Source organism: Vibrio sp. ER1A (assembly GCF_000733315.1).
GTDB lineage: Bacteria > Pseudomonadota > Gammaproteobacteria > Enterobacterales > Vibrionaceae > Vibrio > Vibrio mediterranei.
The window spans coordinates 1-47,007 of the sequence record NZ_JPJA01000089.1; the positions used below are offsets into that span (position 1 = coordinate 1).

Below are 47,007 nucleotides of genomic sequence, written 5' to 3' on the forward strand. Positions count from 1 at the left end.
AGCGTTGTGGACCCACCTGATCCCATGCCGAACTCAGAAGTGAAACGCAATAGCGCCGATGGTAGTGTGGGGCTTCCCCATGTGAGAGTAGGACATCGCCAGGCTTTGAACAACATCTGTTTGAAGCACTGTATAGATAAGACTTTAAATAGACCACTGCGGAGTGGTAGTTCAGTTGGTTAGAATACCGGCCTGTCACGCCGGGGGTCGCGGGTTCGAGTCCCGTCCACTCCGCCACTTATATCAAGAAGCCTCGTCTAACGACGAGGCTTTTTTGAATCTAACATGTTGATTTAAGCAATTAAATAGCATAGATTAGATAACACTTTAGGGGTGTAGCTCCAATTGGCAGAGCAGCGGATTCCAAATCCGCGTGTTGGGAGTTCGAATCTCTCCACCCCTGCCATATTTAAAGGCTCTGACTTAGGTCGGAGCCTTTTTTGTTTTCGCTTTTTCAAAGCGATGTGTTGGGAGCTGGGTCGCCAGCCCGGTCAAATCTCTCCACCCCTGCCATATTCAAAGGCTCTGACTTAGGTCGGAGCCTTTTTTGTTTTCGCTTTTTCAAAGCGATGTGTTGGGAGCTGGGTCGCCAGCCCGGTCAAATCTCTCCACCCCTGCCATATTCAAAGGCTCTGATTTAGTTCAGGGCCTTTTTGTTTTATCCTTATGTCGTCATAGCCCATCAAGTGATACTAAAGCTAAAGAATATTCTTAGGCACGATGCGATGCAGCTTTACGCCAACTCTTTTGGTTACGCTGACTTCATTATCAGGATTAAAGTCTTGCGTTATACGCCATGCATTTTCCGGCGCCATTTCTACCTTCATTGCCTTTGAGACATGTTTGGTGATCTGTAGTGAGTGGATAATAGCAAAGCTCTCGGTGTTCAAATGAGCGCTACGTGGGTCAAGATTGTAGGTGCCAACGACGGTAATCGTGTCGTCGATCGTCATAGTTTTTGCGTGCAGACCAAAGATAGGTGTGGTTGGCAGTTTCTTGTACATATGCTCGGTCATTACTCGCTGTCTAACCTTGGCATCGGGTTTAAACTCATAAATCTCTACACCAGTGGCCAAAAGCTGCTTCCTATTTCTCTGGTAGCCACTAAAAGCGGCGAGATTATCGTTGGAAGCGAGGCTATTGGTCAGGATCTTCATTGAAATGCCTTTATCAACTAAACCGCTGAGAAATTCACGATCCTTTTTGGTCGTGACCAGATAAGGTGTTTGGATCATGATCGATGCTTGCGCACTCTCAGCCAGCTCAATCAGTTTATCGCGGGTAACGCTACCACCGCCCAAGAAGGTTTGTTGCTCGTTTTTACCCGGCACATCCGCTACGTACTCTACCTTGTCAACAAATAGGAACTTCCCTTCTTTGGATAGCGTCTGAAAGGTTTCAGGTACCTTATCTATCTCCGATCTGATTTCAGGATGAAAGTGCTCAGGATTACACGCATAGGAATGTAATCGTGAAAAGTCAGGGTTGGCGCTATATGGATTGGACTTGAATAAATCTTCTACTGGGACACTGAGCTCATTGTTCCAATATTGCTCAAAAGACATATCGATCGCTTTGACTGCTTTACCAGCTAGGAATACATCTCGATCTCTGAAGTTGTACTCATGATCAAATCCGAAGTATTCGTCAGCAATATTCCTTCCTCCAGTAATCGCAACCTGATCGTCGACTATAAATACCTTATTATGCATACGTTGGTTGATGCCATGAAAGTCGGTAATGGCCGTTGTCATCTTTTGAACGATGTTCTTACCAATATTGACGTTGGGGTTATATATCTTGATCTCGAAGTTATCATGCGCTGCTAGCATAAGAAGTTCATCCCCTTTAGCATCAAGCATAATGTCATCGACGAGAACTCTTACCTTAATACCTCGCTCTGCCGCTCTCACTAGGTAGTCAGTAGCAATCAAACCTACGTTGTCAACCGAGAAGATAAAGTACTGTACATCGATAGAGGTTTCAGCACGCTCTGTTAACCAAGCTCGGGACATCATTGCTTCAGCCCCTTGCTCTAAAACATAGACGCCAGTGCCGCTTTTCATTTTAGTCTCAAAAGGTTGAGTATAGTGAGACAATGGTAAGCGCTCTATATCGACTAGTTCAGCGCAATAGTCTTTGTCAGAGACTGGTACGCTATCCATAGTGGTTGAGCAGCCGAATAAGACGATTGAAGCTGATACAAGGAGCGTTTTTTTGAATGCGAGCATAACAGTAAAAGCCTTTTGGGCAGAGAGTCGGTAATATGATATCGATAACTAGGGTAATAAAGTATCACCTCTCTGTCATAGCAGTCAGCGAGCCAAGTTATGGTTGGATATAAACCTTTTCCGCCACTTTCCAAAACGCCGAGAGTAGTTGGTTATCCAAGTTAGAACGCTTACACACAACCCCCAATTTAAACGGCTTGATGGGCTCTAACTTGAGGCGTTGTATTTTGTCTCTAACCGGACTGTTTACGATTACAACTTCCGGTGCAATGCCCACGCCGCATCCCAATGCCACCATACTAACAATGGCTTCATGACCCGATACTTGTGCATAGATGTTGGGCTTAATACGCATCTTTTTAAACCAGAGGTTAGCTCTTTCACGTGCAGTGCCCGCTTCTGGGACGATAAACGGGATCTTGTTCCAGTCAGGCATACCATCGGCGAGTTCAGAGCCAAAACTGCTTACACCGGCAGGCGCAATGACAGACAAGGGAATTTCACTAATTGTCTCAAACTCCAAGCGTGCGGGGAGCAGTTCGGGAAGTGCAGAGATAGCGATATCCGTTTCATCATTCATGACCTTATCTATCGCTTGGGCTGGGTCACCCGTTGATAATTCGAATTCGATGTACGGATAGAGCAGCCTGAACTCAGCGAGCAGTTCAGGTAAATGACTATAACTGGCGGTCACCGAACAAAACAGTCGAAGCTTACCTCTCAGCTCATTCTCACCATGTTGGCTTTCTGATTGGAACTGTTGCCATTCACTAACGATATTTACAGCAATAGGGAGCAGTTTTTTTCCTGCTGGCGTAAGTTCGACAGAGCGGTTGTCGCGCAAGAACAAGTTTTGATGAGTATCTTGTTCAAGCTTTTGGATCTGTCTACTGAGTGCCGATGCACTGATATGCATTGCTGTTGCGGTTTTATTAAAGCTTTTACTCTCACATAAATGGATAAAAGCTTGGAGACTTTTAATATTCATAGTACTAAAGATATCTGTTGTTGCATTATTTGCAATGACAAATTGTGAATATATCACTTTAAGCAATTTCGACTCTGCATTAGTATGAACTCATTCGATGATAACCATCGACACTACGGACAGAATTCAACAGGAGAGCCCCACTATGGCTAACTATTTCAATACTCTTAACTTGCGTGAGCAATTGGACCAACTAGGTCGTTGTCGTTTTATGGATCGTTCTGAATTTGCTTCAGAAGCGGATTACCTAAAAGGTAAGAAAGTAGTCATTGTTGGTTGTGGTGCTCAAGGCCTAAACCAAGGCTTGAACATGCGTGATTCTGGCCTAGACGTGTCGTATGCACTTCGTCAGGCAGCAATCGATGAGCAGCGTCAATCGTTCAAAAACGCGAAAGACAACGGCTTCGTTGTTGGTAGCTACGAAGACCTAATCCCTCAAGCTGACCTAGTTGTTAACCTAACTCCAGACAAACAGCACACTAACGTGGTAGAGACGGTAATGCCGCTAATGAAAGAAGGCGCATCTCTAGGTTACTCTCACGGCTTCAACATCGTTGAAGAAGGTATGCAAATCCGTAAAGACCTAACGGTTGTAATGGTTGCACCTAAGTGTCCAGGTACTGAGGTTCGTGAAGAATATAAGCGTGGCTTTGGTGTTCCGACTCTTATTGCAGTTCACCCAGAGAACGATCCTCAAGGCGATGGTCTTGAAATCGCTAAAGCATGGGCAGCAGCAACAGGTGGCCACCGTGCTGGTGTTCTAGAGTCTTCATTCGTTGCTGAAGTTAAATCTGACCTAATGGGTGAGCAAACTATTCTTTGTGGCATGCTACAAGCAGGTTCAATCGTATGTTACGAGAAAATGATTGCTGACGGTATCGACCCAAGCTACGCAGGTAAACTACTTCAGTTCGGTTGGGAAACTATCACTGAAGCACTGAAATTCGGTGGCATCACGCACATGATGGACCGTCTATCTAACCCTGCGAAAGTGAAAGCGTTTGACTTGTCTGAAGAGCTAAAAGACCTAATGCGTCCGCTTTACAACAAGCACATGGATGACATCATCCAAGGTGAGTTCTCAAGCACTATGATGGCTGACTGGGCAAATGATGACGTAAACCTTCTAGGCTGGCGTGCAGAGACGGCTGAAACTGCATTCGAAAACTACCCTGCGTCTGATGTAGAAATTTCAGAGCAAGAGTACTTCGACAACGGTATCCTAATGGTGGCTATGGTTCGCGCAGGTGTTGAGCTAGCGTTTGAAGCAATGACCGCATCTGGCATCATTGATGAGTCTGCATACTACGAGTCTCTGCATGAGCTACCACTAATTGCAAACACGATTGCTCGTAAGCGTCTATACGAAATGAACGTAGTAATCTCAGATACAGCTGAGTACGGTAACTACCTATTCGCTAACGTAGCAACACCACTGCTTCGCGAGAAGTTCATGCCATCAGTCGGTACTGACGTAATCGGTAAAGGTCTAGGTGAGACATCTAATCAAGTAGATAACGGCAAACTAATCGAAGTAAACGACGTTATCCGCAATCACCCTGTTGAGTACATCGGTGAAGAGCTACGTGGTTACATGACAGACATGAAGCGTATCGCTGTAGGCGGCTAAGCCGACCAAATAAAAATCAGATAATAAAGTAAACACAACATAGCAAAGGGGGGCTACCAATTGGTAAGCCCCCCTTTTTTGTCTATGCAATTTGGCAATTTGCGAAGACCGCGAAAGAAGCGATTACTTATCCGCTAGCTTTTGCTCTAGATCTGCTAGTTTTTGTTCCATTTCTGTCAGCTTTTGACGAGTGCGCAGTAGCACTTGAGTTTGCACATCAAATTCTTCACGGCTAACGACGTCAAGCTTATTCAATTGGCCTTGAATGACTTGGCGTACTTTCTGATCAACATCCGCACCAAGTTCTTTCACTGGTTGAGGCATTGAGTCGTGAATTTGCTTAGCAATCTGTTCAAGTTTCTTTGGATCAAACATGTCTGGTAACTCCTTAAGTGATACTTCTTATTCTATGTAATCCGATAAAGAAAGTCGTTATTTGAGCTAATAAAAAAGGCCACATTGTGGCCTTTTTCTAATTAGTCATCACCTTAAGAGCGATTTTCTCGACAAGCTGCTGAAGCTTCGTCAACTCGAGCTATCTTCTCTAGGTCTTTGTCTTCAACAAAGACTGGTAGAGGTTTGTGCTTCTCTGCTAGGTAAGTATAAATTACCGGAAGAACAAACAGAGTAAACAGAGTACCAATAGCAAGACCCGCTACGATTACGATACCGATACTAAAGCGCTGAGCTGCACCAGCACCTGTGGCGTACATCAGTGGGATTAGACCTGCAATCATCGCCGCGGTTGTCATCAAGATAGGGCGAAGACGAACTTTCGCCGCTTCCATAACAGCTTCCATTCGACTCTTCTTGTGGTTTAGCTGCTCTTCTTTTGCTACTTCACAGATAAGGATACCGTGCTTGGTGATAAGGCCGACTAAGGTAATCAGACCTACCTGCGAGTAGATATTCATGGTGGCTGCGCCCCATGCCAGAGCAATCAGTGCACCACATATTGCCAGTGGTACGGATACCATGATAACGAATGGGTCTTTGATGGACTCGAACTGGATAGCAAGTACCAAGAAGATAATCGCCAAAGCTAGACCAAACGTTGCGTAAAGTGCGCTTCCTTCAGTTACGTATTGACGAGCTTCACCCATATAGTCATGGTTGTAACCACTTGGTAGTTTGTTCTCTGCCGTTGATTCAAACCAAGCAATCGCATCACCCATCGCCACACCTGGAGCTGGAACAGCACCAACCGTTGCTGAGTTTAACTGGTTGAAGTGAGGTAGAGAGCGAGGCTCTGCCACAACGTCAATAGAGATTAAGCTGCCCAATGGAATCGCTTGACCATCATCAGAACGAACAAAGTACATGTTCATCGATTCTGGGTTTAGACGATATTTACGCTCAACCTGAGGGATAACCTCATAAGAACGACCATTGAGGTCGATACGGTTAACATAACCATCTGCCATCATCGCACTCAGCGTGATACCAATATCTTGCATGGTCACGCCATAAGCGCCCGCCATATCTTTGTCGATATTGATTTTCATCGTCGCTGAATCGTAGTTTAGATCCAGTGTTGAATAAACAAACTGAGCATTCTTTTGTACGTCAGTCCAGATATCAGTCGCAATCGTAAACAAGCTTTCGAAGCTGTTAGGTGTGGTAATAACAAACTGAATCGGAAGACCTGAACCAGCGCCTGGTAGCTCTGGCATCTGGAATGCTGTTACAGCCATACCCGGTACATCAGCCACAAGACCACCTACGCGGTTAGCAACTTCTGCTTGGCTAGCTTCACGCTGGCTCCAAGGAACCATAGAAGCAATACCAAATGCTTGGTTTGAGTTAGGCACACCAGTGAACACCTGAGCGAACGCCACTTCTGGCTGATCAGTTAGGATTTTGTTTACGTCGTTCATGGTGTTTTGCAGGTAGTCTAAGTTTGCGTTAGACGGTCCTGTACCCATTAACATCACCACGCCTTTATCTTCCGATGGCGCCAGTTCACTTGGAATGAACTTAAACAGCATAGGTAGAGAAGCAAACACGATAACAGCAAACGCAATGATCACAGGACGGTGTTGCATTACCGCGCCAAGCATTTTTTCATAACGTGATGTCATGCCGTCTAGTACGTGATGTACTTTTTCCTCAAAGCGGTTTGGTGTCTCGTTGGCTTTAAGCAGCTTCGAACACATCATCGGTGATAGCGTTAAGGCGATAATGCCTGATACAAATACCGACCCCGCCAGCGTTAATGCGAACTCCTTAAATAACGAACCCGTGATACCGCCCATTAACGCGATTGGTGCATATACAGCACCAAGCGTCAGCGTCATCGCAATAACTGGTACCGCAATTTCACGTGTACCAATAATGGCAGCACGGAATGGAGATTCACCAAGCTTGATATGACGGTCAACGTTCTCAAGAACAACGATCGCATCATCTACCACCAGACCGATAGCCAGTACCATAGCCAGTAACGTCATTAGGTTCCAAGAAAAACCAATCGCCTGCATCACCATTGCCACACCGATCAACGATAGTGGAATGGTCACGATAGGGATCAATACTGCACGGAAAGAACCTAAGAACAGAGTGATAACCACAAGTACGATCAGTGCCGCTTCAAGAATGGTCTTAATAACCTCTTGAATCGACTCGTTGATCGCAACTGTAGAGTCATACATCACATTCATTTTGATGTTGCTAGGCAGGTTCTTCTCTAGTTGTGGAAGAAGCTGAAGCACATCTGCAGCAATGTTGATCGGGTTAGCACTAGGGGCCGCGTTGATCGCTGCTACTACCGCCTCTTGACCGTTAGCACTTGCACGGTAAACGTCATGGCTCTTCTCTAAGGTGACCTTTGCGATATCACCTAGGCGAATCACTTGGCCGTCTTTAGAGCTCACCACAAGGTTTTTCAGCTCTTCAGTGTTTGATACCTGAGTATCAGCACTGCCGTTGTACAACACGAATTCTCCCGTAGCCTGACCAGTCGCTGACTGGTAGTTATTGGCATTAAGGACATTCATGATGTCAGAGGCTGTCATTTTAAGCGCGGCCATTTTTAGTGGATCTAGCCATACGCGAAGCGCGTATTTCATGCCACCATACATGTCGACCTTAGATACACCGTTTACGGTGAACAGCTGCGGGTTAATTACACGTTCTAAATAGTCGGTAATCTGGCTCGAAGCTAGCTCGTCACTGGTAAAGCCGATATAAAGTACCGCCGTTGTTGAGCCAGTAGACATAGTCACCGTTGGGTCTTCTGCTTCTTTAGGAAGCTGAGAACGAACAGAGTTGGTTTTAGCCAATATGTCTGAAAGCGCCGCATTAGGGTCGGTATTTAGCTTCATGTTCACAGTGATGGTCGATTGACCAAGGACTGACTGTGACGTCATGTAGTCGATATTATCGGCCTGAGCAACGGCCTGCTCCAATGGCTGGGTAATAAAGCCTTGGATTAGGTCAGCACTCGCGCCGTAATAACTCGTGGTTACGGTAACCACGGTATTCGTCATTTCTGGGTATTCACGTACCTGCATTTTGAACACAGCTTGCAGACCAAGCAGTGCTATCAAAAAGCTGATCGATACCGCAAGAACAGGACGTTTTATGAAAACATCAGTAAAACGCATTTTGCCTCCAATTACAGCATCGGTGTCTCAGCCGGTGGTACTGTCGCATCGCTTTCTACCACTTTGACCTTAACGTCGTTACTTAGGCGAACTTGACCAGATGTTACGATAACATCATTTGCTTTCACGCCCTCTAGAATATGAGCGATATCGCCTGTGCGTTCACCCACTTTAACTACTTGCTGCTTAACGCGTTTCACACCATCAACATCTTCAACGACATAAACATTGTCGCCATATAGGGTGAATGTAATCGCCGTTTGTGGAAGTGTTACTTGATTCTCAAGTTTAGGTAGGATGATATTTGCACGTGCAAACATACCACTACGCAGCTTACCGTCGTTGTTTGGAATGTCTGCTTGAACTTGAATCAGACCACTTTGGATGCTCACCGCAGGTTCAATCGCACTGATAGAGCCTTTAAATGCTTGATTTGGATACGCATCAACGAAGATATCTACATCTTGACCAATAGAAATACGAGAGAAGTCAGTTTGTGGAACCGTAAAGCGCAATTTCATAAGGCTGGTATCTTCTAAGCGTACGATATGATCGCTTGGTTGAAGGTATTGACCCAAAAACACGTTACGAATACCAACAACACCACCAAACGGTGCTTTGATTTCACGACGGTCAATTTGAGCTTTCAAGCTTTCAATATCAGCAGATAGAGAGAAGTAACTAGCTTCTGCTTCATCATAAGATTCTTTTGAAATTGAACCTTTCTTATAAAGACCTTGGTAGCGCTTGTACTTTGCTTTTGCTGCAGGAAGGCGAGCTTCTGAGCTTTTAAGGTTGGCTTTCTCTACATCAGAATCAAGAGAAACAAGGAGTTGGTCTTTTTCTACTTGAGAGCCTGACGCGAATGAGATATTGCTGATAACGCCACTGGTTTCAGAGGTTAACGTCACACCTTGGTTTGGTTCCACAAAACCAATAGCTTCGATAACCGGTACCCAATCAACAGGTTTCACGGTTGTTACGGTGACTGGAAACTCAGGCTCCGGGCGGTTTGCTAAATATTCAGCGATTTTCTGTTGCTTAAACAGATTGAAACCTATCACGCTGCCAAATAGCAGAACGGCGATAAGTAGCATGAAAAATGTCCACTTTTTCATTCTAACGAGAACTCCACATTAGTGTTTTATTATTGCATCCCAACTGGCTTCGATAGCTGCATCTAGCGCATCGTCATCCAGTTGATATAGACCCAGAGCATGCTTACGTGCAAGCGATACACTTGCTTCTAAGCTTAGTCCAGATAGGATTTCATTATCGAGGTTTTTAAAAACCCCTTGTTTCTTTCCTTCTGTGAATAGGTTGTCAACTTGGGCAAACATTTTTCGTTCTTGTTCCCTAGTTGTATAACAATTTTTCGAAGGAATAGAGTCATATTGAGCACGAGTTTTCAACGAATCGATGTTTGAAGCTGCGACGTGCCAGATATTGAGCCACATCTTACGATACTGCTCTTTCAATGGTTGGTCGGCTCCTACACCTGCTTGAACGGCTTTGGCCATTCGTGATACCACGTAAAGCCTCAATTCTTCTAACAGATGGTCTTTGTCATCGAAATATCGATATATTGTGCCAGCTGCAACACCGGCCTCATTGGCCAGTTTCTGCATTGATACGCCTTGAATCCCTTTTTCCGCCACCATTTTTTGTGCCGCTTCGAGGATTTGTAGTCGTTTATCACTGGTATTCATAGTCGTCATAGCCATCCGATAGATAGTGAATGAACGTTCATTCATTATAAAACAATTGAGGTATATTTACGCAACTTATTTTTAATCACTATTCTATAAAAGTTAAAAAATCCTACGGAGCGTGGCATTGTCAGCATTAGCAGTCTATTATGTGCGCGTTACAATTCGTGAGTAGTGAGCACACCAATGAAGCTAAATCCGCAGCAAGATATGGCGGTAAAATACGTCTCTGGTCCATGTCTGGTTCTTGCCGGTGCCGGGTCGGGCAAAACCCGCGTGATAACTAATAAGATAGCGTATCTAGTACAAAGCTGTGGTTATAAAGCGAGAAATATTGCTGCCGTAACGTTTACCAACAAGGCCGCGCGTGAAATGAAAGAGCGTGTAGGACAAACCTTAGGTAAAAATGAATCCAAAGGCCTTATGGTTTCCACCTTTCATACCATGGGACTCAATATCATACGTCGCGAGTATAAGGCACTTGGACTCAAAGCTGGTTTCTCCTTGTTTGATGATCAGGACCAAATGGCGCTACTCAAAGAGTTGACCGAACAACAACTCGATGGTGATAAAGACCTGCTGCGTTCATTGCTTGGCGCTATTTCTAACTGGAAGAACGACATGCTGACTCCAGAGCAGGTAAAAGGCTCAGCTCGTTCAGAGCAAGAGCAGTTATTTGCGCACTGCTATGAAATGTATCAAGTACAAATGAAAGCGTATAACGCGCTCGACTTTGATGACTTAATTGCTCTGCCCGTTATTCTGCTAAAAACCAATGAAGAAGTTCGTACTCGTTGGCAAAAGCGAATTCAGTACTTGTTGGTCGATGAGTACCAAGATACCAACACTAGCCAATACGAATTGGTTAAGTTGCTGGTGGGAGAGCGTGCGCGTTTCACTGTTGTAGGGGACGATGATCAATCTATCTACTCGTGGCGCGGCGCAAAGCCTCAAAACCTGATTCTCTTGAACAAAGACTTTCCAAGCCTCAAAGTCGTGATGCTTGAACAGAACTATCGTTCAACCAGTCGTATCTTGCGTGCGGCCAACATCTTGATTGCTAACAACCCGCACGTGTTTGAGAAATCGTTATTCTCAGAGATCCCTGACGGTGAAAAGCTCAAAGTACTCAAAGCCAAAAATGAAGATCATGAAGCGGAGCGCGTGACGGGTGAATTAATTGCGCATCGATTCGTGAATCGAACTGAATATCGTGATTACGCCATCTTATATAGAGGCAACCACCAGTCACGACTTATCGAAAAAGTCTTGATGCAAAACCGCGTGCCTTACAAAATTTCCGGCGGTACTTCATTTTTCGGTCGTGCTGAAATCAAAGACATCATGGCGTACCTGCGAGTTTTGGTAAATCCTGATGACGATAATGCTTTCTTACGTATCGTTAATACGCCTCGTCGTGAGATTGGTCCTGCTACGTTGGAAAAACTGGGTAGCTACGCCAATATGCGTGGAAAAAGTTTGTTCGAAGCTAGCTTTGAGTTGGGTTTGGAGCAGCACTTATCGGGGCGTGGCTTAGAGAACTTACGACGATTCACGCAGTGGGTTGTGACCATAGCTGATAACGCAGAGCGCGGTAATACAGTTGAAGCTGTGCGTTCATTAGTTCGCGACATCAACTATGAAGATTGGCTCTATGAGACCTCTTCCAGTGCTAAAGCCGCAGAAATGCGCATGAAGAACGTTTCTGATCTTTACTCATGGATTGTCGCAGATTTAGAAGGCGATAATTATGATAAGGAAGAGAAGTCATTAAAAGAGGTCGTTCAACGGCTCACGCTTCGAGATATGATGGAGCGCGGAGAAGATGAGGACGACAGTGATGCTGTTCAGCTAATGACACTGCATGCCTCGAAAGGTCTTGAGTTCCCTTATGTTTATCTTATTGGTTCTGAGGAAGGCATTCTGCCACATCAAACCAGCATAGATGAAGATAACGTAGAAGAAGAAAGGCGACTAATGTATGTAGGCATTACTCGTGCCCAAAAAGAACTCACCTTTACTATATGTAAAGAGCGAAGACAGTATGGCGAACTGATTAAGCCAGAACATAGTCGATTCTTAGATGAATTGCCGTTTGATGATGTCGAATGGGAACAAGCAAAAAAAGCGGTGTCTGCAGAAGAACGAATGCAAAAAGGTCAGGCACACATTGCTAATATTCGGGCAATGTTTAATAAGAAGTAAAAATAAACAAGGGGGCTGAATCAGCCCCCTTGTCGATCATTGAGTTCGTGACACTATAGTCCGGCAATCATATGCTCGATAGCATCAACGATTTCTTGATCAGAACAGTCCATACAAGAGCCTTTTGCTGGCATCGCGTTGAAGCCATTAATTGCATGGTCTTTAAGAACGTCTTTACCTTGAGCAATACGAGGTCCCCAATCGGCAGCGTCACCTGTTTTAGGTGCGCCACTAACGCCAATGGAGTGACAGGCAGTACAGAAGGTGTTGTAAACGGTAGCGCCATCACGTGGACCGGTAGGCTCAGCAACCACAGGCTCACTACCTGCTAAGTAAACATCACCCACTGGTTTAATACGCTCTGCGATAGCGTCATATTCTTCTTGGCTCACATCCGCTGCGAAAGAGGCAGTAGAAAAAGTTAGTGCAGCGAACAACACTGTTAAGATTCGACGAGACATATCCATTAAACTCACTTTACTATCCAACAAGGTAGCAAGTCGGTGCTTGCTATTCATTTATACGATTTATTCTGCTTGCTGACTTAACGACTGTTAAATCAATGTAAACATTGGGTGATTATATCCTGTTAACTTGTTGCAATAAACCACAACTTTTCAGCTTCACGGGGTGAATCACATCGTAAAGCCACTATTTATTGCTTCAAAGTGCTGAAAAAGACAACAAACGAGAAAAAAAGTTGAAAAAGTACTTTACGACATAGTGTGATATACGTATTATTCCCATCCGCCGATAGGGCATGCGCCCGTAGCTCAGCTGGATAGAGCGTTGGCCTCCGGAGCCAAAGGTCGAAGGTTCGAATCCTTTCGGGCGCGCCATCCGGATAAAATATTGGCAAAACATAATGGTGGCTATAGCTCAGTTGGTAGAGCCCTGGATTGTGATTCCGGTGGTCGCGAGTTCGAATCTCGTTAGCCACCCCATTATTTTGGTGACTTCGGTTTCCAGTTTTGATTTAATCGAAACGAAAACGTTCTGAAAAGAACATTGTCGGTGAATAGCGCAGCTTGGTAGCGCATCTGGTTTGGGACCAGAGGGTCGGGGGTTCGAATCCCTCTTCACCGACCACTATTTCAGTTATCGTTATAAACGGTAACAAAACAAAATTTGTGGTGGCTATAGCTCAGTTGGTAGAGCCCTGGATTGTGATTCCGGTGGTCGCGAGTTCGAATCTCGTTAGCCACCCCATTTATTTTGGTAGCGTTTGCTCCCCTTTACGAATTAACTCGTAATAAAACATCGTCGGTGAATAGCGCAGCTTGGTAGCGCATCTGGTTTGGGACCAGAGGGTCGGGGGTTCGAATCCCTCTTCACCGACCACCATTTAAAAGCCTCGTCGAAAGACGAGGCTTTTTTTCGTCTGAAATCTGGTTTATTGAACCGAAAGTTGGATGACAATGCGCAATAAGCTTTCGTCTTTAGTAGCTTTGTTTGTCAAATATCTAGTTCAAGTAAGTCTTGTCATGTGACGAGGCTTTTTGCATTTTGGGATGATAATAAATAGAGTGAAAGGTAAAGGCAGCGAAGAAAAAGTTTGGTGCTAAGTTGGAGTGGGCAAGTTGCATCCTTGCAAACTTGGTTAGGTTGTATAGAGAATTAGAATTTGTAAGCTAGGCCTAGGTTGATAGAGTGCGCATCAAACTGCTTGTGGTTAGACAGCTTCATTAGCTCTAAGTTTGCGCCTAGTGAGTTGGTAAAGTTGTATTGAGCACCAACACCGTATGAGAAGGAATTGATGGTCTTTTTGTTGTCATTTCCTTTATAACCAGCTTGTTTTAGGCGGATATTATTTACACCGGCCAAACCGTATAGCTCAATGCTATCTGAGACGTTGAACTTAACTTTGCCGTAAAGAGCCGTTTGATGGTCAACGGCCAAACCTTGACTATTCTTTTCTATCTTGCCACTGTCGCGACTGTGACGCATTTCTGCCCCAAACATTGAGTTAAAGTCGTAACCCGCTTTAAGACCTAGAGAGCGAAAGTTACTTTTTACTGAAGTTTCAGTCTTTGAATTTACTACGTTGTCAGTGTTCTTAGCTGACATCGCACCTAGATAGGTCCCTAGATAGAAACCAGAATCGCTTGTGGCTAAAGCTGGAGCTGAAACTGCGCCCATTAAAGCTAGCAAAGTAGCGGTTTTCAAAGTTGCTTTTTTCATATTTTCCTCGTTTAAAGTTTGGTCTTTTGACCTTATTGTGTGTTTCGAAGCGCATAGTAATCAGGAGCGCGTTTTTGTAAAAATCAGACTCTGTCGATGTTTATTACAGAGGCGGCGCTAGTGCGAGACGTGCTGACGAAGAACGTTATAGAGAACTTCTCGTATTCCATTAGCACAGTGTGAATCGCGGTAGCCAAGGCCAAACTTACTTCGCTGAATGGCTTCGCGGTGATTGATGATGACGAGCTCATTGTTGTTCAACTCATGTTTAATCGAGTCTTGATCGATACAGATCCATCCAATGCCATCTTTGGCGAGTTGTCTTGCGGTTGCCACGTTGTTGACCGACATGGTGTCGAACTTGTAGCTACCCCATAAAGATTCATTTTGCTGCGTAATAGCTATAGCCAAATGCTGACTGAGCTGTTCTGTAGAGACTTCATCGAGTTGGGCGATAGAATGTTGAGGCGCGCAGACTGAAACGAATTGGCGCTGTGTGACATTCATAAACTCCCAATGACCAATCCCGCTATAGGGATAGTGACTAATAATAAAGTCGTAATCAGATGACGCGATGAGGTCATCACAAGGCGAAAATTCAATCTGTAGATCCATTTCAGCATCAATGTCGCGCAGCTGGTGGATAAGATGAGAAACAATTTTCGGGTCGATAAATGTCGTGATCCCAAGTCGGATGCAGCCTGCGCCTGAACCGTTTATTTTCTCGACGTGAGACGCTAACTTTTCAGACAGCAGTAGAATGGATGATGCTTTATCCAAGAGCGCTTGACCTTGTTCTGTTAACACGGGTTTGTGTCCAGCACGATCAAACAGCTCGATCCCCCAATCCAACTCAAGATTGGCGATCCATTGACTTACTTGGACCCGACCTTTGTTCATCGCTTTTGCAGCAGCGGAAATGGAGCCGAGCTCGGTAGTAATAACAAACGCTTTGATGGCATTGATATTCATAAGAACCTCATATAGAAATTGGGTGAATGTGCTTGTCTTATCCCGCATTCCCTACATGATGTTGCAAGCCCAAATCAGTGCTTTCCCTAAAACGTGAGGCCATGTTAAATATCTTTGATAAACTAATATCTAGATCTAATGGTTTAAAAAGGTTATCACTTGGCATCAATTGAGCAGTTAGAGAGCTTTGTCGCTGTTGCGAAAACAGGATCGGTGGTAGCGGCGGCTGAAAAGCTTGGCAAGACTCACGGCCCGGTAAGTCTGGCGATACAGAATTTGGAAAGCCGTTGGGGTGAGTTGTTTGTGGTTGGCACGGGCAAGAAACAGTTGTCGGAAAAAGGGGAGGCGATACTTCCTTGGGCAGAGGCTGTGATTGCTAGTTACTACGAGCTAAAAAACGCAGTGGCCGTTGAGTCACCAACACAGATTACACTCGGTGTTGATATCGCTTTACCCCGAGTCTGGCAACAAGAAATCTTAGCTTCTATCATCGATTTGGATATCAGTATTAGAGTCAATTGCTTGCCTAGTGATGAATTGATTGCCGCCTTTAATGCCCAGCACCTAGATTGGATAGTGACACTGGTTGATTTACCTTGGCCCGAAACACCAAACTTTTTTTCACTTGGTACTGTGGATAGTTACTTGATAACCAGTAGTAAAGAGTTGTTAGAATCCAGCAACCAGTCGCCAATCGTTTTCGACAGTGGCCACCTTCTGACACTGCCTCAACTCTCTATTTCTCATGCTAAGCGAACTTCCGCTCCAATATACAAGCGCTTCGATTTCCCTTGTCCTTGGCAAATTCGAGTCACCGATCATCAACAAATAGCTGCCATTCTTTCGGAGTTACCGAGTCATACGTCTGCGGTATACAATAATATTGATCTAACAGACACTATGAAAATCGTAACAGAACCGCACCTTAAAGCGACTTGGGGAGTGTCGGTTTTCTGGGGAGAGCATTTAACAGGGAGTCAAGTGTTGCAATGTTTGACAGACTGGGCGATGAGTAAGTCAATGAGAGGTAGACAACAGGATGACTCTTGACCAAATCAAAACTTTTGTTGCTATTGCTCATCATGGCAGCGTGAGAAAAGCGGCACGAGCACTTGGCAAAAGTCAGCCAGCGCTTACGGCAACAGTGAGTCGCTTGGAAGCTTCACTTGGTTGCGAGCTGTTTATTAAAGGTACTCGGCCACTCAAACTCTCTTCTTTTGGTCTGAGGTTTTTACCGCGAGCAATGGAGTTTGATGATGTGCTGACCCTGACTCACACCTTCTCTAGCAAAGAGAATGTCAAAAGTCTGCGGGTTTGTTTTGATTACGGCATCGCTCTGGATGAAGTGAATCAGCTCTCTCAGCTCATCATCACTGACAATGCGCTTCGAAGCATAGATTTGTTTCGCACTGATACGGCAACCATTCATCAGTTACTGATAAAACAGCGATGTGACTTAGCGTTGACTCAACCGTTATCGCATTTACCTCCCTTTCTTGAAGCTCAACACATAGGAGAGCGCGAGTTTGTCGAGGTACAAGCACCATTACAGGCAGGCAAACAGCATCGGATGATGTCTGTTCACAATGAAAGCGGACAGCCGTTATGGATCAACGAGACGGACCAACACAAAGACCTTATTTCATTTAACCGATCGGCCGATATGCTTGAAGCCTTGATAAATTTTTATGGCAAAGGCTGGCTACCAAAAGGTGAGGTAACTAGGGCTTTGAGTGAAGGTAAAGTAGAACTGACGGAAAAGCCTAGCTATCAAAAGCGATTTAGCTTGGTATGGCAGCAGCAGTTAAAAGCAGAGGCCAAGTTGGTTAATCGCCTAGCTCGTTATAGTCAGTTGAACGGAACCTAGTTGGTAACCAGAGTAGTATGGATTTACGTTCAGAGTTTGAGTTTCTTGCTGAACTTAACTCGACTACGCTACCGTTCCGAAAAATACGTGCAAAGGTGATAGAAATGGGCTGTTTACGAAAGCTACCCTTCATTTTGGTGTTAATCGCCGCTCCCTCCTTACGTGCAGCAGACTATGTCGCTGAATTGCAACTCAATGTTGTGAATGTGTTTAGTGGTGATGTCATCATTGGGTTGCGAGAAAGCAAGTTGATTAAGAAAGACAAGCATACTCGCGTGGTGCTGGTCAGCGAGTCGTCAGTGGCAAACAATATTGCCGACTTGCATTACACCATTATCGAGCAAAGTAATAGTGAGCCGTTAAATTCGAATCAACTGCAATTGCCTAGCATGTCGACTTACGTGGGTAGTGAAGCGGGTGTTGAAGTTGAGGGTTTGGTTTCCTATCGAGTGGTGGTCAGGGCGGCGCGTTAGCCTCCTGTTCCAATTGTCTTCTTGTATCCTCCCAAAGTGAAAGCCTTTCACTGCGCAGAGTGTTTTTTGCACTTTAACCGACTGGGTTAACCTCAAATTGTTCATCGGAGAAAGGACTCTCTTTTTCTAACCCATTTGAGGAGTAATCCTATGTCGAAAATCTCAACACAAAACCAAGTCTATATACCAGCTGCAACCAAACACAGTTATGGAGAGTTCAACCTTTATGGAAAGCTTCAAGAGGTGATTGTGGGTTATAGCCAGAACTTCCGCCTGCCAGTACTGAAAGAAGAGGTAAAAGCAACATATCAGAGTGTACTTCAGTCCGACTTATATGATCTCTGTGAAAGAGCTGGAGGACAGTTACTTTCTCATGCTTCTCCGTCATTTTCTGCGGCCCTAGAGCGTGAGAATGATGCGTTGATCAAGGCGTTTCAGGGCTTTGGTGTACAGGTGCATCGGGCTAGGGAAGTGCCTGAAGGAGAGATAGCCGCGTGCCAAAGAACGAATGTCTTTACCCAAATCTTCGCTGCAGAACCTATTTGGGTGGTAGGTCGAAATGTTTTGGAGAATGTTTGGGCAAGCGATATGAGCTGGGCTTCTATTGCGCCAGTGCGAGAGCTTCATCAACCATTTATTGATGGTGATAACCACATTTTACACTACACGGCACCAAGGCCGACGCTAAGTCGAGATTATATTTATGAGGGGGGAGACGTGCTCAACCTAGGTGATGGAAGAGTGCTGGTGGCAACGGGCTCTTCATCAACTAACACTCGTGGCGCTGAGTGGGTTAAGCGCATGTTAGAACACGATGGTTACCAAGTATGTATCACAGAAGTGGAAGATACAGGAATCCATCACCTGTTCGCCGTTATGTGTGTGGCCGGCCCTAAACTTGTTATCGCCTATCGAGATGCCTTTCCAAACGGTCTACCTGAATTTATGGATGACTTTGATGTGGTATGGGCAAACAGAGAAGAAGCGCTGGCAACCGGGCCATGTGCAGTGATGCTTGATGAAAACCACATCCTAATGCCAGAAGAGACCCCAGCCCTCAATCGAAAACTGGAAGCAAAAGGGCTAACAGTTGTGACCGTTCCATTTGCTCATCACGCGAAGCTTTGTGGTGGAATACGCTGTAAGACGTCAGTGCTCCGCAGGGACATAAACTAGTCGCTTCCCCCTTCTATTTCCTCCCCTCATTCTAATATGAGGGGCAATAGGGTGTTCGTTATATGAAATTAGATTTTGGCGTTTTGTTCCGCTTAGTATTAGCTTATTTGCGAGTTAGCTTAGGCATAGTGGCGCTGTTGCTCGCTTTATCGAGTCCATTACTTATCCCCTTGATTAGTTCAATGGAGATTTGCAGCAGTAAAAAAGCACTACTTAGCGGTGCAATGATTTTTGGTGTACCTGAAGTGGCGACTATTGTCGCGCTGTGCTTGTTAGGCAAGGAGCGCCTGCAGCATATCAGAAATTGGTTTGTTAGACATTTACTGAAGCTCAAACCTAGCCGCCACTCGACAAGGCTTGGCTATTATGTGGGATTACTGCTGATGGTAGTGGCGGGCCCTGTTATGAATATTGTGCTGTTTTACTTTCCAACCTTTGGAGTGGACTGGATGGAATATCGAAAGGTAATAGCACTAGCTTGCGATATCACCTTTGTTGCGGCGATATTTATTGCGGGCGAACAATTGTGGAGGAAAATAGAAGCTATTTTCCGTTTTGAACCGACAACTACACTTCACTAAAACGTAATTACGGCGCTTGATGGGGGATTTGGACTGTTAAGTGCCATTACTACGGCTAAATCTTCAGTGGTTCGTCTATGAGAACTACCATTGAATAACATTTCCCCCATTCTTCATGAGTAAGAATTGGAGCTAAATTCTACCGATCGAACGATAGCCAGTATTTTGTTCAATATGCAGGGTTGTGACTTGTTGTAAATCACAATAGCGGAAAATACTGTGTAATCGAATTATCAAAGTGATCAGTGTATTAAATGTGATGAAGATCTAGAGTTTGGTGCTGCACTCTGTCATGTTACAAAATTTATGTTTCTATAGTGTTAAAACTACATCAGAATAAATATGCGGGTGGCATTAGTCATAAATATTGCCGATAACGTGAAGTTCGGCGTTTTATATTCGTTCTCTAGCACGAATTTCTGAGTGTACATCAACTTTTCATGCCACTTGTATCACTACTATATGTACTTAAACTGCATATATATTTATTTATACTGCTTTAGATTTGCTCAATTTCGAATTTTTATCCTATTTTTGTTGCTTTTCTGTGAAAGATTTGCCAAATTGATGCCCTTATAAATAGTCAGCAGAAAATGCTGCCTAAGAATGGATTCAATTTTTCAGACAGGGGCAGAAAGCTGCCAAAGCAGTAGAGGTCTGGTAATGTCACTATTAGAAGTAAAAGATCTTCGTATCGAATACCCATCACGCCATGGGGTACATGCCGCGGTTAAATCTTTGTCGTTCAATATTGAACGCGGCGAAATAGTTGGTGTGGTTGGGGAGTCCGGCGCGGGCAAATCAACGGTAGGTAACGCTGTTATCGATTTGCTTTCACCTCCTGGCGTTATTGCTAGTGGTGAGGTTTTCCTAGATGGAGAAAAAGTCTCTGGTTTAACGCCAGAAGCGATGCGCAAAGTTCGTGGCTCAAAAATCGGGTTTATATTCCAAGACCCAATGACCTCTCTCAACCCACTATTCACTGTTGAGCAACAATTAAAAGAAACCATCCATGCCAATATGAAGGTATCGGATGATGAAGCGTATCAACGCGCGCTCAATCTTATGAATCAAGTGGGTATCCCACAACCAGAAAACCGCTTGAAGCAATACCCTCACCAATTCTCTGGTGGTATGCGTCAGCGTGTGGTGATCGCTATCGCGCTTGCCGGCGAACCGGATCTTATCATTGCAGACGAACCCACGACGGCACTTGATGTATCGATTCAGGATCAAATCTTAGGTTTGATTCGCGATCTGTGCATCAAGAACAATGTTGGTTGTATGTTGGTGACGCACGATATGGGTGTGGTTTCTAACGTAACGGATCGCGTAGCGGTAATGTACCGTGGTGATTTGGTAGAGTTTGGGCCAACGGCAAAAGTACTGGGTGAACCTGATCACCCATACACACGTAGCCTGATTTCTGCAGTACCGCGTTCAGACATGAAACTCGATCGTTTCCCTCTTGTGAGCTACATCGAAGAAGCACATGAGATGGAACCGTTAGATGTTAAGAACCACTGGTTGGGTCAAAGCCAAGATCACCGTGATTATACTGGTCCGCTTCTTAACGTAGAAAACGTCAACCTACGCTTCGTTACTAAAGATTCGTTATTTGAAAGCCGACGTGAGTATGTTCAAGCATCAAACAACGTTAGCTTTGAAGTACATGAAGGTGAAACGTTTGGATTAGTGGGTGAATCGGGCTCGGGTAAATCGACCATTGCACGTGTGATTGCAGGTCTCTATGCGCCTAACTCTGGTAAAGTCACGTTTGAAGGTATTGACCTTACGTCGCTGAAGTCTGAGAAAGAGCGTCGTCCGATGCGTCGCCAGATGCAGATGGTGTTCCAGAACCCGTATACGTCGATGAACCCTCGTATGAAAATCTACGACATCATCGCAGAGCCGATTCGATTCCATAAACTGACGGCAAACGAAAGCGAAACCAAGCAAATCGTCGAAGACCTGCTTGAGCACGTAGGCCTCGGAAAAATGGCGGGAGTGAAGTATCCACATGAATTCTCAGGTGGTCAGCGTCAGCGTATTTCTATCGCGCGTGCACTAGCAACGCGTCCACGTTTGTTGATTTGTGACGAACCAACGTCGGCACTTGATGTATCGGTTCAGGCTCAAATACTTAACCTACTCAAAGATCTACAACAAGAACTTAATCTGACCATGCTGTTCATCAGTCATGACTTGCCGGTAATTCGTCAAATGTGTGACCGAGTGGGCGTGATGCAAATGGGTACGCTATTAGAAGTGGCACCGACGGAGCAGTTGTTTACTGATCCGCAGCATGAATACAGTCAGCACCTAATTTCCTTAATGCCTGAATTCAAAGGCTTAAGAGATGATGTAGCAAAAACGGCGTAAGCCTTACAATTCCCTATTGGGACTCGATAACAGAAGCAAACACAACAACAAGGGATCCGGATCCCCGCATGAAGGAGTTATGCAAATGAGAACCATGAAAAGCAAATTAGCAGTGGCGCTAATGGCAGCGGGCCTAAGTTTTAATACTCTGGCAGCAGATATCAAAGTTGGCTATGCAGCTGACCCAGTATCTTTAGACCCGCATGAGCAGTTGTCTGGTGGCACATTGCAAATGTCACACATGGTATTTGACCCACTCGTTCGTTTCACCCAAGAAATGGACTTCGAACCTCGTCTAGCTGAAAGCTGGGAACGTGTGAATGACACGACGGTTCGTTTTAAGCTACGTGAAGGCGTTAAGTTCCACTCTGGTAATGACCTAACAGCAGACGATGTTGTTTGGACATTTAACCGTCTTCAAAGCTCTCCTGACTTTAAAGCTATCTTCGACCCGTATGAGAAAATCGTTAAGGTTGATGACTACACGTTTGACCTAGTGACTAAAGGTCCTTACCCACTTGTACTGCAAACAGCGACGTACATCTTCCCTATGGATAGCAAGTTTTACTCAGGTAAAACGGCAGATGGCAAAGACAAATCTGAGCTAGTTAAGCACGGTAACTCTTTTGCATCGACGCATGTTTCTGGTACTGGTCCATTCATCGTAACGGCTCGTGAGCAAGGCGTTAAGGTTGAATTTGAGCGTTTCGCTGATTACTGGGACAAAGAATCTAAAGGTAACGTAGACAAGCTAACATTAGTACCAATCAAAGAAGATGCAACGCGCGTAGCAGCACTTCTTTCTGGCGGTGTTGATATGATTCACCCAGTTGCGCCAAACGACCACAAACGTGTAGCTAGCGCTGAAGGTGTTGATCTAGTGACGCTACCTGGTACGCGTATCATCACGTTCCAAATGAACCAAGAAAGCAACGAAGCACTGAAAGATGTTCGCGTTCGTCAGGCGATTGTTCACGCAATCAACAACGAAGGTATCGTTAAGAAAATCATGAAAGGCTTCGCAACAGCAGCTGGCCAGCAAAGCCCAACAGGCTACGTTGGTCACGACGATGCGCTTGTTCCACGTTACGACGTGAAAAAAGCGAAAGAGTTGATGAAAGAAGCTGGCTATGAAAATGGCTTCACGCTAACGATGATGGCACCTAACAACCGTTATGTGAACGACGCGAAAGTAGCGCAAGCAGCGGCAGCGATGCTGTCTAAGATCGGTATCAAAGTAGATCTTAAGACCATGCCTAAAGCGCAATACTGGCCAGAGTTTGATGTGTGTGCAGCAGACATGATGATGATCGGTTGGCACTCAGATACTGAAGATTCAGCGAACTTCAACGAGTTCCTAACAATGACTCGTAACGAAGAAACGGGTCGTGGTCAGTACAACTGTGGTCACTACTCAAACCCAGAAATGGATGCGATTGTTGAAGCAGCGAATGTAGAAACGGATCCTGCTAAGCGTGCTGAAATGCTGAAAGGCGTTGAGGCGACACTATACAACGACGCAGCATTCGTACCGCTACACTGGCAAAGTGAAGCGTGGGGCGCGAAGTCTAACGTGAAAGCAGCAGCAATTGTTAACCCAATGGTAATGCCTTACTTTGGCGACCTAGTGGTTGAATAATCACAAGTGATTGTGATGTAGGAGGGGAGTGTTCCCCTCCTCAATTCTCTCTACTCAGCTCAGTTTATTTCAGTCGGATTGAGCGGTTTTTAAGACTGAATGTTTCTCTCTCAATGAGATCTATGGATAGTTAAGGGGCAAGGAATGTTTTCGTTTCTGGTCAAGCGCCTGTTTCAGGCACTGATAGTGATGTTTGTGATCAGTTTGGTGGCGTTTGCCATTCAGGATAACCTGGGTGACCCGCTGCGTGAGCTTGTAGGTCAGTCGGTTTCGGAAGCAGAGCGTCAAGCACTGCGTGATGAGTTGGGCCTCAACGATCCTTTCGTAACAAAATACACTCGTTTTATTGGTGCAGCGCTGCAAGGCGATCTTGGCACTTCATACTTTTTCAAACGTCCTGCCGTTGAGGTTATTCTCGATAAGCTGGTGGCAACACTAGAGCTGGTATTCGGCGCGACGCTTATTATTATTTGTTTATCGATACCACTTGGTGTGTACTCGGCAATTCATCCAAAAAGTTTTTTTACCAAATTGGTGATGGCTGGCAGTAGTATTGGTATCTCGATTCCGGTTTTCCTAACGGCGATCATGCTGATGTATGTCTTCTCTATTGAGTTAGGCTGGCTACCTTCTTTCGGGCGTGGTGAAACTGCGAACGTGCTCGGTTGGGAGTCAGGATTCTTCACAATCGATGGCATTAAGCACCTTATCTTGCCATGTGTCGCATTGGCATCGATTATGTTGCCGCTTTTCATTCGCTTGGTTCGTTCTGAAATGTTAGAAGTACTGAGCTCGGAATACATCAAGTTTGCGAAAGCAAAAGGGCTACCTCTTAAAAAAATCTACTATCAACATGCCCTTAAAAACACGATGTTACCTGTTTTGACCGTTGGTGGTGTTCAGATCGGTACTATGGTGGCGTATACCATCCTGACTGAAACCGTCTTCCAGTGGCCTGGCACAGGCTTCCTTTTCCTTGAAGCGATTAACCGTGTAGATACACCATTGATTACCGCTTACGTTATTTTCGTTGGCCTTATCTTCGTGGTGACGAACACTATCGTTGACTTGTTGTACGGCTTGATTAACCCAACCGTGAACCTAACTGGAAAAGGAGCATAACCATGAGCCAAGCAAATGTAGCCGCTGCTCCTTCAGTGTGGGAGCGTTTTAAAAACTCGGACTTCTTGTATTACTTCAAGCGCGACAAAGTCGCTATGGCAAGTTTTACGGTCTTTATGATGTTCTTGGTGTTGGCACTAGCTGCGCCCGTCATCGCCCCTTCTGACCCATATGACTTATCGTCTATCGATATTATGGACTCGGAGCTGCCGCCATCTTGGATGGAAGACGGTGACGAGAACTTCGTATTAGGTACCGATGACCAAGGTCGTGATATTTTATCCACCATTCTTTATGGTTCTCGACTGTCTCTGACCATTGGTTTCCTAGCGGTAGGTTTACAGTTATTCCTAGGTATTGTGATTGGCCTATCGGCGGGTTACTTCGGTGGTCGTATCGATAGCTTCTTGATGCGTTTTGCTGATGTTCAGTTGTCGTTTTCAACCATGATGGTTGCGATCATTGTCTCTGCTATCTTTAAGGCCAGCTTCGGCACTGAGTTCTATAGCCAATATGCCGTGACCATGTTGGTCGTGATCATTGGTGTGGCTGAATGGCCGCAGTATGCACGTACTATTCGTGCCTCGGTTCTTGCAGAGAAAAAGAAAGAGTATGTAGAAGCAGCGCGAGTGATGGGCTTTAGAGCACCACGTATCATGTTCCGTCATATTCTGCCTAACTGTTTGTCGCCAATTTTGGTTATCTCAACGGTACAGGTTGCGAACGCTATCATGTCCGAAGCGGCGCTATCGTTCTTAGGTCTTGGTCTGCCAGTAGACCAGCCATCATTGGGCTCCTTGATCAGTATCGGCTTTAACTACATCTTCTCTGGTTCGTGGTGGATTACCGTGTTCCCAGGCATCGTTCTGATTACCTTAGTGTTGGTTATTAACCTACTAGGTGACTGGCTACGTGATGTATTCAACCCGAAAATCTACAAAGGGTGATCCAGAGTGATTGATTTTTAATCCCGATCGTCACTACACTAAGAGTCGCAGATAATTGCGGCTCTTTTTATTTGTGCCGCTGATAACAATAGCCAAGAGTGTTCAGAGGATGTTTATGAGCTCTTTAAATGGTGTAAAGGGATTAGGTTGTTTTTCGTTTAGTGCTTTATTGGGCACCTTGTTGTTAACCAGTAGCGTGGTTCCTTTACCAGTTTATGCTGAGGATGCGTTGTGTGACGCTTCCCAGCCCTCCACCAATGAACTGCCGGTTTTAGATAAATCCTGTCCGATTGGAAATGGGATTTGGAGCAATGACGTTCCTGTGAGCGCAACATCGCTTTATTGGATTCAGTGCGGCATTCTTGATGCCCCCATGGCGCTAGCTCAAGCGAAAACCTTGTACGCCAAAATCACCACCGATGTGTGGATGCTGCCTCAGAAAAATAGCTATCGTTGTCTGATTGGTCCATACAGCGATGCTGAGATCGCCAAGCAAGAGCTTGTTCAAGTCAAAGCCTTATCTGGTTATCGTGATGCTTTTATCCGCCAAGTGGAACGCAACGCTTCTGCCAACACACCTCAACGTACTGCCAAAGTGACGCAGCAAGTACCCGCTAAAACGCTTGCATCCAAGCCAGTAGCAAAAGAGATTGAGAAGCCAGTGAAGAAAGCTGAGAAGATAACGCCTCTTGCGACCAGTGTTAAGGTTTCATTGAATGTTCGGTTAAACGCTGAAGTTAATGGACAGCGTTATAGTGTGCCTTATATCGCTAACAGCAGTCATCAGTTCTATATGGAACATGATAAAGCGTGGAACCGCTTGAGTTATCAGTCTGCCATAAAGGTATGCAGTGACCTTGATATGCATTTGGCAAGTAATGAAGACTGGCAAGCCTTGGTAAAATCACAAGTGATGCAGAAAAACCATTGGCCACTGCAAATGCCATATTGGGGAGATGGTCAGAAAGGGCTGTTCACTAATGGCAAAGTATCACCGCTAAAAGGTAATACTTTGCTCAATGTAGTGTGTGTGGGCAAATAACCTTTAAGGCAACAACCAACGAGTCTTGCTGCTGAGTGATAACAACCAACTGGTTGCTAATGCCAAACTGCCGCTGACAATAACCCAAAATGGAATCATATAGATTGGGTGACCTTGATGTAGGCCGAGTTCGTTCATCGGCCACAGGAATAGCGGGTGAAGAATATAAATACCCAAGCTGTATTTACTAATAAAGCTCACCACTTTCTTGGCTCCTGGCCAAAGCTTGTCGGCGTAGGCTTTGCAGACAATAAATATCATGCTGGCTGCTAGGACGGTGTTTAGAGTCTTGTAAGAGAACCAGCGCCCAACATAATAACGACCTTCTTCAATACTTCCTTGAACTACCATATAACTGCTCAGCGCCATTGCGCTGACACCCAGAATAATGGACACAGCAACCACACCTTGGCTTGCTGGCAGTTTTTGATACAGGATATAGCCCAGAGGCAATAAGCCCATATAAAGCCAGAATTGCTCGCTCCAAGGTCCATCAACTCTTAATAAGAACAACAGCGTAGTGAGTAACCAAAGGCCGGTAAATGCGTAAAGTGCACTATCATCAAACTTGCGAACGAACACCTGCAAGAACGGGATCGCCACATACAGCGGAATAAAGTAGTAAAAGAACCCAAGATGGTAATAGGTCTGATGGTGATAGCTCTCATATAAGACTTCTTTAACCGTATTGCCGTTAAAGCCTTCAATGGTCCATCCGGATAAGTAAGCGTAGAAAAGTGACCATGCGATAAATGGAATCAGCACTTTACCGAGACGACGAGACAGATAATATTTCATATCAAACGGTCGTTTGTCGTTGAGCATGAGAGCGCCGGTTATCAAAATAAACACCGGGACTGCCCAGCGACTGAATCCATTAAAGGTGATAGCGGTAACCCATTCGCCCATAGGGATCTGTCCGAGTTCATGACGGTAAGGGCCTAGCGCATGAATAATGATGACAGCGAGTGCCGCCACACAGCGCATGGCATCGAAGAAAAATATGTGCTTTTTATCCATTAATAACTCCTTACAGTCTTTAGAAACTATAAGAAATATAATCAGGTGCGGGAAGAGTACTTAGATAAAAGTTGTGTAAAAACTGCTCCATACAGAGCAGCTTTTACTGGTTTGATCACGCTGAAGGGCAAACGACTTCACCCCAGAACCAGTTTGATTGTGTGGGTGACTCCCAAACACCAGGGTTGTTCTTAGCAATAAAACACTTTCCTTGGTAGCTTACGATATCGCCATTGCTGACAGATGTACTACCCGGAACCCAAGTAATTAGATTAATTTCAGGTGACGTGGTGGTGCTTCCACCACTATTCCCGTCGCCAGTACCTCCATTGCCGTTATCTGTTGGGAGGAGAGTGTCCACAATTCGCACTTCTGGCCAATTGGCGTGGGAGCCATAAAAGTTGGTGACGCATTTTTCATAGTCACCGGGTACGAGAGCAGAGTAAGCAGTTTGGTAGCCGACCAAGTTACATTCAAAAGAGACGCCTTCAGGACGGTCAGCATGATAAGCCCAACTGGCTTCCCAGTTAGTATAAAGTACATCTGTTGCGCCGTTTAAGTTCAAGCTTCCATAAGGGGTTTGTTGCCAACACGTATTGGTCTCGTCGGCTTCAATGGGAATCTGATAGTGTGCAGCGAGCCCTTCCCAGTAACGAATTCGGTTAACTGGCTGCCCTTTGTTTTTATTCTGCTCCCCACATTCAATACCACCATTGATGATGTTGATGGTGGTACCAAACCCATAGCCAATACCAGCCTCTACTTCTCGCTGAGATGGGACCCAAGTTCTATCAATAACATGCAACATGGCGGGCTTTGGTGCTTGTGGCGTTAAGAAAAACCAGATAGCAGAGGCGAGGTTTAACCACGAGTCAGCCACAAGCGCTGGGTTATCGAGTAACACCGTTGCATCACCATCAAACATCACTTCAGAAAAAGGACCGTAGTTGAAGTGGTAAGAGAGTTGTTTAGCGCCACGACCAAAATAGCCTTGGTTGGCGGCGCAAGGCCAACGTTTGTTTTGCCAATCATTCTGACCACACCCCGTGGTATAGCCTGGCTGTCCTTCGGACCAACCCATTTCGCGCACATGAACCAGTGCTTGCTGCCATTCTTCGAGAGCTAAAGGATTATCCCAAGAGTTATCCTTGGCGATGTGACCACCGGTTTCTTGGGAAAAATGGGCGAAGGCGGTCACGATGGAACGCTTACAAATAGCATCGGCATCTCGATTGTCGCTATAGTCACCACAAAACGCTGGAAATTTACCAATAGCCTGTAAAAAGTGCTGATAGGTGTACTCTGGCGCAGCCATATGAGTGAGAAAGTCCCATTCATCACGTGGGAAGACTCGCTCAGCCCGTTTTACGTTACTTGGGTTGGTTGCTAAGCCTGCATTAATCGAATCCACGACAGAGTTTGAGGCTGTCTGCAATGCCTCAGCCCACACACTGTACATGGGGTTGCCAGTTTTGCTTGCTTCACTATTTTGTATGTCGATACGGGCAATAATATACCCGGTTGGATTTTGTGGATCGGGGTGCGGGTTCACTGCAAGGCTAGGTAAGCTCATGTAGGCAGTGCTCGCTGCCATAAGCCATCGAGAGGTTTTCATCTGACGTTCCTTTTCAATATTATTTATCTTCGCTAGATAGATTCACTTGTAGTGAGAAGGCGTTACTTTCTAGCGCAACAAACTATAGAAAAGGCCATGGAAGAGTGATCGTGAAACCCATGAATTTCGTGCTTGATGCTTTCTCTATGCGAGGCATTTCAAACCTTACTTGAGTGGCTAAGGTGAAACTCTCGTTGAAGTGTGCAATGACTCTAAAACAAAAAAGCCCAGCATGAGGTGCTGGGCTTTGAAAATAGAGTGTATGCGTTAACGCATCGTCACGAATTCCTCGGAACCCGTTGGGTGAATTGCCACGACAGAGTCGAAGTCTGCTTTGGTCGCGCCCATCTTCATCGCAACGCCAAAACCTTGAATCATTTCATCAACAGTAAAACCGATGCCGTGCAAGCCAACAACCGTCTCTTCTGGGCCAGCACAAACCAGTTTCATCTTACATGGCTGGCGATGCTTGGTTACTGCTGTGTACATAGCAGTGAAGCCAGAGGTGTAGACTTTGATGTTATCTTTGCCGTACTTCTCTTCCGCTTGTTGTGTGGTTAGGCCGATGGTGCCGATAGGTGGATGACTGAATACCACAGTTGGTACTAGGTCGTAGTCCATCTTCGCATCTGGTTTGTTGTTAAATAGGCGCTCAGAAAGCTGACGACCTGCTTTAACGGCAACTGGAGTGAGCTCAATGCCGCCTTCCATGATGTCACCAACACAGTAAATACCATCTACATTCGTGGTTTGGTACTCATCGACTTTGATGTAGCCACGATCGTTGGTTGCCACACCTGTAGCACCAAGATTAATTGCATCTGTCGCTGGGTGACGACCGATTGCCCAAATCAAGGTATCAACATTTTGGCTCTCACCGTTTTCAAGATGTAGCGTTAGGCTACCGTCCGCCTCTTTAACCACTTCTTTAGGCACGGAGTGGGTGTGCAGCGTTGGACCTTCGGTATTCATTACTTCAACCAACGTCTCGATGATCATTGGGTCAAAGCTACGTAGAGGTGATTCTTTACGGCAGAATAGGTGAGTTTCTGTACCTAGTGCGTGTAGTACACCTGCGATTTCTACTGCAATGTAGCCTGCGCCGATAACTGCAACGCGTTTTGGCTGCTCGCTTAGCTCAAAGAAACCATTAGAATCGATGCCGTATTCTGCGCCTGGAATATTTGGAATGGTTGGACGACCACCAACGGCAATAAGGATGTGATCAGCTGTGTAGTGCTCGCCGTTCACTTCGACAGTTTTCGCATCAACAAACTTAGCAAAACCACGAATGACATTAACTTTGTTGTTGCCAAGCACGCGATCGTAAGATTGGTGAATACGGCCAATGTATGCTTGGCGGCTCTCAACCAGTTTGCTCCAATCGAAGCCTTTAACGTCGACATCAAAACCATAGTCTTCTGCGTACAGGTTCATCGCTTCAGCAACTTGTGCACCGTGCCACATGACTTTCTTTGGCACACAGCCAACGTTTACACAGGTACCGCCAAGATCTTGAGCTTCAATCAGCGCGACCTTCGCGCCGTACATTGCCGCACGGTTAGCAGATGCGATACCGCCGCTGCCACCACCAATACAGATATAGTCAAAATGCGTTGCCATTACGTTCTCCGAGAGCTTATTAATTTTATGATTGCTAGTAACAGATACATTGGGGTGAAGAGTAGGGAACTCAATATCATCGCAATGTTTTGTTAAGAATCGCTATCCATACTATAAATCGAGTCTAGCAACTTTCTCCAATGGGAAAAAGCAGAGTTAATTATGAGTAATAACGATTAATGACGAGATAAGAGGGCATTACGCCCTCTATAAAAGTCGCTTAGCCACAACAGCTTGATGTTGAGCAATCTTGTTTAGCCTGTACGTCTTTTCCAGTAGCAAGGTAAGTATTAGTTAGGTAGAAATCAGCAAACCGCGTTTCAAAGTCGCTAGAGACGGTCTTCTCGACCAATCCTGATTCCATGATGTTGCGTTGCCACGCTTGCATTTTTGGCAGTCCGCAGAAAAAATCATAACCTGAATGCGCTTTAACAATCGCAGCGCGATGCAAGAGTGGTAACCACGCCATATCAACATTACTGAAGGTGTCCGACTTGAAGAACTTGGTGTTGCCAGATAGCTGGTTCTCTGCCTTTTGGAATGCTTTAATCAGCTTTTCCGCACGCTCTTCAAAGGTCTCTTTATCTTTGCTACTCATTGTGCCGCATTGAGCAAGGTAGTGTTTAGAGCCTAAATAGCTCCATGCACGATCGAGTGCGCGCTGCTCGTTACTCACGTCTTGCTCAATCGGACCATATTCATCTTCGATGTATTCAATGATAGCGTCTGATTCAAACAAAGCGGTACCTGATTCCGTGACCATCACTGGCACCTGACCATTGGGTGAGATATCTAGGAACCATTGTGGCTTGTCTTTTAGGCTGATGTATTCAATCTCATAGGGAATGCGTTTTGCTTCCAGTGCAGCAGTGACACGTTGGACAAAAGGACAAATCTTAAAGCTAACAATCTTAATCATCTGGGTTTTCCTCACTAGGCTATTAGGGTGTACTCATTGCACATGGCTTCTGTACTTTCACTAGTAAGACGCGGGAGGCGAGAGAAAGACGAAAATAATTTCAATAAAGTCGAAATATTTTCTGGAGAGCTAAAAATAAGCACAATTAAGAAAGGCGCAATATTGCTTTAAAACAATTGATTACGCCTTTTCTTGAGATTAGAAGTGTTTCCCAAAAATTATTCTGGGACAATCCACTCCACTTTAAAGTGGCCTGTTGCTGGAGCGATCTTGTCTTTAAGGTACGGCAAAATGGCATTCATTTGCTGCTCTAGCTTCCACGGTGGGTTGATGACAATCATGCCCGAAGCTGTCATTCCGCGTTCGTTAGTATCTGGTGAGACACCAAGTTCGATTTGCAAAATCTTGCGAATACCAAGACCTTCTAAGCCTTCAATCATATCGTCGATATCATAGCGATTGACCACAGGGTACCAAATCGCATAAATACCCGTTGCCCAGCGTTTATAACTTTGGGCAATGGCCGTCACGACATCACGATATTCACGAGCGAGTTCATAAGGTGGATCGATCAAGACCAAACCACGGCGTTCTGCTGGTGGCAAGCTGCCTTTTAAGCGCTTAAAACCGTCTTCTTTAAAGATTTTGACTTGACGGTCACGATGGAATTCTTGCTCAAGTAATGGAAAGTCGCTTGGGTGTAATTCTGTTAATACCATACGGTCTTGAGGACGCAAATGGGCACGCGCCACACGAGGAGAACCTGGGTAATAACGCAGTGTGTCGCTGTTGTTCAGTGTCTCTATCGATTCAATGTAGCTGGCGATATCTTCAGGAATGTCGGCATTTCCCCAAATACGACCGATGCCTTGCTTATATTCACCAGTTTTCTCAGACCATTCGTGGGTAAGGTCATAACGGCCTACGCCCGAATGAGTATCGTGATAAACGAATGGCTTTTCCTTGTTTTTTAGTGAATTAAGGATAAGACTTTGTACTATGTGTTTAACCACATCGGCATGGTTACCCGCGTGAAAACTGTGACGATAGCTCAGCAAAATAAAGACTCTGTTTAACAATAATGGACGGATTATAACCTCTTCTGACGAGAAGCGGCAGAGGAGTTGGTGTTTTGAATCACCGTAATTGAATCTCGAAGGATTGAAATTTCTCTTTCGAGACTACATTTATCTATTAATTACGCTCACTTGCCTTCCAATGAAGTGAGGGAATCCAATAACTAAAAAGGGACGCTGCATGGCAAATCCACTACTGACGTTTACCGACTTACCTCCTTTTTCTCAAATTAAGCCTGAGCATGTGAAACCAGCCGTTGAACAAGCGATTGAGGCATGCCGAGCAAAAATAGACGAAGTGCTTGAAGGTAATACCAACCCGACTTGGGACAATGTCGTTGCGCCAATCGAGCAAATTGATGACAAGCTTAGCCGCTTATGGTCACCTGTGAGCCATATGAACTCAGTGATGAACAGTGATGAATTGCGTGAAGCGTATGAAAGCTGCCTACCAATTCTTTCTGAATACGGCACTTGGGTGGGGCAGCACAAGGGGCTGTATGAAGCGTACAAAGCGATCAAAGCCAGTGACGCGTTTAACACGCTTTCCCAAGCGCAACAGAAAACCATCAAAGATTCACTGCGTGATTTTGAGTTGTCTGGTATTGGTCTGCCAGCTGATGAGCAGCATCGCTATGGTGAAATCAGCAAGCGTATGTCTGAGCTAGGCTCGCAATTCTCTAATAATGTCCTAGATGCCACCATGGGTTGGACTAAGCACATTACTGATGAGAAAGAGCTAGCCGGTATGCCAGAATCGGCACTCGCGGCGGCAAAAGCGGCAGCTGAGGCGAAAGAGTTAGAAGGTTATCTACTGACATTGGATATTCCGTCTTACCTCCCAGTTCTAACCTACTGCGATAACCAAGAGCTACGTAAAGAGCTGTACGAAGCCTACGTGACGCGCGCTTCTGATCGCGGTCCAAATGCGGGTAAATGGGACAACACTGAGATTATCGCTGAGCAACTTAAGCTGCGCCATGAAATCGCCCGCTTGCTTGGCTTTGGTACTTATAGTGAAAAGTCACTGGCGACCAAGATGGCAGAAAGCCCAGCCCAAGTGCTTGGCTTCCTCAATGATCTTGCGACTAAAGCTAAACCTCAAGGTGAGCGTGAAGTAGAAGAGCTACGCCAGTTTGCTGAAAAAGAGTTCGGCGTGACAGAGCTAAACCTTTGGGATATTGCTTACTACAGTGAGAAGCAAAAACAGCACCTGTTCCAATTCTCTAATGAGGAGCTGCGCCCTTACTTCCCAGAATCAAAAGTGGTCAGCGGGCTGTTTGAAGTGCTAAACCGCGTCTTCGGGATGCAGATTAAAGAGCGTGAAGGGGTGGACACTTGGCATGAGTCAGTACGCTTCTTCGATATTTTTGATAGCACTGACACACTGCGCGGTAGCTTCTATCTTGATCTGTATGCGCGTGAGCACAAACGTGGCGGTGCGTGGATGGATGAGTGTCGTGTGCGACGCACCGATCTTGACGGTGAACTGCAAACACCAGTGGCGTATCTAACGTGTAACTTCAATAAGCCAGTCGGCGGTAAACCTGCCATGTTCACTCATGATGAAGTCGTGACTCTGTTCCACGAAACAGGTCATGGTATTCATCATATGTTGACGAAGATTGATACGGGGGCGGTGTCAGGCATTAACGGTGTTCCTTGGGATGCAGTTGAGCTGCCAAGTCAGTTCCTAGAGAACTGGTGCTGGGAAGAAGAGGCACTTGCGTTTATCTCTGGCCACTATGAGACAGGCGAGCCGCTACCTAAAGAGATGCTCGACAAAATGCTAGCGGCGAAAAACTTCCAATCTGCGATGTTTATTTTGCGTCAGCTTGAGTTTGGTTTGTTCGATTTCACGCTGCACACAGAATATGATCCAGACATCGGTGCACGCGTGCTAGAGACTCTGGCAGAAGTGAAGTCGAAAGTAGCCGTACTTCCAAGTCTTGAATGGAACCGTTTCTCACACAGCTTTGGTCATATCTTTGCGGGAGGTTATAGCGCGGGTTACTACAGCTACTTGTGGGCAGAAGTGTTGTCTTCCGATGCCTATTCACGTTTTGAGGAAGAAGGCATCTTCAATAAAGAAACAGGACAAAGCTTCTTGAATAACATCCTTGAAATGGGTGGCAGTGAAGAACCAATGGAGCTATTTAAGCGCTTCCGTGGTCGTGAGCCGGAGATCGATGCTCTATTACGTCATTCTGGCATCAGTGCGTAGTATCTAATTGAAGTAATATTTGGAGCCCTTAATCTTTGATTGAGGGCTTTTTTATTATGTTGAGAAAGCGAATTTTACCGGCTGAGCCAATAGTTAAGTTGGTAGAAAAGACCGTTAAGATGATATATCTCCCCAATTGAATAACTATTGAATAGCGATTAATAATCGATAATTCGTCATCAAAACCTTCCGACCTTGATCAAGGTCCGTCGTGTAAACAAGTTTCAATGTTCGAAAAAACAGAAGTGTTATTTCAGTGAAAATTAGGTGTTATTAAAATCTGCTTACAATGAATAATTAGTTCTAAGCTCTGAATAAAAAACTAGTTTGTTTTAAGTCAAAGAATCGTCCTAGAGTGCATGTAAGCGCTCCGAAAGTTAATTACAAGCCTATTTGGTTTCGGGTAATTTATTTTTACTCATCGCTTACGCATTAATTGTTAATAAACATGCAAACAGCGTTGAGATTTTAAAAATTTATATTCAGCGATTGCTTTTTATCGGTTTGCCATTCTACCGGTGTCGACTGAATTTATTCGGAGTATCCCCTATGACTAAAAAGTGGTTCACTGAAACCGTTGAGAATACCCAGCAGATGATGGGTGTAGCGCCAGAGCAAGGTTTGTCTTCACAAGAAGCGGCGGAGCGTCAATCTCAGTACGGTAAAAACGAACTTCAAGAAAAGGCAGGAAAATCTGCGCTTGAACTCTTTGCTCATCAATTTAAAAACCCACTGATCTTCATTCTAGGTGTGGGTGCCATTGTTTCCTATTTCACCGGACACTTAGTGGATGCTATCGCGATTACCGCGATCATCTTTATCAATGCGCTTATCGCATTCTGGCAAGAATTCAAAGCTCAGAAAGGGATGGAAGCGCTGCGCCAAATGGCCGCACCGTCTGCACAAGTGAAGCGTGATGGTGAATGGATTGATATTCCAGCGAGCGACATCGTGCCTGGTGATATCTTAAAAATCAGCACAGGTGACATCCTAGCGGCTGACGTTCGTATCTTAGAAGCTAATCGTCTGTCTATCGATGAAGCGGCACTGACAGGTGAATCTGAGCCGGTAGATAAAACGGCTAAAGTGATTGACGACGAAACGGTAGGTCTTGGTGACCAGTTAAACATGGGCTTTATGACTACCATGGTTACGTCGGGCACGGGTCTAGGTTTAGTTGTGGCGACAGGTATGCAGACCGAAGTAGGTCACATTGCCGACCTGATGGCGAACACTGAAGAAACTAAGACACCAATGCAAGAGCGTATGGATACCATCGCCAAGACTTTGATGCTAGTTGCGCTTGGCGTAGTAGCAGTAGTGTGTGCGATTGGTCTTTATTATGGCATGCCTTGGCTAGAGATCTTAAATACAGGTATCTCACTGTCGGTAGCCGCTATTCCTGAAGGTCTTCCTACGGTTATCACTATTGTTCTGACCATGGGTTCTACTCGTATGGTGAAGAATAATGCTCTGGCTAAGCAGTTGGCGGCGATAGAGACTTTAGGTTCTACTACAGTTATCTGTTCAGATAAAACAGGTACGCTCACTCAAAACCAAATGCAGGTAATGAAGGCGTATGATGCAAGCGGTCGTTACTGGGAAGTAAGTGGTAAAGGCTTCAGCCCTGAAGGTCAATTTAAGCCGCTATCGCACAGCACAGATGCAAAGCAAAGCCCAGAGATGATGAAAGGGTTAGTAGTTGCAACATTATGTAATGACTCTGAATACATCATGGATGGCGACAAGTCGACGGTTCGTGGTAACCCAACAGAGGGCGCCTTGATTGTGGCGGCGGCGAAGGCGGGTCTTAACCAATCTGAGATGCTGACTTCAGGCGGCTATTCAATTGTTGAGAAGTTCCCATTCGACTCTTCTCGTAAGATGGCATCAGTGATTGTCAAAGATCCAGAGGGTAACCATTTCCTAGCGATTAAAGGTGCACCAGATGTGATTCTTCGCAATGCTGCAGGCTTTATGGTTGATGGTATGCCAGTAGACCACACACCAACCGCGACAGACGGCAACTTAGCGCTAGCGGCAAGCCCGAGCGAAGAGATTGTGGCGAACTATGAAGCGGCGATTGAGAACTTTGCTCAAGATGCATTACGTACGCTAGCGGTTGGCTATAAAGCGTTATCTGAAGCTGACCTTGAGCGTGACCATAGCGAGCTTGAGAAAGACATTACTGTGCTTGGCCTATACGGCATCATGGATCCACCGCGTCCTGAAGTACGCGATGCCATTGAAAGCTGCTACCAAGCAGGGGTAAGAACGGTAATGATCACCGGTGACCACGCGCTAACTGCCGCGGCGATTGCTCGTGATATCGGTATCATCCGTAGTGAGAAAGACTTGGTTGTGACGGGTGCAGAGCTCGATGAGATGGACGATGATAAGCTTCGTCAAATCTGTCCAGAAGTTGCGGTATTTGCCCGTGTAACGCCAGAGCATAAGTTACGTATCGTTCAAGCTCAACAGTTCAACAACGAAGTGGCTGCGATGACAGGTGATGGTGTGAATGATGCGCCAGCACTGCGCCGCGCAGACATTGGCGTTGCCATGGGTATTACTGGTACGTCGGTTGCGAAAGACTCAGGTGACCTTATCTTACTGGATGACAACTTCAGCACTATCGTGAAAGCGGTACGCCAAGGTCGTCAAATCTTCGATAACCTTCGTAAGTTCATCCGTCAGGCTCTGACAGCGAACGTTGGTGAAGTATCGGTAATTCTGTTCGCATTCTTAATGATGGGACCAGAAGCTATCTTGCCGCTAACACCGCTAATGATTCTATGGATCAACTTGGTATCGGACGGTCTACCAGCACTAGCGCTAGGTGTTGAGCCAGAAGAGAAAGATCTGATGGAGCGTAAGCCTCGCAAACGTAACGAGAGCTTCTTCAGTGACCACCTAGGTACTCGTATCCTAACTCGTGGTCTGGCACTAGGTGGCATGAGCTACATGGCGTTTAACTGGGCACTGACGAACGGCTTCTCAGCGAACTACGCACAGACAATGGCATTTGCGATGCTGGTGTTTGCTCAGCTATGGCACCTATTTGACTCACGTACCTTTACGTCGCTATACCGCAGAAACCCATTCACTAACCCGTATCTACTAGGTGCGGTAGCGGTGTCAGCGATTCTATCGCTAGGGGTTATTTATACCGGTCTAGGTCAGCTAATCTTCAACACGGAAGCACTAGCAGCAGGTCACTTATTCGGTGTCGTTATGGCAGCATCACTACCGACGCTGGTTATGTCTGCAGTGAAAGAAGCAACGAAGACTAAGTGGGTTTAATCCTTCACTTGGGATAGTAAAAAGGCGCTCTAAAGAGCGCCTTTTTTTGGGTTGGTGGGGCTTTGGAGTAGACCCCTGCCTGCGCAGGGGGGACGGACTTAAAAGTATATTTCCTCAAAATGTTCCGTCATTCCGCTAGCTTCGCAGGAATCTACATACGGCGCACACAACCCTTAAGGATTCACATTGCGACTAATCGGGTTCTGCAACGAGATCAACGTCTCCGTCGATTGTACTTCTTCAATCGCTTGCAGTTTATCGATTAACACGTGCTGCAACTCCTCAATTGAGCGACACATCAGCTTCACGAAGATGTTATATGCACCTGTGGTGTAGTAGGCTTCAACCACTTCATCCAAGGCATTTAGTTTCTCTAGTGCAGAATGGTAGTCACGCGCAGCGTAAAGGTTAATACCGATAAAACAGCACACGTCGTAGCCGAGTTTTTTGGTATTCACGACCACTTCGGTACCTTCGATAATTCCAGCGGCTTTCATCTTTTCAATGCGCACATGGATAGTGGCAGGGCTGACATCGAATTGCTTCGCCATCTCTGCATAGGGGCGACGGGCATCTTCCATCAGTGTTTTTAGGATCGCTTTGTCGAGGTCATCAAGTCCATTAGTGGCATGCATATCGAGTCCTAGGTTATGGTCGTATTGATGGGGCTAAAGCTTATCACTATTTCCATCTGGTCGTCTTTGTGCGGATCACGGTTATTGGTCACCGTTGCGACTTGAGGTAAACTTGCGCGCTATACCTTAGCCTTATTCGGAGCCTATCTTGCAAATCCAACTTATCTGCGAACATGAGCCACGCCAACAACAGCTACTGGATCTTGCCAGTCGTTGGGGCTTAACGGCGTGCCAATCGTCTGAGTTCGCTCTGGTTTTAACTGAAGAAAGGCTAGAACTACGCAAGTTGGATGAGCCTAAACTAGGCGCTATCTTTGTTGATCTTGCTGGTGGCGCGGTGGCTCATCGTCGTAAGTTTGGCGGTGGTAAGGGACAGGCTATTGCTAAAGCTGCAGGGTTAAATAAAGGTGCGACACCCACCGTTCTTGATGGAACGGCAGGTCTGGGCCGAGATGCCTTTGTACTCGCTTCTCTGGGTTGCAAAGTACAAATGGTAGAAAGACACCCGGTAGTGGCCGCATTACTTGATGACGGTCTTTCACGTGCCAAGCAGGATGAAGAAATCGGAGAGTGGGTCAGCGAGCGAATGTCTCTGCTGCACGCATCAAGCTTGGAAGCTTTGGATTCCCTCGCCAATGACAGCCAGTTTGAACGCCCCGATGTCGTTTACCTTGACCCGATGTACCCGCATCCAGAAAACAAGAAAAAATCTGCTCTGGTAAAAAAAGAGATGCGAGTTTTCCAGTCTTTGGTCGGCGCTGATACAGATGCCGATGGGTTACTGGAGCCAGCTCTGAAGCTTGCGACTAAGCGGGTTGTGGTGAAACGTCCTGATTACGCCAATTGGCTGGATGAGAAAAAACCGACAATGGCGATTGAAACTAAAAAAAATCGTTTTGATGTTTATGTCAACGCATCAATGAGTTAACGCTCTTCATTTGTTTTTTTGAGTAATTTGCTCGTTGTAACTGGAGCAAGTTACTTGAAACTGCCCGCATTAGACGTTATATCTAACTAAGAATCATTCCTGTTTTCGTTGTCTGGGTGTTGGAGAGTGGTATGAGTAAGCGTCTGTGTAAGTTAAATCGTCGTGATATTAGCGACAACCTCGGTGAAATACACCGCTTAGTCACTGAGCCTAAATATTTATGCCGCTCCTGTTCCCGTTCTTCTGTGGACAAATCAACGCTGTGCAAGCCTGCCGCGATTCCTCCTGCCTCTTGTCAAAATAAGCCAGTTCACGAGCAACAGCAATGTGGTGTTCTTGCTGAAGCTTTACCTCAAGTTCACCCTGCTAAGTTGGAGAAGACCTCAGAGAAAAAAGTCAGCAATACCTCAGTGTTAGAGGCAAATTTGATTGATTCAGAGATGATGGACGTAGTGGACAAAAAAGCTGTAAAACGAGCCAAGAAGGCCCTAAAGGCACAGAAAAAAGCTCAGAAGAAGTTGCTGAAAGTACTCAAGAAGAGCCAAAAGCTCGCTCGTAAACAGAGTAAGTTGGAACAGAAGTATCAGCTCGCGGCCAATGTGGTTGAGAAGCAGGTTGTTAAAGTGCAGCCAGAACAGCTGCACTAGTTTTCTCTAGATGGAAGTCCTAAGCGTTATTGAACTGGGCTTCCGCTCTCGGTTTCACCCACAGTTCGTTGACCACTAACGACAGCAGAATGATTCCGCCTCCAATCGACAGTTTTACTAAATCCACATCGCGATTCCAAATCACAATATTGACGATAAGCCCGGCAGGAACCAATAAGTTATTCATCACGGCCAGCGCCCCTGCATTGACCAGACACGCCCCTCTGTTCCAAATGAAATACCCCAAGCCCGATGCAATTACACCCAAGTAAATCAGCACGCCCCATTGCAGGCTGGTGGTTGGCATCTTGTCAAAACTGCCAAACAGCGCAAAGGCGATCGTTGCCACGATGGTTGCTCCAAAGTAGAAGTAACCAAACACACTATGCTGTGGCAGTTCAACGTCTGCTTGCTCCATCACATATTTATAACCAACCTGTCCGATAGCAAAACAGAGGTTGGCTCCCTGTACCACGAGAAAGCCCGTGATGAAGTTGTCATTGATACCCGCAAACTTGATAAAGGCAGCGCCAGCCACCGCAATCGCGGCGGTGATAAAATACCAAGGAGAAAAGCGTCCTTTAAGGAAGTCATAGAAAAGTGTTACGTAAATGGGAGTAAAAACAGTGAACAGCAACACTTCAGGTACGGATAGCAATAAGAAGGACTGATAGTAGAAGCAATACATCAAGCCTAGTTGGATACCACCAATGGCCATCAGCTTGGCTTTTAAGGCACCTGGCACTTGTCTAAAGTTAGTAAAAGGCAAAAAGACTAATGCGGCTAACACCACACGCATTAGAACTGAGAACCACGAATCCACCTGACCCGCTAGATAGACCCCGATTAGGCTAAAGGAAAAAGCCCAAAGCAGAGTGACAGAATAAAGATAACCCATTGCTTAAACATGCTGTTAATGTGAACGATGGAGCTATTGTAACATCTTTGTGAATCAATACAGATCGGATCAAAAAAGGCTCCTTTCGAAGCCTTTTACTGCAAGTTAGTCCTTAATCGGAACCACTAACATATCGACAGGTGAGGTATTGATAAGTTGGCGAGTCGAAGACAGGATTTTGCTCCAGAAATCTTGGTGATGACCACATACCACAAGGTCGACATTGTATTCACTAATGGTATCGCGCAGCTCATTACTCAAATCACCACTACCTACTAATGAATGCTTAATTGGGTAGCCTGCGTATTCTGCAAAATCTCTTAATTGAGTCATTGAGGCTTCCATCGCCTGATGTTGCGTCTCTGCCATGTTTAAATCAATCAGCCCGGTGTACAGCTCAGCATAATTGACATCAATATGGATAAATGAAACCTCTGCATCCAGTGGCTTCGCGAGAGAGACCGCCTTGTCTATGAGCATTTTGCTTTCTTCTGAGAGATCTAATGCGACCATAATATGTTTATAACTCATAACGCACTCCTCCTGACGTTAGTACTATGGAAAACATAGCATTTTCCTCCTTAAAATTATGTTGATGTGATCTCAAATCGTTATCCAAAGTACAAATTACAGGCGGTCATTCGTGATCCTGTGAAGAGATATCACGTTTGAACAGAGAGCCTGTTTTGCGCCATGTAGCGATGGAAAAGTGGAGTCCATAAAGTTAATTCTCAGCAACAAGACAATAAATTGTGAGCAAAGTCGCCAAAGTTTTCTAGAATCAAAAGTAGCGATTGAGTATCCAGCAGGTTGTGAGTTTGGGTTTGAGATCAGAGACTCCTCAATAAGTTATGTTATAGTGGCGTTAACTTTTGAAATAAAATTAGGAGTCTAGAATGCTTTCTCCAGCAATGGTTCAGCATCTGAATGAGCAAATTAACCTCGAATTCTTCTCATCCAATCTATACTTACAAATGAGTGCTTGGTGTGAAGACAAAGGTTTTGAAGGCGCGGCGCTATTTCTTCGTAAACACGCTGACGAAGAAATGCAGCACATGCACAGACTGTTTACTTATGTGAGTGAGACTGGTGCGTTACCGATTTTAGGTAGCATCGAAGCTCCAAGACATGATTTCGAAAGTCTAGGTGATGTGTTCCGTGAAACTTATAAGCATGAGCAGATGATTACTGAAAGAATCAACAAGCTTGCTCATGTGGCGTTCACCGCTCAGGACTACTCAACGTTTAACTTTCTTCAGTGGTATGTTGCGGAGCAACACGAAGAAGAAAAATTGTTTAAAGGGATCTTAGATAAGCTAGAACTCGTAGGTGAGAATGGTCAGGCGCTATTCTTTATCGACAAAGATTTAGCAGTGTTAGCAAAAGAGGGTTCTTCTTCCATTATGGACGCCCCAGCTGAGTAATCTCAGCGTCTAAAAGTCGACTGTTCGTCTTTTTCTCTTGGGTGTCTAGGAAGATGTAGGGAGGAAAAGATGATCAGTGGAGACACTATTCTATTAGCATTGATGCTCATTACCTCAGTCAATATGGCGAGGTATCTGACAGCACTACGCGCACTTATTTTCATCATGCGTGAAGCACATCCGTTGCTCTATCAGCAAGTGGATGGACGAGGCTTCTTTACGGCGCACGGCAATATGTCGAAGCAAGTGAGACTGTATCACTATCTCAAAACTAAAGAATACCTCCACCACCACGATCCAGTGTTTACCGGAAAGTGCGACAGAGTGCGTGAGCTGTTTGTACTTTGCTGTGCGCTTATTGGTGTCACCTTGTTTGCTGGATTTTTGCTTTAACGACAAAGCATTACGGCACCTTTTATAAGGTGTGATTGAGGTAACACAAGGATAAGGCGTTGTCGCAAACCGGGCTAATGGCTCCGGGGAGTTGGCTTTATTTAATGAAGTCGCTAAAATAGCGCCAAATTGTCGAAAGGATGTGCAATCAGCACATCCTTTTTTTATTGAAATTCTTGTCGGAACGTCGTGATGAGTCAAAAAGTAGATGTGGTTGTTATTGGTGCTGGTGCTGCAGGTTTAATGTGTGCAGCAGAAGCGGGAAAACGTGGGCGTAGTGTGCTCGTGCTTGATCACGCCAAAAAACCAGGTCGAAAAATTCTTATCTCTGGTGGTGGTAAATGTAATTTCACCAACTACGACGTTTCTGCCAGTAACTATCTGTGTAGCAATCCACACTTTGTGAAATCGGCCCTGTCTCAGTATACCAACTGGGATTTTATTGCCATGGTGAGCAAATACGGCATTGAGTTTGAAGAGCGCGATCACGGCCAACTGTTCTGTTTAGAGTCGGCAAAAGATATCGTCAAGATGCTGCTGTCAGAATGTGAAACACCGAATATTCGCTTCGGCTATCAAACCGACGTACACAGTATTGAGAAGACGGAGTCCGGTTTCTCTTTGCACGCTGATACTGATGTTATCGAATGTGAATCATTGGTTGTCGCTACTGGTGGGTTATCGATGCCTAAACTGGGGGCAACCCCGTTTGGTTATAAGATTGCCGAGCAGTTTGGTCTCGAAGTAAAACCTACAACTGCGGGTTTAGTACCATTTACTCTGCACAAGGAAGACAAAGAGGATTTCGCAGAGCTATCGGGTATTGCGGTACCTGCGGAGATTACCGCTAATGACGGCACTTTGTTTAAAGAAGCCTTGCTGTTTACTCACCGTGGTCTGTCTGGACCGTCAGTGCTACAGATTTCTTCTTTCTGGAAGCCGGGTCAAAGTGTGTCGGTTAACCTAGTTCCAGAAGCGGATATTGATGAACTGCTTGCTCGTTCGTTGGAAAAGCACCCAAATCAAAGCTTGAAGAATACTCTGGCACGTGTGCTTCCTAAACGTTTAGTGGAAGTGCTTATTGAGCGCAAAGTATTTGCAGACAAACCATTGAAGCAGTACCACGCCAAAGAGTTGGTGGCAATTCGCGAAGCATTAGAGCACTGGAAAATCGCACCGAATGGCACTGAAGGGTATCGAACGGCTGAGGTGACGCTTGGCGGTGTGAATACCGATCATCTTTCTTCTAAAACGATGGAATGCAAATCGATCCAAGGCTTGTTCTTTATTGGCGAAGTCATGGACGTCACAGGCTGGCTTGGAGGCTACAACTTCCAGTGGTGCTGGTCTTCCGGTTTTGTTGCTGGTCAGCACGTTTAATTAGCCAACCTTATTCAGCATTCTCTCTCGTTGGGCTTCTACACATTTGGAGAAGCCCATCGTGTACTAACTCTCATCTTCAATTCTCTTTATCCTATCTAAAAATGTGATGCACTTAAAAGACCTTACTTTTAAAGAGGTAATTGGAGAAAATAATTCTCCAATTTTGGTTTTTGATAGTAAATAAGGTAAAAAAAATCTCTAACAAAGCTCGTATAGTGTACCTATTCGCTTAAAAGCATATCAGCCTGAAACGCTTGTTGAACGGGTTGAAATTCATAATTTTCGGTCTTGGAATTCTGAGGCTTGGTGAGTATAGGTGTGTTTATGAGAACTGAACTTTGGGATGGTTTTACCCGCTTAATTAAAAAAGAAGTCGTACCTGCATTGGGTTGTACTGAGCCAGTATCGGTTGCACTAGCGAGTGCGATTGCCGCTCAAAAGCTTGCTGGAGATATCCAGATGATCTCGGTCCATGTTTCTCCTAACTTAATGAAAAATGGTATGGGTGTTGGTGTTCCTGGCACTGGAATGGTCGGATTGTCGATCGCGGCCGCTATCGGTGCCGTGGCTGGTGAGTCAGAGGCTGGGCTTGAAGTTCTCAAAAATATTACGCCGGAAGATGTGACTCAAGCGAAATCATTGCAAAGTGCAGTGACGGTCGAAGTAGCCGACGTGCTCAACATTATTTATGCCAAAGTCGTGGTCAGTGATGGTGAACATCGCGTAGCTGTGACCATTGCAGACAGCCATACTAATGTAGTGTCTATTGAAGAGGATGGTTTAACCACTTACATCAATACACAAGAGCAAGAGGCAGAAACAGCTTCTGAGCCAACAGAAAGTCCAATGAAAGATGCTTGTGCACAGGACATTTTTGATTTTGCTCTGAATGCGCCGTTAGAAAGCATCAGCTTTATTGAGCAAGCCTATCAGCTGAACAATGACCTATCCCATGAAGGGTTAAGCCAAGACTATGGTTTGCAAGTTGGCGCTACATTTAAGCGTAATGTTGACAAAGGTTTGCTTGCTAAAAGTTTGATGACGGACGTACTTTGTCGAACTTCGGCTGCGTCGGATGCTCGTATGGATGGTGCTATGAAGCCAGCTATGAGTAATTCGGGTTCGGGAAATCAAGGTATTTCCGCAACAATGCCTGTTGTGGTGGTAGCTGAGCATGTGCATGCTGACCGAGAAACCATGATTCGAGCGCTGATGTTATCTCATCTAATGGCAGTCTATATTAAGAGCTATCAACATAAATTATCGGCACTATGCGGAGCGACAACCGCCTCGATGGGAGCTGCGGCCGGAATGACATGGCTTCTCGGTGGTAACTTCAAACAAATTAGCGATGCGATATGTAGCATGATTGGTGACGTGGCAGGCATGATTTGCGATGGTGCGAAAACCAGTTGCGCTATGAAGGTCTCATCCTCTGCTGGTGCTGCTTTTAAGGCGACATTGATGGCGTTGGATGGTATTCGCGTAACAGGAAACGAAGGCATTGTCTCAGAAAATGTGGATGAGTCTATTCGTAATCTTTCTAGTCTTGCAAATGGTGCGATGACTCAGACTGATGTTCAAATTCTAGAGATCATGGTGAACAAGTAACGCTCTTTGGTGCCCAAATTGCTCTATGTGTTGATACGTAAAAATAAGCTAAATTGAATACAATAAAAGGCCAATGCTTCATTGGCCTTTTTTACTTTTCTTGTAGGGTTGTTTTCTTCAGCCTAAAACCACCTTCTTTCCTCTCTTTATGGAGCGTATATTCGTGCTTAATGGCATGTTAGTAATATTTGTCATTAACGTTATTTTCTGTGTAATTGTTGAATTTATATTGCAAAGAGATATCTATAAGTAGCGTTTAGAACAAATTTCATAAAAGGGTTTATTATTCTTATTTGAAATAAAAGACTTTTTATATATTGTTATTTATTATTAGTGCAGATATAAAATAAGAGGAAATTGGTTCGGTTATTTATTCTTGGTTATTTTATTTCTTATTGTGTGATCTTGTTCAACTTGAAGGAGATATTAGTTAACGTTTTTATTGTTGTTAAATATTGTGCCATGTCACAAATATGCATTGATTAAAGTTTGGTTTTATTGATTGTAATCAAAGTGAGAAATTGTTTTTGTGCGGTGTCTCTATGAGTAGAATTATAT

The 47,007-nt window shown here is 45.2% G+C and carries 37 protein-coding genes, 7 tRNA genes and 1 rRNA gene; 28 read left to right on the plus strand and 17 right to left on the minus strand.

Annotation, left to right across the window (positions count from 1 at the left end; all coding sequences use genetic code 11):
• The 3 genes from rrf to HW45_RS17635 all read left to right on the plus strand — a co-directional run.
• Positions 1–104: ribosomal RNA gene (gene rrf, locus HW45_RS17625) — 5S ribosomal RNA — on the plus strand; the annotation flags it as partial.
• Positions 105–160: 56 nt separating this feature from the next.
• A tRNA-Asp gene (locus HW45_RS17630) sits at positions 161–237 on the plus strand.
• 92 nt (positions 238–329) lie between these two features.
• Positions 330–406, plus strand: a tRNA-Trp gene (locus HW45_RS17635).
• Positions 407–698: 292 nt separating this feature from the next.
• Here the strand turns inward: HW45_RS17635 and HW45_RS17640 are convergent.
• Both HW45_RS17640 and ilvY read right to left on the minus strand, forming a co-directional pair.
• Positions 699–2,231 (minus strand): phospholipase D family protein, encoded by a 1,533-nt coding sequence (locus HW45_RS17640; protein ID WP_038228625.1) that lies wholly within the window; start codon positions 2,229–2,231, stop codon positions 699–701.
• Positions 2,232–2,328: 97 nt separating this feature from the next.
• Complete coding sequence (gene ilvY / locus HW45_RS17645) at positions 2,329–3,219, minus strand: HTH-type transcriptional activator IlvY (protein WP_038228751.1); 891 nt, start codon at positions 3,217–3,219, stop codon at positions 2,329–2,331.
• Positions 3,220–3,364: 145 nt separating this feature from the next.
• On the opposite strand from ilvY, the gene ilvC reads away from it, so the two are divergent.
• Positions 3,365–4,849, plus strand: a complete 1,485-nt coding sequence (gene ilvC, locus HW45_RS17650) for a ketol-acid reductoisomerase (protein WP_006075378.1) — start codon at positions 3,365–3,367, stop codon at positions 4,847–4,849.
• A gap of 123 nt (positions 4,850–4,972) precedes the next feature.
• Here the strand turns inward: ilvC and ubiK are convergent, their stop codons facing one another.
• The 4 genes from ubiK to HW45_RS17670 all read right to left on the minus strand — a co-directional run bounded on the left by ubiK (position 4,973) and on the right by HW45_RS17670 (position 10,172).
• Positions 4,973–5,224 (minus strand): ubiquinone biosynthesis accessory factor UbiK, encoded by a 252-nt coding sequence (gene ubiK, locus HW45_RS17655; protein WP_006075379.1) that lies wholly within the window; start codon positions 5,222–5,224, stop codon positions 4,973–4,975.
• Between the two features lie 113 nt (positions 5,225–5,337).
• Positions 5,338–8,454 carry a multidrug efflux RND transporter permease subunit gene (locus HW45_RS17660; protein ID WP_038228628.1) on the minus strand — a complete coding sequence of 1,039 codons (3,117 nt, stop codon included), beginning with the start codon at positions 8,452–8,454 and terminating at the stop codon, positions 5,338–5,340.
• Between the two features lie 11 nt (positions 8,455–8,465).
• On the minus strand, positions 8,466–9,572 hold the full coding sequence (locus HW45_RS17665) for an efflux RND transporter periplasmic adaptor subunit (protein ID WP_038228630.1): 1,107 nt from the start codon (positions 9,570–9,572) through the stop codon (positions 8,466–8,468).
• An 18-nt stretch (positions 9,573–9,590) separates the two neighbouring features.
• Positions 9,591–10,172, minus strand: a complete 582-nt coding sequence (locus HW45_RS17670; protein WP_198558546.1) for a TetR/AcrR family transcriptional regulator — start codon at positions 10,170–10,172, stop codon at positions 9,591–9,593.
• A gap of 177 nt (positions 10,173–10,349) precedes the next feature.
• Here HW45_RS17670 and rep point away from each other — a divergent pair, with 177 nt between their 5' ends.
• Positions 10,350–12,368, plus strand: a complete 2,019-nt coding sequence (gene rep / locus HW45_RS17675) for a DNA helicase Rep (RefSeq protein WP_038228634.1) — start codon at positions 10,350–10,352, stop codon at positions 12,366–12,368.
• Between the two features lie 53 nt (positions 12,369–12,421).
• Here the strand turns inward: rep and HW45_RS17680 are convergent, their stop codons facing one another.
• Positions 12,422–12,835, minus strand: coding sequence for a c-type cytochrome (locus HW45_RS17680; RefSeq protein WP_031493886.1), 414 nt, complete (start codon positions 12,833–12,835; stop codon positions 12,422–12,424).
• 295 nt (positions 12,836–13,130) lie between these two features.
• Here HW45_RS17680 and HW45_RS17685 point away from each other — a divergent pair.
• The 5 genes from HW45_RS17685 to HW45_RS17705 all read left to right on the plus strand — a co-directional run bounded on the left by HW45_RS17685 (position 13,131) and on the right by HW45_RS17705 (position 13,709).
• Positions 13,131–13,207 (plus strand) — tRNA-Arg (locus HW45_RS17685).
• Positions 13,208–13,236: 29 nt separating this feature from the next.
• Positions 13,237–13,312: transfer RNA gene (locus HW45_RS17690), tRNA-His, on the plus strand.
• A 68-nt stretch (positions 13,313–13,380) separates the two neighbouring features.
• A tRNA-Pro gene (locus HW45_RS17695) sits at positions 13,381–13,457 on the plus strand.
• 44 nt (positions 13,458–13,501) lie between these two features.
• Positions 13,502–13,577: transfer RNA gene (locus tag HW45_RS17700), tRNA-His, on the plus strand.
• A 55-nt stretch (positions 13,578–13,632) separates the two neighbouring features.
• Positions 13,633–13,709, plus strand: a tRNA-Pro gene (locus HW45_RS17705).
• Positions 13,710–13,985: 276 nt separating this feature from the next.
• On the opposite strand, the gene HW45_RS17710 is transcribed toward HW45_RS17705, so the two are convergent.
• Together HW45_RS17710 and HW45_RS28440 are read right to left on the minus strand one after the other, a co-directional pair.
• A complete protein-coding gene (locus tag HW45_RS17710) occupies positions 13,986–14,549 on the minus strand; it encodes a porin family protein (RefSeq protein WP_006072048.1) in 564 nt (187 codons plus the stop codon).
• Between the two features lie 117 nt (positions 14,550–14,666).
• Positions 14,667–15,521, minus strand: a complete 855-nt coding sequence (locus HW45_RS28440) for a LysR family transcriptional regulator (protein ID WP_051868215.1) — start codon at positions 15,519–15,521, stop codon at positions 14,667–14,669.
• 159 nt (positions 15,522–15,680) lie between these two features.
• Between HW45_RS28440 and HW45_RS17720 the strand changes: the two genes are divergently transcribed.
• From HW45_RS17720 to HW45_RS17765, 10 genes are all read left to right on the plus strand, one after another.
• On the plus strand, positions 15,681–16,571 hold the full coding sequence (locus HW45_RS17720) for a LysR family transcriptional regulator (protein WP_038228636.1): 891 nt from the start codon (positions 15,681–15,683) through the stop codon (positions 16,569–16,571).
• On the plus strand, positions 16,561–17,388 hold the full coding sequence (locus tag HW45_RS17725) for a LysR family transcriptional regulator (RefSeq protein ID WP_038228638.1): 828 nt from the start codon (positions 16,561–16,563) through the stop codon (positions 17,386–17,388). The genes HW45_RS17720 and HW45_RS17725 overlap by 11 nt, the downstream gene beginning before the upstream one ends.
• 17 nt (positions 17,389–17,405) lie before the next feature.
• Positions 17,406–17,861 (plus strand): hypothetical protein, encoded by a 456-nt coding sequence (locus HW45_RS17730; RefSeq protein ID WP_038228640.1) that lies wholly within the window; start codon positions 17,406–17,408, stop codon positions 17,859–17,861.
• 150 nt (positions 17,862–18,011) lie between these two features.
• Positions 18,012–19,037, plus strand: coding sequence for a dimethylarginine dimethylaminohydrolase family protein (locus HW45_RS17735; RefSeq protein ID WP_038228642.1), 1,026 nt, complete (start codon positions 18,012–18,014; stop codon positions 19,035–19,037).
• Between the two features lie 62 nt (positions 19,038–19,099).
• Entirely contained in the window at positions 19,100–19,618 is a 519-nt protein-coding gene (locus HW45_RS17740) for a transporter suffix domain-containing protein (protein ID WP_038228644.1), read from the plus strand.
• 663 nt (positions 19,619–20,281) lie between these two features.
• Positions 20,282–22,000 (plus strand): dipeptide ABC transporter ATP-binding protein, encoded by a 1,719-nt coding sequence (locus HW45_RS17745; protein ID WP_038228647.1) that lies wholly within the window; start codon positions 20,282–20,284, stop codon positions 21,998–22,000.
• Between the two features lie 85 nt (positions 22,001–22,085).
• A complete protein-coding gene (locus HW45_RS17750; RefSeq protein WP_038228649.1) occupies positions 22,086–23,639 on the plus strand; it encodes an ABC transporter substrate-binding protein in 1,554 nt (517 codons plus the stop codon).
• A 144-nt stretch (positions 23,640–23,783) separates the two neighbouring features.
• The gene (locus HW45_RS17755) at positions 23,784–24,761 is read left to right on the plus strand and encodes an ABC transporter permease (RefSeq protein ID WP_038228651.1); all 978 of its coding nucleotides are present in this window, start codon (positions 23,784–23,786) and stop codon (positions 24,759–24,761) included.
• Between the two features lie 2 nt (positions 24,762–24,763).
• Positions 24,764–25,708 (plus strand): ABC transporter permease, encoded by a 945-nt coding sequence (locus tag HW45_RS17760; RefSeq protein WP_038228653.1) that lies wholly within the window; start codon positions 24,764–24,766, stop codon positions 25,706–25,708.
• 115 nt (positions 25,709–25,823) lie between these two features.
• Positions 25,824–26,750, plus strand: coding sequence for an SPOR domain-containing protein (locus HW45_RS17765; RefSeq protein ID WP_038228656.1), 927 nt, complete (start codon positions 25,824–25,826; stop codon positions 26,748–26,750).
• Between the two features lie 3 nt (positions 26,751–26,753).
• On the opposite strand, the gene HW45_RS17770 is transcribed toward HW45_RS17765, so the two are convergent.
• From HW45_RS17770 to HW45_RS17790, 5 genes are all read right to left on the minus strand, one after another.
• The gene (locus HW45_RS17770; RefSeq protein ID WP_038228658.1) at positions 26,754–27,770 is read right to left on the minus strand and encodes an acyltransferase; all 1,017 of its coding nucleotides are present in this window, start codon (positions 27,768–27,770) and stop codon (positions 26,754–26,756) included.
• Positions 27,771–27,885: 115 nt separating this feature from the next.
• Positions 27,886–29,385 (minus strand): glycoside hydrolase family 19 protein, encoded by a 1,500-nt coding sequence (locus HW45_RS17775; RefSeq protein WP_038228660.1) that lies wholly within the window; start codon positions 29,383–29,385, stop codon positions 27,886–27,888.
• Positions 29,386–29,652: 267 nt separating this feature from the next.
• A complete protein-coding gene (gene gorA / locus HW45_RS17780; RefSeq protein WP_006072074.1) occupies positions 29,653–31,008 on the minus strand; it encodes a glutathione-disulfide reductase in 1,356 nt (451 codons plus the stop codon).
• Positions 31,009–31,228: 220 nt separating this feature from the next.
• The gene (locus HW45_RS17785) at positions 31,229–31,927 is read right to left on the minus strand and encodes a glutathione S-transferase family protein (RefSeq protein WP_038228662.1); all 699 of its coding nucleotides are present in this window, start codon (positions 31,925–31,927) and stop codon (positions 31,229–31,231) included.
• A 218-nt stretch (positions 31,928–32,145) separates the two neighbouring features.
• Complete coding sequence (locus HW45_RS17790) at positions 32,146–32,985, minus strand: 23S rRNA (adenine(2030)-N(6))-methyltransferase RlmJ (RefSeq protein ID WP_006072078.1); 840 nt, start codon at positions 32,983–32,985, stop codon at positions 32,146–32,148.
• A 199-nt stretch (positions 32,986–33,184) separates the two neighbouring features.
• On the opposite strand from HW45_RS17790, the gene prlC reads away from it, so the two are divergent.
• Both prlC and HW45_RS17800 read left to right on the plus strand, forming a co-directional pair.
• Entirely contained in the window at positions 33,185–35,227 is a 2,043-nt protein-coding gene (gene prlC / locus HW45_RS17795) for an oligopeptidase A (RefSeq protein WP_006072080.1), read from the plus strand.
• Positions 35,228–35,776: 549 nt separating this feature from the next.
• Entirely contained in the window at positions 35,777–38,530 is a 2,754-nt protein-coding gene (locus HW45_RS17800; protein WP_006072081.1) for a cation-translocating P-type ATPase, read from the plus strand.
• A gap of 173 nt (positions 38,531–38,703) precedes the next feature.
• Here the strand turns inward: HW45_RS17800 and asnC are convergent, their stop codons facing one another.
• On the minus strand, positions 38,704–39,165 hold the full coding sequence (gene asnC / locus HW45_RS17805; protein ID WP_006072083.1) for a transcriptional regulator AsnC: 462 nt from the start codon (positions 39,163–39,165) through the stop codon (positions 38,704–38,706).
• Between the two features lie 148 nt (positions 39,166–39,313).
• Between asnC and HW45_RS17810 the strand changes: the two genes are divergently transcribed.
• Both HW45_RS17810 and HW45_RS17815 read left to right on the plus strand, forming a co-directional pair.
• Positions 39,314–40,093 (plus strand): class I SAM-dependent methyltransferase, encoded by a 780-nt coding sequence (locus HW45_RS17810; RefSeq protein WP_038228664.1) that lies wholly within the window; start codon positions 39,314–39,316, stop codon positions 40,091–40,093.
• Between the two features lie 131 nt (positions 40,094–40,224).
• Complete coding sequence (locus HW45_RS17815; RefSeq protein ID WP_038228666.1) at positions 40,225–40,740, plus strand: hypothetical protein; 516 nt, start codon at positions 40,225–40,227, stop codon at positions 40,738–40,740.
• 19 nt (positions 40,741–40,759) lie between these two features.
• Here the strand turns inward: HW45_RS17815 and HW45_RS17820 are convergent, their stop codons facing one another.
• On the minus strand, positions 40,760–41,638 hold the full coding sequence (locus HW45_RS17820) for a carboxylate/amino acid/amine transporter (protein WP_038228668.1): 879 nt from the start codon (positions 41,636–41,638) through the stop codon (positions 40,760–40,762).
• 105 nt (positions 41,639–41,743) lie between these two features.
• A complete protein-coding gene (uspA, locus tag HW45_RS17825) occupies positions 41,744–42,169 on the minus strand; it encodes a universal stress protein UspA (protein ID WP_038228670.1) in 426 nt (141 codons plus the stop codon).
• Between the two features lie 365 nt (positions 42,170–42,534).
• On the opposite strand from uspA, the gene ftnA reads away from it, so the two are divergent.
• The 4 genes from ftnA (at position 42,535) to HW45_RS17845 (ending at position 46,449) form a co-directional block, all read left to right on the plus strand.
• Complete coding sequence (gene ftnA / locus HW45_RS17830) at positions 42,535–43,062, plus strand: non-heme ferritin (RefSeq protein WP_006072091.1); 528 nt, start codon at positions 42,535–42,537, stop codon at positions 43,060–43,062.
• A gap of 69 nt (positions 43,063–43,131) precedes the next feature.
• A complete protein-coding gene (gene uspB / locus HW45_RS17835) occupies positions 43,132–43,455 on the plus strand; it encodes a universal stress protein UspB (protein WP_006072092.1) in 324 nt (107 codons plus the stop codon).
• A 192-nt stretch (positions 43,456–43,647) separates the two neighbouring features.
• A complete protein-coding gene (locus tag HW45_RS17840; RefSeq protein WP_038228672.1) occupies positions 43,648–44,835 on the plus strand; it encodes an NAD(P)/FAD-dependent oxidoreductase in 1,188 nt (395 codons plus the stop codon).
• A 327-nt stretch (positions 44,836–45,162) separates the two neighbouring features.
• On the plus strand, positions 45,163–46,449 hold the full coding sequence (locus tag HW45_RS17845) for an L-cysteine desulfidase family protein (protein WP_038228674.1): 1,287 nt from the start codon (positions 45,163–45,165) through the stop codon (positions 46,447–46,449).
• Positions 46,450–47,007: the final 558 nt, after the last annotated feature.

What these genes read in the sequence shown, in the direction of transcription:
- asnC (WP_006072083.1), bottom strand. Translation starts at nt 39,165, where the DNA reads ATGCATGCCACTAATGGACTTGATGACCTCGACAAAGCGATCCTAAAA.
- HW45_RS17745 (WP_038228647.1), top strand. Translation starts at nt 20,282, where the DNA reads ATGTCACTATTAGAAGTAAAAGATCTTCGTATCGAATACCCATCACGC.
- prlC (WP_006072080.1), top strand. Translation starts at nt 33,185, where the DNA reads ATGGCAAATCCACTACTGACGTTTACCGACTTACCTCCTTTTTCTCAA.
- ftnA (WP_006072091.1), top strand. Translation starts at nt 42,535, where the DNA reads ATGCTTTCTCCAGCAATGGTTCAGCATCTGAATGAGCAAATTAACCTC.
- HW45_RS17840 (WP_038228672.1), top strand. Translation starts at nt 43,648, where the DNA reads ATGAGTCAAAAAGTAGATGTGGTTGTTATTGGTGCTGGTGCTGCAGGT.
- HW45_RS17665 (WP_038228630.1), bottom strand. Translation starts at nt 9,572, where the DNA reads ATGAAAAAGTGGACATTTTTCATGCTACTTATCGCCGTTCTGCTATTT.
- HW45_RS17785 (WP_038228662.1), bottom strand. Translation starts at nt 31,927, where the DNA reads ATGATTAAGATTGTTAGCTTTAAGATTTGTCCTTTTGTCCAACGTGTC.
- gorA (WP_006072074.1), bottom strand. Translation starts at nt 31,008, where the DNA reads ATGGCAACGCATTTTGACTATATCTGTATTGGTGGTGGCAGCGGCGGT.
- HW45_RS17820 (WP_038228668.1), bottom strand. Translation starts at nt 41,638, where the DNA reads ATGGGTTATCTTTATTCTGTCACTCTGCTTTGGGCTTTTTCCTTTAGC.
- HW45_RS17775 (WP_038228660.1), bottom strand. Translation starts at nt 29,385, where the DNA reads ATGAAAACCTCTCGATGGCTTATGGCAGCGAGCACTGCCTACATGAGC.
- ubiK (WP_006075379.1), bottom strand. Translation starts at nt 5,224, where the DNA reads ATGTTTGATCCAAAGAAACTTGAACAGATTGCTAAGCAAATTCACGAC.
- HW45_RS28440 (WP_051868215.1), bottom strand. Translation starts at nt 15,521, where the DNA reads ATGAATATCAATGCCATCAAAGCGTTTGTTATTACTACCGAGCTCGGC.
- uspB (WP_006072092.1), top strand. Translation starts at nt 43,132, where the DNA reads ATGATCAGTGGAGACACTATTCTATTAGCATTGATGCTCATTACCTCA.
- HW45_RS17845 (WP_038228674.1), top strand. Translation starts at nt 45,163, where the DNA reads ATGAGAACTGAACTTTGGGATGGTTTTACCCGCTTAATTAAAAAAGAA.
- uspA (WP_038228670.1), bottom strand. Translation starts at nt 42,169, where the DNA reads ATGAGTTATAAACATATTATGGTCGCATTAGATCTCTCAGAAGAAAGC.
- HW45_RS17740 (WP_038228644.1), top strand. Translation starts at nt 19,100, where the DNA reads ATGAAATTAGATTTTGGCGTTTTGTTCCGCTTAGTATTAGCTTATTTG.
- HW45_RS17660 (WP_038228628.1), bottom strand. Translation starts at nt 8,454, where the DNA reads ATGCGTTTTACTGATGTTTTCATAAAACGTCCTGTTCTTGCGGTATCG.
- HW45_RS17725 (WP_038228638.1), top strand. Translation starts at nt 16,561, where the DNA reads ATGACTCTTGACCAAATCAAAACTTTTGTTGCTATTGCTCATCATGGC.
- HW45_RS17755 (WP_038228651.1), top strand. Translation starts at nt 23,784, where the DNA reads ATGTTTTCGTTTCTGGTCAAGCGCCTGTTTCAGGCACTGATAGTGATG.
- HW45_RS17770 (WP_038228658.1), bottom strand. Translation starts at nt 27,770, where the DNA reads ATGGATAAAAAGCACATATTTTTCTTCGATGCCATGCGCTGTGTGGCG.
- HW45_RS17735 (WP_038228642.1), top strand. Translation starts at nt 18,012, where the DNA reads ATGTCGAAAATCTCAACACAAAACCAAGTCTATATACCAGCTGCAACC.
- ilvY (WP_038228751.1), bottom strand. Translation starts at nt 3,219, where the DNA reads ATGAATATTAAAAGTCTCCAAGCTTTTATCCATTTATGTGAGAGTAAA.
- rep (WP_038228634.1), top strand. Translation starts at nt 10,350, where the DNA reads ATGAAGCTAAATCCGCAGCAAGATATGGCGGTAAAATACGTCTCTGGT.
- HW45_RS17730 (WP_038228640.1), top strand. Translation starts at nt 17,406, where the DNA reads ATGGATTTACGTTCAGAGTTTGAGTTTCTTGCTGAACTTAACTCGACT.
- HW45_RS17765 (WP_038228656.1), top strand. Translation starts at nt 25,824, where the DNA reads ATGAGCTCTTTAAATGGTGTAAAGGGATTAGGTTGTTTTTCGTTTAGT.
- HW45_RS17670 (WP_198558546.1), bottom strand. Translation starts at nt 10,172, where the DNA reads ATGACGACTATGAATACCAGTGATAAACGACTACAAATCCTCGAAGCG.
- HW45_RS17640 (WP_038228625.1), bottom strand. Translation starts at nt 2,231, where the DNA reads ATGCTCGCATTCAAAAAAACGCTCCTTGTATCAGCTTCAATCGTCTTA.
- HW45_RS17680 (WP_031493886.1), bottom strand. Translation starts at nt 12,835, where the DNA reads ATGGATATGTCTCGTCGAATCTTAACAGTGTTGTTCGCTGCACTAACT.
- ilvC (WP_006075378.1), top strand. Translation starts at nt 3,365, where the DNA reads ATGGCTAACTATTTCAATACTCTTAACTTGCGTGAGCAATTGGACCAA.
- HW45_RS17750 (WP_038228649.1), top strand. Translation starts at nt 22,086, where the DNA reads ATGAGAACCATGAAAAGCAAATTAGCAGTGGCGCTAATGGCAGCGGGC.
- HW45_RS17710 (WP_006072048.1), bottom strand. Translation starts at nt 14,549, where the DNA reads ATGAAAAAAGCAACTTTGAAAACCGCTACTTTGCTAGCTTTAATGGGC.
- HW45_RS17760 (WP_038228653.1), top strand. Translation starts at nt 24,764, where the DNA reads ATGAGCCAAGCAAATGTAGCCGCTGCTCCTTCAGTGTGGGAGCGTTTT.
- HW45_RS17815 (WP_038228666.1), top strand. Translation starts at nt 40,225, where the DNA reads ATGAGTAAGCGTCTGTGTAAGTTAAATCGTCGTGATATTAGCGACAAC.
- HW45_RS17800 (WP_006072081.1), top strand. Translation starts at nt 35,777, where the DNA reads ATGACTAAAAAGTGGTTCACTGAAACCGTTGAGAATACCCAGCAGATG.